Raw genomic sequence first — 57,671 nt, 5'->3', positions numbered from 1 at the left:
ATGATGGCAACGTTGTAGAAACATTAGTTTATCTTGAAACACAGATAACAAATGCGTATAAAGAAAAGACCGAGGAATTTATATCTTCAAGTGAGGAATTCAAAAAATGGTTGATTAATCTTATTCAAAAAGGAAATGTTACAAGAGTTAGAATTAAAAAAGATGAAAAAGTGTTGATGGATATGCCTGTCAATGTAGGTATAGTTGCTGGTATGGTGGCATTGGCTTTACCTATATATGTGCTGGGTATAGGAGTGGCTGCTGCTGTGGCTACTAAAGTAACAGTGGAGCTTACTGAAAAAGATGGCAATGTAAGAGTTGTAAATGCCATTATAAAGGAAAAAGCAAAAGATGTGTCCAATAAAGTAAATGATGTGTCTTCCACTGTAAAGGATATTGTAAATGAAAAGATAACTGAAATCAAAAAGAAAAGTTGTAGCCAAGATGATAAAAACTCAGATGCAAGTATATATTCCTATACTGTAAACTTTGAGGATAAAGAGGAACCAAAGGAAGAACCAAAAGAAGAGCCAAAAGAGGAAGAATCTAAATAAGCAGCATTATTATCTATAGAGGGATATAATATTCCCTCTATTTTAAAATAATATATCACAATGATACAAAAAGCATAATATTTGTGTATAATATATTGTAAAATACTATACAATATATTATAATAAACAAGTGATATGTTTTTTTGTTATGAGGATATATGAGAGGGTGAGAGTCATAAAACTAAGCGATAGGCAACGATTCATAATAGAAATAGTAAAAGAAAAAGAGCCCATAACCAGTGAGCAAATTGCTTCGCTTTTGAAAGTTACAAGGGCAGCATTAAGACCCGATTTAGCTATATTAACTATGACGGGTATTTTGGAAGCAAGGCCAAAGGTAGGATATGTGTATTCAAAAAAACCCTCCTATAGTGTTTTACAAGAACATATACGGAGTGCAAAAGTTAAGGATATCATGAGCAAACCGGCTTTGGAAAAAGAGAGCTGTAGTGTGTATGATGGTATAGTTCATCTATTTTTAAATGATGTGGGAACGCTATTTATTGAGGATGAAAATGAAGGATTAGTCGGTGCTGTTTCAAGAAAAGACTTTCTGAAAACAGCCATGGGTGGGTCTGATATACATAAAGTTCCCATAGGCATTATAATGACTAGAATGCCAAATATAATATGTATCTCTGAAGAGGATAGTGTGTATGATGCTGCAAAAAAGATAATAATCCACGAAGTGGATTCATTACCTGTAGTCAGTGTTATAAATAAAAATAATAAAAGCATTAGCAAAGTCGTTGGAAAGGTTTCCAAAACCAACATAACTAAATTTTTACTTAATTTATGTGATAACGGGTAGCTCTTTTTTGGGAGTGAGTAAGAGAAATTAAAAAAACAGTTCTTATATTATTCTAAAATAGGGAGATGTAGAAATGACTAGTAAAAAATATGTGTATTTATTTAGCGAAGGCAATGCACAAATGAGAAACTTATTAGGAGGAAAAGGAGCTAATCTTGCGGAGATGACAAGACTTGGCATACCAGTTCCACAAGGGTTCACAGTTACAACTGAAGCTTGTGCAAGCTATTATGAAAATGGTGAGCAGCTTTCAGTTGAAATTCTTAACGAAGTGGACGAGGCTCTAAAAGTTGTGCAAGGATTAACGGGGAAGGAATTTGGATCTACTGAGAATCCACTACTAGTTTCAGTCCGTTCGGGTGCTAGAGCATCTATGCCTGGTATGATGGATACTGTGCTAAATCTTGGATTAAACGACGAAACAGTTGAGACTTTAGGCAAATTAACTGGAAACATGAGATTTGCGTATGATTCATATAGAAGATTTATACAGATGTTTTCAGATGTTGTTATGGAGCTAGACAAGTCTGTTTTCGAACAATATATCGACGAGATAAAGGAAAAAAGAGAGGTTAAATTTGATACAGATCTTACATGTGATGACTTAAAAGAATTGGTTGAAAAATTTAAAGCTCATTATAAAAAAGAAATAGGCTCAGAATTTCCACAGGATCCAGTTTATCAGCTAAGACAGGCTATAAATGCTGTTTTCAGATCCTGGAATAATCAAAGAGCAATTGTATATAGACGATTAAATGATATACCATCAGAATGGGGTACTGCTGTAAACGTACAGTCTATGGTATTTGGAAATATGGGCGAAGATTCTGGTACAGGAGTAGCATTTACAAGAAATCCATCTACAGGAGAAAATGCTATATATGGTGAGTTCCTTATGAATGCACAGGGTGAAGATGTTGTTGCTGGAATAAGAACACCACTTCCAATAACAAAGCTTCAGGAAGAACTTCCAGAGTGCTTCAAAGAATTCATGGACATTGCAAAAAAACTTGAAAAGCACTATAAAGATATGCAGGATATGGAGTTTACCATAGAAAAAAAGAAATTGTATTTCTTACAAACTAGAAATGGAAAAAGAACAGCCCAAGCAGCATTAAAGGTAGCTGTTGATATGGTAAATGAAGGATTGATAACTAAAGAGGAAGCTTTGATGAAAGTAGAGCCAAAGCAACTTGATAATTTACTTCATCCAAATTTCGAAGACGCTGATCTTAAAAAAGCAAAGCCAGTGGCAAAGGGCCTTCCAGCTTCTCCAGGTGCAGCTTGTGGTAAGGTTTATTTTACTGCTGAAGAATCAAAGATTCACCACAAAATGGGGGAGAAAGTTATCCTTGTAAGACTTGAAACTTCTCCAGAAGATATAGAAGGTATGATAGCGTCAGAGGGTATTTTAACAGTTAGGGGTGGTATGACTTCCCACGCTGCAGTTGTAGCTCGTGGTATTGGTACTTGCTGTGTAGCTGGCTGTGGGGACATCACCGTTGATGAGGCTAATAAAGTTTTCTATGTAGGTGGCCAAAAGGTAATGGAGGGCGACTATATTTCCCTTGATGGTAGTACGGGAAATGTGTACTTAGGATGTATAAAAACTGTGGCACCAGAGATAAGCGGAGATTTTGGAGAGTTTATGTCTTGGGCAGACTCTGTTAGAAAATTAAGAGTTAGGACTAATGCCGACACTCCTAGAGATACAAAACAAGCTGTTATTTTTGGAGCTGAGGGAATTGGGCTTTGCAGAACTGAGCACATGTTCTTTAATGAGGATAGAATACCAGCTGTAAGAGAAATGATTTTGGCGAAGACAGAGGGCCAAAGAAGAAAGGCCTTAGCAAAAATACTTCCAATGCAAAGACAGGATTTCACTGAAATATATGAAGCTTTGGAGGGAATGCCTGCTACTATAAGATTCCTAGATCCACCACTGCATGAATTCTTGCCAAAGGAAAAGGAAGATATTGAGGCACTAGCAAAGGAACTTGATATTACTGTTGAGGAAGTCAATGATACCATAGCTTCTCTTCACGAATTTAACCCTATGATGGGACACAGAGGATGTAGACTTGCTGTTTCTTATCCTGAAATTGCAGAGATGCAGACAACTGCTATAATTGAAGCAGCAATCAATGTGAAAAAAGAAAAGGGTTATGACATAGTTCCAGAAATCATGATTCCTCTTGTTGGCGAAGTAAAAGAATTAAAATTCGTCAAAGATGTAGTTGTTAGAACTGCAGAGAAGGTTATAAGAGAAAACAATGCAGATATTGAATATAAAATCGGTACAATGATAGAAATACCAAGAGCAGCTCTTACTGCAGATGAGATTGCAAAGGAAGCAGAATTCTTCTCATTTGGTACAAATGATTTAACTCAGATGACTTTTGGTTTTTCAAGGGATGATGCTGGCAAATTCTTAAACTACTACTACGATAATAATATATACGAGCAAGATCCATTCCAAAAGCTAGATCAAAATGGTGTGGGCAAACTTGTTAAGATGGCCGCTGAACTTGGAAGAAGAACAAGAGAAGATATAAAACTTGGCATATGCGGAGAACACGGTGGGGACCCATCATCAGTAGAATTCTGTCATAGAATTGGGTTAAACTACGTTTCATGTTCACCATATAGAGTACCGGTAGCAAGACTTGCTGCTGCACAGGCTGTTATAAAAGAAAGAAACTAATACATTGCAAAAATGCGCTGCAAAATGGCAGTGCATTTTTGCATCTTAAAATAATTAGGAAATAAAGCATAGGAAAATCAATAGATATATGGTATAATTTAATAAGAGATTATAAATAGGAAGGTAGGTGAAAAGCCTGATTTATCGTGTATAATAGAAAATTTATTGGGCTATAGTTTAAATTTACCTATATTTAAAATCAGGTTTTAATGGCAGGATATATTTTATTGATTGCAATCATAATTTTAATTTGTCTTTTGATGATGAAGGTATCAAGCAAAATAGGCATTCCAGTGCTACTTGCATTTATATTGCTTGGCATGCTTTTTGGATCAGATGGAATATTTAAAATATATTTTGATAATTACGATGTTTCAGAGAAAATTTGTTCATTTGCTTTAATTTTTATTATGTTTTACGGTGGCTTTGGAACCAATTGGAAAACAGCAAAACCCATCGTAAAAAAATCTATTCTACTGTCCAGTTTAGGGGTTGTAATAACAGCACTAGTTACAGGATTGTTTTGTTTTTTGATATTAAAAATGAACTTTTGGGAAAGTATGCTTATAGGATCTGTAATTAGTTCAACGGACGCTGCTTCTGTGTTTTCAATACTGCGTTCAAAACAAATTAGTTTTAAAGATAATACAGCTTCCATGCTTGAGATGGAAAGTGGAAGTAATGACCCTTGTTCCTATATGCTCACAGTGATGGTACTGTCTGCTATGAAGGGTGAGGCCAGCGGTTGGAGCATGGTGTATATGATTTTAGCACAAATCATATTCGGCGTAGTATTTGGAGTTTTATCTGCGTGGGTGACTACTTTTGCCCTGTCAAAAATGAAAAACATAAAGAATGGTTTTGATACTATTTTTGTTTTTAGCATGGCACTGATTTCTTATGCTGGTTCTGCCTTAATTGGGGGCAATGGGTATCTTAGCACTTACATCGCGGGTATTATCCTAGGAAATAAACCTCTTCGAAATAAAATAACTCTTGTTCACTTTTTTGATGGAATTACTACATTGATGCAGATGTTGATTTTCTTCCTTTTAGGACTTCTGTCCTTTCCATCGCAACTTCCAAATATACTAATTCCGGCTTTAGCCATAGCCGTGTTCCTTACTTTTGTTTCAAGGCCTATAGCTGTATTTGCCATATTGACACCCTTTAAATGTTCCCTAAATCAAAAACTATTAGTATCGTGGACGGGAATAAGGGGGGCGGCTTCCATAGTATTTGCAATAATGGCTACAGTCAATCCAGCATATCTAAAACACGATGTTTTCCATATAGTGTTTTTCATTGTTTTAATGTCGGTTAGTATACAGGGTTCTCTTATTCCTTTAGTTTCAAGAAAACTAAACATGATCGATGACGAAGGGAATATAATGAAAACATTTAGTGACTATTCAGAGGAAATGCCTATACAATTTGTGAAGATAAATATAATAAAAGACCATCCGTGGATTAATAAAAAGGTCAGAGAACTTACATTGTTGCCTGGATTGCCCTTAGTTTTAATTCAAAGAGGCAAGAACAGGTTAATACCAAAAGGTAATACAACGATTTTTCAGGGCGATACAGTAGTTTTAAGTGCTCTTTCTCTTCAGGATAGTAGTGTTGGATCTTTAACAGAGATGAAAGTAGAAAAAGAAAATGCCTTGTGTGACAAAACACTATCTGAGGTGAAATTGGATGAGGATAAATTTATAGTTTTAATTATACGAAATGAAAAATACATCATTCCCAATGGTAGAACTTTAATAAGGGAAGATGATACTTTAGTCATAAGTCAATTATAATTGTATCATCTTAAGGGAATATCATAAGAAAAAGTCCATGTGCATTAAGGATTTACGCTTAATGCACATTTTTGTCTTAAAGTGTGGTATAATAATTGTATAAATAACATGAATTATCAGCAAAATTAATGCAGGAGGTAAGGCATGAATTTAGTAAATGAAGTTGTTATACACAAAGTATTTGGGAAAGGAAGGGTGTCAAGTTTAGAGGATAACTATATGGTAGTTTCTTTTCACGGTGATGAAAAGAAGTTTCTTTATCCGGATTCCTTCGATGAGTTCTTCGAAGCTCAAAATCCTAAGCTTAACGATGAAATACAGGCCCAACTTGCTGTGATAAAGGAAAAAGAGATAAAGGAATATGAAGAAAAGAAACAAAGAGATGAAGAACAGAGGGAACTCAGCACACCAAGAGGAAGGCGCCGCTCGGCTAAAGCAAGAAAAATTCAGAGAGCTAATGTTGCCTTTAAATGCAATTACTGCGATGGAGGTAAAACTTCTTCAGATGTGGGCTTTAACGGTGTGTGCAGTGATGATACCATGGTACACAATATAGAAGTTAAAAAAAGAGCTTGGTGCAGTTCTGCACAGTGTCCTTGCTTTAAATACCTAAAGGGAGAATTGAAACGAGAACAATTGGAAAAGATGAACTCAGAGGGTAATTTTGTATGCTATGAAAGTCAAATGTTCAAAAATTGGAAAGCTTTTGCAGGAGTTGTTCAGTCCGGAAAAAGGAAAAATGAGCCCATGAGACTGCAGAAAGTCCAGAAGAATAGCTTGTGCGTACTAACTACCCGTGATATTGAATCCACTGAAAAAGACAGATATATATTTGGCGTTTTTCTCGTGGATGAGTCCTATGAGGGCGACAAAAATACGGAGGGGTATGTGGGCACGAATAGCAAATACAAGTTGAAATTGTCTCTTCCAGAGGCGCGTAAGATGCTTTTTTGGAATTACCATTTCAACGATAATAGGCCTGAGGTGGCTATGTGGAGTTCAGGCCTTCATAGATATTTGGATGACAACGAGGCCGTTCAAATATTAAGTGATATTGTAAAATTGAAGAAGGGTACATCAGAGGAGAAGCTATCAATTGAATTTTTAGACTATTATTGCGAGGTAAATAATATTCAGCTAGGTGATGTTCCAGAAAAAAATGGAGCTATAATGAGAACTAAAAATTTGGATTAGACTATATATTTAATTTAATATAATAAAAAAATTATTATATACAAAAAAACTTACATTAATTTTTTAAATATGTTAAAATTGTATTATAGTTAAAAAAACCATGTACACATAAGTGTGCATAAAAATAAAGGAGTAATGTTGAATGTTCAGTAAAGGAGATTATATTGTTTATGGTAATAGCGGTGTGTGTAAAGTGGAAAATGTAGGTCCTATGAGTTCAAATTCCTCTATGAAAGAGCGAGTTTACTACACTCTTATGCCTTATTATTCTAAGAACACGAAAATATTCACGCCCATTGACAATGAAAAAATAATCATGAGAAGGGTTATGTCAAAGGAGAAAGCAGTTCAGCTCATTGATGATATGAAAAACATCGACTCTTTATGGATCCAAGACGAAAGAAAAAGGGAACAAGAATACAAAGAAGCCTTTAAAAAATGTGACTGCAGAGAATTGGTGAAAATAATCAAAAGTATATATACAAGAAAAGCGTCTAGAATGGCAGAGGGTAAAAAAGTAACCTCCGGGGATGAAAAGTATTTTCAATTAGCAGAGGAAAGCCTATATGATGAACTAGCTATATCTTTAGGTATAGATAGGGAGGATGTTAAAGATTATGTTTTAACAAGAGCTGACTCTATATTTGAAGAAGATGAACAATAATTTTGCTAGATTTTTTCTTCAAGTGGTATTATAATAAAAAGATAAGGGAATGAAGTTCTCCCTAGTATAATACTGTTGTATTATATTTAAACCGCATTTATGCTGATGACTTCTGCTATTATTTACGCAGAGATTGTCAGCTTTTTCTGCGTTTAGGAGGAATAATATGTTATTTAGTATTGCTTTAATCTTGATTTGTGGGCTTGTACTTGGGGGAATTTCAAAAAAAGTTTCTCTACCGCCGTTGTTTGGCATGATTTTCACTGGTGTGATTTTGGGACCCTTTGCATTAAATCTTATCCATCCTTCTCTTATGGGCATCTCTGCTGATTTAAGAAAAATTGCTCTTATAATAATATTAATAAGAGCGGGATTATCCTTAGATATGGGTGATCTTAGAAAGGTAGGTAGGCCTGCCATATTGATGTGTTTTGTACCTGCATGCTTTGAAATATTAGGTATGGTCTTAATGGCCCCGTTGTTATTTAATATATCCAAGGTGGATGCCGCCATTTTGGGTAGTGTTGTGGCCGCAGTATCACCAGCGGTTATTGTGCCAAAAATGATAAAACTGATAGACGAGGGCTATGGTGTAAAAGAGGGCATCCCTCAGATGATTTTAGCAGGTGCTTCAGTGGATGATGTATTTGTAATTGTAATGTTTTCAGCCTTTACTGGATTGGCTAAGGGGGAAAGCCTCTCAATTATGAGCTTTTTAAATATTCCTCTTGCTATTTTAATGGGAATTATCATAGGTATTTTTGTAGGCAATGGTGTTGTTTTCTTGTATAAAAAAATAAAAGTTGCAGATACTGTTAAAATAATTATACTGTTGAGCTTTTCCTTCCTTCTTGTAACTGCAGAAGATTTTAACTCTTCTTGTATACCCTTTTCAGGGCTGATTTCAGTTATGACAATGGCAAACATGTTAAAGAGAAATGATGTTGAAAACGCCAGCATTTTATCGCTGGATTTTTCAAAGTTGTGGATTGTGGCTGAAATTGTATTATTTGTTTTAGTTGGGGCCACTGTAAACATAAAATATGCTATTTCTGCTGGGTTCAGCGCTGTTATTCTTATTTTAGGTGCTATTTTGTTTAGAATGTCTGGAGTTTTCCTTTCCGTGTTAAAGACAAGTCTGAATACAAAAGAGAGAATCTTTTGTTGTATTGCATACACACCAAAGGCCACTGTTCAAGCTGCTATAGGTGCTATCCCTTTGGCCATGGGACTTAGTTGCGGTAACATTGTATTAACCGTAGCGGTGCTTTCAATCTTAATTACAGCTCCTCTTGGCGCATTTTTAATTGAGTTGTTATACAAAAAGCTACTGAAAAAAGTGTTGTATAAGATTTAAAACGCTTCACCTGTTTAAAGGGTTTTTTAAATTATATAACAGGTGAAGTTAAAACTCCACCTGAGGCTAAGAATTCTGTTTATAAAAATCTAAAATACGATGTTAAATTTTGCTTGAAGGTAAGCTTTGAATCTACAACAAAATGTATAATGGTTTTCCGTGTGAGCTGTAGCTTTGCAAAGTAAAGTGTAAAAAGTATCTTTGTTGCATTTTTCTATGTTGTTGAAATAGTCTCTAGATATTCTCCAGTATTTCTGAGGGAAGGAAAGGTATGCAAAAATATATATATAGTCATCTTTAGTGAGAGATAAATTCTTATTGTACTCATGAATTAATTCTATGAGCAATTGAAAATCCCAGTTAGTAGATTCTCGCTTTAATATCCTTCTCAGTGCATATGAAATATCGCGGGCTACATAATTCATGGATACTTTGTCAAAGTCGATTACGGATATTTCATTTTTCTCTTCCGTAAATATGATGTTTTTATTTACATAGTCACCATGGCAAAGGCTCTTAGTTAATTTGTCAAAATCAATTATTCTTGCGGCATTACAACTGAGCTGAGCTAACACATTGTTTTTGCTAAAGGTATACATATATTTCAAGGAAAATCTATCCTTGATTTCAGAGGCCATATCATAAAATTGAAACAGATTTTTCCAATGCTTCTTTAAAGAACAATAGATATCTGAATAGTCCTCCACGGTTTTTGCGTATTCCATGGGGAAAAAGTCCAAAGAACTTTTGTGCATTTTACTTAAATTATTAAAGAGCAAATGGAGGTTATTTATGTTATCATAATCACATTTATCACCATGAATCCATGGCGTTAAGATAAAAAGCATTTCATTATAGATGGCATATCTTTTTTTATCTTTAGAAGGCAAGAGATAAGGAACTTTTATATGATGTCTACTCCACCATTCAATGGCAGAATAAATAAATAAAAGCTTATCAACGCCATAGTACACTTTTTTCAAACAGTACTCCTTTTCTCCTAAGGTAATCTTATATACGGCTCTTTGTTTGTTTGTATTTTTAAACTTAACGTATTCCACATGGCCATCATTCAGTTGATATAGGGGGAGGACGTAGGTTTTTATATTTTCTAATGAAAGCATAGGGGTTAGCTTAGGTTTTGAAGTCTTTTTTATATTGTACACTTCTAATTTATCCATAATTATATTTCTCCAATCTTATTAATAATATAGAGTATTATTCGAAAGTAAGAATTATTACTTTTGCTAAATTTAAACATTAAAAAGAGGGTTTTATATGGCTTATATAGAAATATAATTATGTACTTGTGAATATACATGCAAAAAATGGATATTAATAAGTATGTAGTATTTATTAAATTTAAGCGTATTTATACTTTTTTAAAAATATCCTAAAAATACATGATTAAATAAGAAGGGAAAAGTAGATTATTGTCGAATTACATAAGAGTTGACTTAAAAACAAAAAAGTATTAAGGTTGGTGAGGTTTTTTTGTCTATATTCATATCTGATGAACTGATACAGAAAATTAAGGAAGAGAATGATGTTGTTGATGTTGTATCTGAATACGTGCGATTAAAAAAATCTGGTAGAAACTTTACAGGGTTATGTCCTTTTCACAATGAAAAGACACCCTCCTTTTCGGTATCGAGGGAAAAACAGATTTTTAAGTGCTTTGGCTGCGGTGAAGCTGGAAATGTCATATCGTTTTTAATGAAAATTAGAAATTTATCCTTTAGTGAAGCCTGTGAAACCTTGGCTGAAAGAGCTAATATTGAAATTAAAACTGGTGATGACAAGTACAAGAAAGAATTAGAAGCTAAAAAAAGATTATATCAACTGAACAAATTAGCAGCTAGGTTTTATTTTGACAATCTGATAAAAAATAGAGATGTAATGAATTACCTTAACAAAAGAGGACTTAGCAATAAGACCATTGCAAATTTTGGTCTTGGATATTCTCTAAACAACTGGAACGCCCTAGAAAATTTTCTGAAAAAATCTGGTTATTCTCAGGAAGAAATGTTTAAAGTCGGCGTGCTTTCAAGGTCTAACAAAAATAATAAAATTACGTATTATGATAGATTTAGAAACAGAGTTATGTTTCCAGTGTTTGATTACAATGGAAAGGTCATTGGTTTTGGGGGAAGGGTATTGGACGATTCAAAACCTAAGTATCTTAACTCACCTGAAAGTGAAATCTTTGATAAAGGTCGCAATATGTATGGTTTAAACTTTGCCATAAAGAAAAACAACACTAAAGAGTTCATCTTAGTTGAAGGGTATATGGATTGCATATCACTGCATCAGGCGGGTATAACTAACGCCATTGCTTCTCTTGGAACAGCTTTAACGGTAAATCAGGCCAAATTAATGAAAAAATACACGGATAAAGTTTATATATCTTACGACTCTGATAATGCAGGAAAAAAAGCTGCGGATAGAGGATTGGATATATTAACAGAGCAGGGCTTTGATGTTAGAGTAATAAATATTAAAGATGGAAAGGATCCAGACGATTTTATAAAAACCAATGGAGTAGAGGCTTTTTATGAACTCATGAAGGAGGCTGTTTCTCTTACTAAATTCAAGATAAATAAGGTAAAGGAAGAGCGATACAGAAAGGACGACCCGAAATCCGTAGACAAATATGTGGCTGGTATAAGTGGCATTCTTCTAAAACTGAATTCTGTGGAAAGAAACATATACATTAAAGAGATAGCAGAAGATACAGGGGTAGAAGAACAAGCAATTTATGATCTTTTAAACAAAAAGGCGAATTTTATCAATAAAACTGAAGAAAACATGAATATTAAACATGAAATTAGTGTAAAATTATACAAGGAACAGCCTTCTGTAAAGGCGGCTAGATCATTGTTAAAATTACTTATGTGCAAAAAATCAGTGGAATACATTCGAAGTGCCATGGATGAGTATCCTTTATTCAGCCATACTCACAAAATAATGTATGATAAAATATTAGAAAATATTGATTTGCCTTTAGAAGACTTAAATAATAAATTGGAAGCTCTGTGCCAGAATATAGAAGAAAACAGGGAGTTGGTCAATATTCGAGAAATGAGTATATTAGAAATGGATAACCATGAGCAGACAGAGCGATTTGCCTCTGATTGTATCAAAGTCATGAAAGAATGCGAACTTGAGAGTAAAAAGAAAGAAATTATGGATACAATCAAGCAATTGGAGAAAGATGGAAAGATAAGTGAGTCCTTTGAGTATGTGGAAAAACTGCAACTTATCGAAAAAGAACTCAAAGAACTTTAGAATAACGGAGGGAGGTAGTTTGATGAAAGACAAAACTGAACAGATGAAAATTGTTAAAACACTTCTTGACAAAGCCAAGGTCAAAGGAAGTATTGAATATAAAGAGCTTTTATCAGATTTAGAAGAAATTGAGTTAAGTCCTGAGCAAATTGATAAAATATATGAAATACTTGAAAGTATGAATATAGACATAATTGGAAACGACGAAGAGGAAATCGTGGAGGAAGAGATAGATATATCCATTCCTGAAGGGATTGCCATTGATGATCCTGTTAGAATGTATTTAAAGGAAATCGGGAAGGTCCCATTGTTAAGCTCAGATGATGAGATAATGTTAGCACAAAAGATAGAAGATGGAGACGAATATTCAAAAAAGAAACTTGCAGAAGCTAACTTGAGACTAGTTGTAAGTATCGCAAAACGCTATGTTGGAAGGGGAATGCAATTCCTAGATTTGATACAAGAGGGCAACTTAGGTTTGATAAAAGCCGTGGAAAAATTCGACTACAGAAAAGGCTATAAGTTTAGTACCTATGCTACTTGGTGGATAAGGCAAGCTATAACAAGAGCCATAGCAGATCAAGCAAGAACCATAAGGATACCTGTGCACATGGTGGAAACTATAAACAAACTTATTAGGGTATCTAGACAGTTGCTTCAAGAACTTGGAAGAGACCCATCACCAGAGGAGATTGCATCAGTTATGGAAATCTCCGTTGAAAAGGTAAGAGAAATCCAAAAAATTGCACAAGAACCTGTGTCCTTAGAGACTCCTATAGGAGAAGAGGAAGATAGTCATCTTGGGGATTTTATACCAGATTACGATGCTCCTGCACCATCAGAAGCTGCTGCCTTCACTATGCTAAAAGAACAACTTATAAATGTTTTAGATACCCTTACTCCAAGAGAAGAGAAAGTTCTAAGACTTAGGTTTGGATTAGATGATGGAAGGGCGAGAACATTAGAAGAAGTGGGAAAAGAGTTCAATGTAACTAGAGAACGTATAAGACAGATTGAGGCCAAGGCACTTAGAAAATTAAGACATCCAAGCAGAAGCAAAAAATTAAAGGACTACCTAGATTAATGGAGGATATTTCTTTATTAATATGTATTTGGAGGGATTGATTTGAGCAGATACAAATCAGTAAAAAATTATTTTCCGTTATTAGTATTAATTGTATTGATTATAGCTTGTATAATTGGGGTTTATGCCACAAAATATATAGAATCCTATGTGGTAACGCTTTTGATAAAAACAGGGCTTATAGTCTATACCATATATGAAATTTACTATATCATTTCTGCGGTTACCATTGTATACTATGTGGATGACAGATATATATATATAAAGTCATTCTTGAATCTTAGAAATGTAAAAGTAGATTTTAACAATATAAGGGGATACGATATAAAACAAGAGATGGGAGTAAAGCTTTCTGGTTTCAATCTTGGGAAAATGGCAATAGGAAGATTTTTTACGGAAAATGTGGGTATAACAAGAATGTTTGTTACAAATGATAAAAATATAATGTATTTTTTATGTGACGATTTAAGCTATGCAATTACACCTAGGGATATGGAAGGTATGGTTATGGAGTTAAAAAAACATGATATAAGCATAAAAAACCAATGCCATCACAAAATTAAGGACAGCAACCTTAATAGAGATCCTAAATTTTTGATTCCTTTTGCAATATCCTGCATAATAGTTGTATTGATTGTGGCGGTGCCATCTTATCTATATTTTTATGAAAAATTGCCTTACACAATGCCATTAAATTTTTCAATTAATTTTGCGCCTCTTGAGATGGGGACAGCAAAACAATTTGTTTTCCAACAGATGATTTATGGTATTTTAAATCTAATTTTAATTTTATGTATGTATTTTGCAGCGCAATGCAACGATAAGTATTATACTAAAGCTAGATATAAATACGTTATTATATCTCTTGTGACATCTATCATCTTTTTTATTGTGCAGTGTAGAATCATATATTTGTACATCTGATGTAAAAGTAAGGAGTGTAATATGGATTTAAGCAAAAGATTAAGTTGTATAGTGTCAATGGTTGAGCCAGTAAAAACAATTGCAGACATAGGTACAGACCATGGATATATACCTATACACCTTATTGAAAATTCCCTTTGTGAATTTGCCATAGCTACGGATATAAATAAAGGACCTCTTGAGAAAGCAAAGAAAAACATAATGAGGGCACAACTTATGGATAAAATACAATTGCGACTTGGCTCTGGTCTTGATATTATTGAAATAAGAGAAGTACAAAGTGCTGTAATATCCGGAATGGGCGGGGATCTTACAAGGGATATAATATTAAAAAATATAGATGTTTTTAAAAACATGGATTATATAATTGTCCAACCTGCTCAAAATGTAGATGTTTTTAGAAAATTTATATATGAAACAGGTTTTCATATAATGGACGAGAAGTTGTGTTTTGAAGATGGTAAGTTCTATGAAACAATAAAATTGTGCTATGATGAAACACCAGTTGACAAGCCCACAATTTTTTACGAAATAAGCCAGTTATTATACATAAGAAAAGAGCCAATATTAAAGGAATATATGGAGTATATGATTGAAAAGTACAATAGGATTATTAACTCCTTTAATACAAACTCCTGCAATGTAATAAAGAGGAGAAGTGAACTTGAACAAAAGGTAGTGGAAATAAAACAACTTTTAAATAATATGTAATTTTTTTTAACTTTACAAAGGCATTGATTGTATGTTATTATAGTTGTGCAAGTAAGCCAGATAGTCGCTGCCAGGTTATGCCTGGGAGAGGAAAGTCCGAGCTTCATAGGGCAGGGTGCTGGGTAACTCCCAGTGGAGGCAACTCTAAGGAAAGTGCAACAGAGATATACCGCCAGTTTACTGGTAAGGGTGGAAAGGCGAGGTAAGAGCTCACCAGCGTATGGGTGATCATACGGCTATGTAAACCCCATCTGAAGCAAGATCGAATAGGGAGACATATGAGGCGGCCCGTCTCGTCTTCGGGTGTATCGCTTGAGCCTATTGGTAACAATAGGCCTAGATAGATGACTATCAAATACAGAACTCGGCTTATAGACTTACTTATACCATTGAAAACACTAGGTTTTAGACTTAGTGTTTTTTGTTTTGCCTACAAATTGTCGACTAGTAATAAATATTTATATACAGAACTTTTCCTTTGTTACTACTTGAAATATTCACATCTATTATCTACAATTAATATATAAACAATTGAAGCGTGGTGATTATAGTGTTTGAAGAAAAACCATGGGCTGTTATAACAGGTGCATCTTCTGGTATTGGGAGAGCTATGGTATACAAGCTAGCAGAGGAAGGATATAATATAATTCTTTTGGCTAGGAGAGTGCACTTGCTCGAAATCCTAAAAGATGAATTAGAAAAAAAGTTTAGCTGTGAATGTGAATTTTATGGAGTGGATTTAAGGATTCCAAAGGAAATTCAGTGGTTTTGTCAAAAAATTAAGTGCAAAGATATAGATATATTTATAAATAATGCTGGCCTAGGTGCATGTGGTGATTTTCTTCACATGGATTTTGAAAAAAATAAATACATTATAGATGTAAATATAACTGCCCTTGCTCAATTAACACATTTTGTGGGAAACATGATGAAGTATAGGGGAAAGGGCACCATTTTAAATGTAGCTTCTACGGGTGCTTACGAGCCGGGGCCGTTTATTTCTACTTACTATGCAAGTAAATCCTTTGTGTTATCTTTGTCGGAAGCTTTATATGTAGAATTAAAGCCTTATAATGTGTTAGTAAGCGCTTTGTGCCCAGGCACTACAAAATCTGAATTTGCATACAACAGCGGAAAAGGTCAGTTAAAAAATGCTATGGATCCATACAAGGTGGCTGATATTGCGTACAAAGGAATTAAAAAAGGTAAAAGGCTGATAATTCCAGGTGCAGTAAATAAAATAGCTGTGTTTGCGTGCAAGATTCTTCCTGGAAATTTAACTGCCTATATAGTTGGAAAAATACAGAGTGATGCCATAAATAAGTACAGGTTGGAGGATGAAAAAAATGAAAGTGAAAGTGAAAAAAATTCATAAGGATGCAATTTTACCATGTTATGCTCATAAAGGAGATGCAGGTTTAGATCTGTATTCTGTAGAAGAGGTTATAATAGGGTCTGGAGAGGTGGCTTTGGTGCCAACGGGGATAAAAATTGAACTGCCTGAAAACACTGAAGCTCAAGTTAGACCTAGAAGTGGTCTAGCGTTGAAATACGGTATTACTGTTTTAAATACTCCTGGTACCATAGATGAGGGGTACAGAGGTGAACTTCGAATAATACTGATTAATCATGGGAAAAATAGTTTTAAGGTTGAAAAGGGAATGAAAATAGCACAAATGGTGGTTAAGCCGGTTTTTACTGTGGATATATGTGAAGTGCAGCAATTGGATGATTCTGAAAGAGGAGAAAAAGGATTTGGATCCTCGGGATTAGTATAAAGGAGATGGTAAAATGGATAGAATAATTGATTTTAATGAGATAAAGAATAAAGCTACAGATAAAGATATCAATAAATTTGAAGAGTATATATACAGCCTTTATTATTCTGTATCTACGGGGCAGATGACCATGGCAGATTTCTCAAAGAAAGTCATGGAGTATATGGAGGAAAATAATATTTCTCAAGAAAAATTCTTGAACTTGCAGAAAGAGTTTATGAAAAGATATGGGTTTAATACAGATGATCTGGAAAAAGAAATGAAAAAAATGGGTATAGACATATCCGGAACACAATTAACCCAAAACTATGAAAGTGAAAGAAAATTTTTATCCTTTAAAGAAAAATATAGAAACAAGGTGGAGGAGAGAAAGGGTGTTTTGTTTTATACTATAAAAAATGAAAAGAACAATATTGAAATACACCTTGACAAGAAAGAAGTGCTGATACAAAGTTATGGTTCGGTAGATGTAAAAGACTTGGAGTTAAATGAGTTCTTGTGCAGCTATAAAAAGCTTTTAGAAGAGAAACCTCTTAAAATCAGAATATGTGAGAATATAATTGAATACACATATTAAAATTTGTGGAGGCGGTTTAGATGTTGTATGTGGTTACTAATTTAGGCCTGGCAAAGAATGAGAGATCTTATTACCATATAATAAAACAATGTTTTTTAAATAATATTGAGGCTCTTGTGATAAGAGAAAAACATCTTGTTGGCAAGGAATTAGATGATTTGTGTAACAATATATACAATCTTCGTGGGAATTCTAAAACTAAAGTTATGATGAATTGCAACAGTGAGTTAAATTTGGAGTACGCCTTAAAGTACAACTTTAATGGTGTGCAAGTGCCTTATAATTTATTTATGGATAAACAAAGCAAATTCAACTCAGAGAGCTTACACGGAAAATATAAAAATATCACAATAGGTGTGTCTGTTCACAGCGCAGATGAAGGTATATCTGCATTTTATAACAAGGCGGAGTATATAACTGTGGGACACATCTTTAAGACACAATGCAAGGAAGGGCTTATGCCAAGGGGCGTGGAAATAATAGAAAAAATTAGAGAACAAAATAAGGAGGGACGCATTGTGGCCATCGGAGGCATAAATGAACACAATGCCATTGATGTTATAAATTCTGGTGCGGATTCATTTGCAATGATGTCCCAAATTATGTGCAATGAAGATATTGAACGCTATCTTATTGAGTTGAAAAGAAAATTATCATTCAATTTGTAGGGAAAAACATTAAATAAGGTGATGGGAGTGATTATATGCCACTAGCTGATAGGATTAGGCCAACTACATTGGATGAAGTGATAGGTCAAAAGCATCTCATTGGAAAGGACAAAATCTTATATAGAATGTGCCAAACTGGGAAGCTAACTAGCATGATATTTTATGGTCCACCAGGGGTGGGCAAAACAACGGTAGCAAATATATTGGCAGGGGCTTGTAATAAAAAGTTTTACAAACTCAATGCCACCACTGCTTCTGTTAAGGACATTCAGGATATAATATCCCAGCTGAACACCATAGAAAATATACAAGGCATAGTTTTGTACATAGATGAGATTCAGAATTTTAATAAAAAACAACAACAATCTATATTAGAGTTCATGGAAAATGGGAGCATTACTCTTATAGCGAGTACTACAGAAAACCCATACCATTATGTATACAAGGCTATTTTAAGTAGGGCCCTTGTGTATGAGTTCAAGGAATTGAAGAGTACAGATATAGAGCTTGGAATTAGAAGAGCCATAGATAGTATAGAAAAACACGTAGGAAGGCAGTTTATAACATGCAATGATGAGGTCATTAAAATTATTTCAAATAGTGCTTCTGGGGATTATAGAAGAAGTCTTAATATTTTAGAAAGCTGTGTTTTGTATGTGCCAAAGGACGTTAATGGCAATGTACTCATAGACGAAAAATCAGTGTTGGAATTTGGCGGAGACAAGGCGGTGAATTTCGATAGAGATGGTGATAGCCATTACGACTTATTAAGTGCTTTTCACAAATCCATAAGAGGATCAGATCCTGATGCTAGCATTTACTATCTGGCAAGGTTAATTAAGGGCGGCGATTTAATCTCTATTTGTAGGCGATTGTTGGCTATTGCTTCGGAGGATATAGGACTTGCGTATCCCAATGCGGTAACCATGGTTAAATCTTGTGTTGATTCAGCTACTCAATTGGGATTTCCAGAGGCAAGGCTACCTCTAGCACAGGCTACACTTTTGCTTGCCACATCTCCAAAGTCTAATTCCTGCTGTGTGGCTATTGACAATGCCTTAAGGGATATAGAAAATGGCGTCATGGGTGCCGTACCTGAGCATCTAAGGGATTCACATTATGAGGGTGCCACGGCTTTGAACAGAGGGGTAGAATACAAATATCCACATGACTATGAAAATCATTTTGTGAAACAGCAGTACCTTCCAGATGAAAAAAAAGATAAAATATACTACAAACCTGCTGATAACAAAATGGAAAATAATATTCGTCTTTTTTTAGAAAAAATTAATAAAATATAGTTGACAATAATGGTCGGATTTGATATTATGAATTCAGAGTAAAATGCTCAGAATTAAGGATGTGATTTAATGAAATTATCTACGAAGGGCAGATATGGCGTAAAAGCCATGGTACATCTTGCTATAAACTACGGAGGTGAACCTGTATCCATTAAGGCTATAGCACAAGAAAATAATATATCTGAATATTATCTAGAACAGCTTTTCTCTTCTTTGAGAAAGGGCGGCCTTATTAAAAGTATTAGAGGCGCTCAGGGCGGCTATGTACTAAGCAGAGAACCAAAATACATCACTGTTAAGGATATTATGCTTTTATTGGAAGGACCAGTAGAAATATCAGACTGCCTTAGCGAGGATTGCTGTGACAACGTGGATAAATGCCCTACGCGATTGCTGTGGGTTAGGTTACAAGATAGCATAGAAAATGTAATACAATCCACTAATCTTCAAGATATGGTGGATGATTATAATAGTATGAGAACAATTGACATGACTTTTATTTCCAAGGAAATATAAGGCACACAAAGGAGCGGATAAAATGGAAAAACACGTATATATGGATCATGCTGCTACTACTTATACAAAAAAAGAAGTATTAAATGAGATGATACCGTACTTCACAGAGTATTACGGTAACCCATCCTCAATATACTCTTTGTCAAGAAGTACAAAAAAGGCTATTGATGAAGCAAGAACAAAGGTAGCTAAGTGTCTAAACGCAGATGAAAAGGAAATTTTCTTCACAGGTGGAGGCTCAGAAGCTGACAATTGGGCCATAAAGGGTGTGGCATTTGCCAACAAAAATAAGGGCAATCACATTATAACTACAAAAATAGAGCACCACGCTGTTCTGCACACATGCAAGTTCCTTGAAAGACAGGGATTTGAAGTTACGTATTTAGATGTGGATAAAGAAGGTTTTGTAGACCCTGAAGACGTTAAAAAAGCTATAACAGATAAAACTATACTTGTAAGTGTTATGTTTGCAAACAATGAAATAGGTACTATTGAGCCAATAAAAGAAATTGGAGCTATATGTAGAGAAAAGAAAGTGTTGTTCCACACAGATGCTGTTCAGGCTGTAGGCCATATAGAAGTAGATGTTCAAGACATGAATATTGATTTATTGTCTTTGGCAGCTCATAAGTTTTACGGTCCTAAGGGCGTAGGTGCTCTTTATATAAAAAAAGGCGTAAGAATTAATAACTTAGTTGATGGTGGAGGACAAGAAAGAGGTAGAAGAGCTGGTACAGAAAATATCGCAGGCATAGTAGGGCTTGGAAAGGCTCTTGAGTTAGCTTGTGAGCACATGGAAGAAAATAACAAAAAGTTAGTATTCCTTAGAGATAAACTTATGAATGGACTTCTAACTGTACCTCATACTAAGCTCAACGGACCTAAAGACCACCATAGGTTACCTGGAAATTTAAATATATGCTTTAAATTTATTGAAGGAGAGTCTATTTTGCTTCTTTTAGATGCCAATGGAATATCTGCATCCAGTGGAAGTGCATGCACATCAGGTTCCTTGGATCCATCTCACGTATTGTTATCCATTGGTTTGCCTCACGAAATAGCCCATGGCTCCTTGAGATTATCCCTTGGGGATGAAAATACTGAGGAAGATGTGGACTACGCTCTGGAGGTTATTCCAAAAATAATTCAAAGACTTAGAGATATGTCACCTTTATGGGATGATTTTTTAAGAGAAGGGGAGAAATAATTATGATATACAGCGCAAAGGTTATGGAACACTTTAATAATCCAAGAAACGTAGGAGAAATACCAGATGCAAATGGCATAGGTGAAGTTGGAAATCCAAAGTGTGGGGATATTATGAAGATATACCTTAAAGTTGAGGATGATGTGGTGAAAGATGTTAAGTTTAAAACTTTTGGTTGCGGTTCTGCCATTGCTTCTTCAAGTATGGCTACAGAGCTTATAAAAGGAAAGACAACAAAGGAAGCATGGACACTTACCAATAGTGCAGTGGCTGAAGCTCTTGACGGACTTCCACCAGTAAAAATGCACTGCTCTGTCCTTGCAGAAGAGGCTATACACAAGGCAATAAATGACTACAGAGTTAAAGCAGGTCTTGAACCATGGGATTACGAAGAACACGAGGATATTCATGCCGAAGTACATGGTGAATAAACATAGTAAATATATTTTGGCTCCCGCAAGGGGGCTAATTTTCTTAAAGGTGGTAAAATATGAAGAAAAAAGTTATTATAGGAATGAGCGGCGGTGTTGATTCCTCGGTGGCTGCATACCTATTAAAAGAACAAGGCTACGAAGTTATTGGCATAATGATGAAATTAGCTTCTGATGAACTTACAGGTGAAGATAATGATGGAGGATGCTGTTCTTTGTCTGCTGCCAATGATGCTAGACGAGTTGCTGACATATTGGATATACCTTTTTACGTAATGAATTTTAAGGAAAGTTTTAAAAAGAATGTGGTAGATAGTTTTATTCATGAATATTTAATTGGTCATACACCTAATCCTTGTGTTCAATGCAATAAGTTAATTAAATTCAATGAATTTTTAAAAAAAGCACAGACTTTGGGGGCGGACTATATTGCCACTGGACATTATGCTGAAGTTGTGGAGGATGTCAATGGTAGATACAATTTAAAATGTTCTAATGATGAAAAAAAGGATCAAACTTATATGCTTTACAACCTTACTCAAGAGCAATTATCCCATATTCTTATGCCTTGCGGTAAGTACAATAAAAGTGAAATAAGAGATATTGCTGAAAAAATAGGACTTCACGTATTTAGAAAAAAGGATAGTCAAGAGATTTGTTTTATACCTGACAATAACCACGGCAAATTTATAGAAACCTACACTGGAAAATCCGCTGTTCCTGGCAACTTTGTTGATGAAAATGGCAATGTTGTTGGAAAACATAAGGGCATATGTTACTACACCATTGGCCAAAGAAAAGGATTAGGTTTATCTCTGGGTAAACCAGTATTTATAGCTGACATTGATCCACTTACCAATGATATTACTGTAGGTGATGAAAAGCTTATTTTTAAGAATCAGCTCATTGCGGGAGATGTAAATTATATATCTATAGAGAAGCTACAGCAGCCCATGGAGGTGTTTGGAAAGGTAAGGTACAGTGCTAAAATGGCACCGTGTACCATATATCCTGAAGGAGACAATAAGGTAAGGGTTATTTTTAAAGATAATCAAAGAGCCATTACAAAAGGGCAATCCGTGGTTTTTTATAAAGAGGATTTTGTAGTAGGTGGAGGTATAATCGAGAAAGTATTTTAACATTTAATTTTATAAGGTGGTTGAAATTTATGGAGTATAGTGATAAAGTTTTAGAACATTTTTATAGCCCAAGAAATGTGGGTGTGTTGCCAGATGCCAATGGTGTAGGTGAAGAGGGCAATGCTAGTTGTGGAGACATTATGAAAATTTATCTTAAAATAAAAGATGATATAATAGAAGATGTCAAGTTTAAAGCTTTTGGATGTGGGTCTGCCATTGCATCTGCAAGCATTGCCACGGAGATGATTAAGGGAAAACATCTAGAAGAAGCTTTTGAACTTACAAATAAATCTGTAATTGAAGCTCTAGATGGGCTTCCTGACGTTAAGATACATTGCTCTGTTTTAGCAGAACAGACAATACATAAGGCTATCAATAATTACAGGATTTCTCAGAACTTAGAACCTTGGAAAGACAAATTTTCTCAATAGAATTTGGTGCGTTTTAAATAAATCAGTCAAATTTAATGACTGGTTTATTTTTTTTAGAATAAATAATGGCAAAAAGAGGCAATATATATAATGAAGATAATTAAGGTTTAATAAAAGGAAGGGAAATATGTATAGTAATAGAGATTTTATAGGAAAAAAGATTACAGATAGGCAAGGGAGAAAAATGGGCACTGTTGAAGATCTATTGCTAGATGTAAAGCATGGATTAGTATGTGGTTTTAAAATAAGAGAAAGCTCCATGAGAAGAAGATATACATCTTTACACTTAAGGGATATCTTATATATTGGCAACACCATGATAGCAGATAGATTCAGCAGTGAAAACTTTTTTTGCTTTGAAGGCTTAAGAACCATGGAAATTATTAATTTATCTGGAGATATATTGGGCAGTGTTGAAAGCATACTGTTTTGCAGAGAGGATTTTAAAATTAAAGGCTTCCTTGTTTCGGAAGGATTACTTAGAAACTATATCAAGGGAAAAAGGATAATCCTTTTGTCTCACCTCATAATCGGTGAAAATAATATTTTGTATACAGGAGATAATAATTACTGTTGTTATAGTAAAATCCACGGAGTTGAGAAAAATGAATGATAAAATCAGTAAGATAATTGGTATAACTATTAGGATACTAGCCTTTATTATAAGTGCTTTTATCTTTATACTGCTATTAAAAATTCCTTTGGTCAATAGTTTCGTTAAAGTAATAATTATTTCTATGTTTATATCCTATGCCCTTAAACCCCTTTATTTTAAAATGATAAAGGGCGGCATGAAAAAGTCCTTCTCAGCTGCAATTTTAATTTTATCACTGCTATCCCTTTGTTGTGCTATAATAATACTGTTAGTGCCTAACCTTATAAGAGAGCTTGGCAGTATTGATAAAATACTATCGTCCTTATCTCAATTTATAAATACAAAGTTTTCAAATATAAAATTGCTAAAAGAAAATTATATATTTGACAATATTCTAAAAAAACTATACGACTTTGGAAATTCCTTTTCTGATGGCATTATTTTTTATGTTATGAACATAGGACAAAATCTTGTGGTATATTGTATCATACCAATAGTGACCTATTATTTTTTAGTGGACGGAAATAAAATTTTAGAGAAGTTCCTTTTTTTGTTTAGTGTGGGAAAAAGAAAAGTAATAAGAAATGTTTTAGAACATATTGATATATTGTTGAGCAAATATATATTAAGCCAAGTAGTGCTAAGTGTTGTTATATGTATTTTAACTCTTATTATCCTTATTATTGGAAAAATAAGCAACCCAATTCTCTTATCAGTATTAAACGGGATTTTAAATATAATACCTTATTTTGGCCCCCTACTCGGTGCTATTCCTATATGCATGGTGGCATTTTTGATATCAAACGAGAGAGGTATAATAATAACAATACTACTTATAATTATTCAGCAAATAGAGGGTGATATAATTTCACCCAAAATAATTGGAGAATATGTGGACCTTCATCCTTTGGCAGTTATTGTACTACTTATTTTGGGGGGCGAAATCTGTGGTTTTATGGGTATGATAATAGCCGTACCCGTGGGAGTTATAATAAAAGTTGTTTACAATGATATTAATTATTATTTGTATTAAATAAAAACCCTTAGGCAAAGTGCAGTACATTGCTTGCCACTTTACACAATGAATTGATATAATGATATAATAACATGTTTATTGACAATGATATGGAATTTTTCTATAATCATCATAGAAATAAGACGAAATATACAAATGGAGGAGAAAAAAATGAAATTTATGGGGTTAAATGATATAAGAGAATCTTATCTTACTTTTTTTGAAGGCAAGGGACATTTAAAACTGGACAGTTTCTCATTGGTTCCCAAAAATGATAAGAGCTTACTTCTTATAAATGCTGGAATGACACCTATGAAAGCATACTTCACAGGTTTAGAAGTTCCACCAAGAAAGAGAGTAACCACATGTCAAAAGTGTGTGCGCACAGGAGACATAGAAAATGTAGGGAAGACTTCAAGACATGGAACGTTTTTCGAGATGCTAGGAAACTTTTCCTTTGGAGATTATTTTAAAGAAGATGCTATAATGTGGGCTTGGGAGTATCTTACGAAGGTTCTTGAAATACCAGGTGAAAGGTTATTTGTAACTATATATCTTGATGATGATGAGGCGTATAGAATCTGGACTACAAAAACTAATGTAGATCCTAAAAATATATTTAGACTTGGGAAAAAGGACAATTTTTGGGAACACGGCGTTGGCCCTTGTGGACCTTGTTCGGAGATACATTTTAACAAGCACAATGTAAAAGTAAGCAGTGCAGAAGAATTTGAAGAAGCATCGGATAAGGACCATGTTATTGAAATCTGGAACCTTGTTTTTACGCAGTTTAACAAGGAAGAGGATGGTACATATTCAAACCTTAAAAACCCTAATATAGATACAGGTATGGGGCTTGAGAGAATAAGCACTGTTATGCAGAATGTTGACTCTATCTTTGATATCGACACAATAAAGAGTATTAGAGATGAGATTTGCAAAGCAGGAAACTTAAATTACGGAGAAAATGAAGCCCAAGACATATCAATTAAAGTAATAACAGATCACATAAGAAGTGTTGTATTTATGATATCTGACGGAATTCTTCCATCCAATGAAGGTAGGGGCTATGTTCTTAGAAGACTTCTTAGAAGAGCATCAAGACATGGCAAACTTTTAGGTTTTAAAGGTACTTTTTTAAGTGAATTATGCCATGTAGTCATTGAAAATTCCAAGTGTCAGTACAAGGAATTAGAGCTTAAAAAAGAATACATTGAAAAAGTACTTAAAATCGAAGAAGAGAGATTCTCTGAAACAATTGATGCAGGTATGGATATTCTTAAGGAATATATAAGTGAACTAAAGAATAATAATGAAACAGTATTAGATGGAGCTAAGGCATTTAAACTTTACGATACTTACGGATTCCCTCTTGAGCTCACAGAAGAAATATTACAAGAAAAATCACTGGGTATTGATTACAAAGGCTTTAAGGAAAACATGGAAAACCAGAGAATTACAGCAAAGAAAGGCAGAGAAGAGTCAAATTATATGGGTAAAGAGTTATCCATTATAGATGAAATACCAAAGGATATAGAAACATCGTTCTTAGGATATGAATGCACATCATCTGAAGGTGAGGCTTTGCTTTTAATATCAAACAATGAATTTGTCAATGAAATACAAAGCGGCGAAGAAGGCATACTATTAGTTGATAAGACACCATTTTACGCTGAAATGGGAGGACAGATTGGTGATAGGGGCTTTATAACATCTCCTAAATTAAAAGCAGAAGTTACGGATTGCAAGAAGAATGTGGCAGGTAAGACTCTTCATTTTATCAAAGTAACAGAGGGTTCTCTGTGTGTAAAAGATGTTATAACTTTAAGTGTAGATGAGAAGCAGAGAGAAAATATATGCAAAAATCACACAGCAACTCATATCCTGCAGGTTGCTCTTAGAAGAGTTCTTGGTGACCACGTACATCAGGCAGGTTCTCTTGTCAATGGAGAAAGGTTGAGATTTGATTTCGCGCATTTTTCACCTATGACAGAGGAAGAAATAAGGGAAACTGAGAGAATCGCCAATGCAGCTATAATTAAGAGCATGTCAGTGTGCACAAAGGTTATGACTTTAGAGGAGGCAAAACAAACAGGTGCCATGGCCTTGTTTGATGATAAATATGCTAAAGAGGTTAGGGTTGTATCTGTAGGAGAGTTTAGCAGTGAACTATGTGGTGGAACTCATGTAAATAATAGTGGCGAAATCGGCCTAATAAAGATAATATCTGAAACAGGTGTAGCAGCAGGTGTAAGAAGAATAGAAGCTATAACTGGAGAAGAAGTGGTTAAATACATGGAAGAAAAAGAAAACACTATAAAAGAGGCATGTAAGATATTAAAGTGCAGTGAAAAGGACTTGATAACTAAATTAAATCAGCAACTTCTTCTAATAAAAGAAAAAGAAAAAGAACTTCAGGCAATGAAAAATGAGATGAGTAAATCTATAGAAACAGACCTTATAGAAACAGCCGTTTCCATTGGAGATATCAAGGTAATAAGTTCAGTAGTTGCTTCTATGGATGCCGATACCATGAGAGACTTGGCAGATAGACTTAGAAACAAAGTCGGCAACGGTCTTGTGGTTCTTGGATGTGCTGGAGAAGATAAGGTTATGTTGACAGCTATGGCAAGCAAAAGTGCAGTGTCAGAGGGAGTACATTGTGGAAAAATCATAAAAGAAGTTGCCCTTGTTACAGGCGGCAATGGTGGTGGAAGACCAGATATGGCTCAAGCTGGGGGAAAAGATATTTCAAAACTTATCGATGCTATTATGATGGTGCCATCTTTAGTAGAAAAAATGATAAGAAAATAATTATAGAAAAACATTTAAAAAATCTTAAAATTGTGTTACAATAAGATTTAATAAGTTGTTACTATTATGAAAGAGGTGATAAATATGGTTGATAATGATATGACCTTGCAATTTAATAGTATTAAAGACAAAGACCAAGTTACAAAAGAAATTGTTATGCTTGTATACAATTCGCTAAAAGAAAAAGGATATAATCCAATAAATCAGCTTGTAGGTTACTTTATTTCAGGGGATCCGACTTATATAACTAATTATAATGGGGCTAGAGCCATGATTAATAAGCTCGAAAGAGATGAGATATTAGAAGAGGTTTTAAAACATTATTTAGATATTAAATAAGATGAAAATGCCCTTGTTGGGCATTTTTATTTTTATAAAACTTAGGAGATTTTTATGAGAATATTAGGTTTGGATGTTGGAGATAAAACCATAGGAGTAGCTATAAGTGACCCTTTGGGGTACACAGCACAGGGCATAACTACCATAAGAAGAAAAAAAGAGGAAATTGACTTAGTAGAACTGGAGAAGATTTGTGAGGAGTACAGTGTGGAAGAAATAATTTGTGGTTTGCCTAGAAATATGAACGGCACACTAGGACCACAGGGCGAAAAAGTTATGGCCTTTGCAAAAGTAATAGAAGAGAAGCTGCAGCTTAAAATAACATATTGGGATGAAAGGCTTACTACAGTTGCCGCTCATAGGGCTATGCTGGAAGCTGATTTGTCTAGAAAAAAAAGAAAAAGTATAGTTGATAAAATTGCTGCTACGTACATATTGCAGGGATATTTAGATTCCATACAATTAAGAAAAGGAGAATAAAATATGGAAAACGAATTAAAGTTTATAGATTTAAAGGATGAAGATGGCAAAAAAATCAGATTCGAGGTCATTGAAACTGTAGAGGTAAATGACAACAAGTATTTAATAGTGGCAGAAGAGAGTATGGATGAAGATGATGCCATAGTTTTGTGTATGGAAGAAAGCGATGATGAATGTTTCTTTAGACCTGTGGAGGACGATGATGAGTTAGAGACAGTAAATGAAGCCTATGAGGAAATACTAGAAAGTTTAAATTAGTATTGTAAATAATTGACAATTAGCAAAGTTTGTAATAATATAATTAAAGGGGTATATTTTTCTTTGAATTGTGAAAAAATATGTTAAATCATTAATAATAAGTTATAAGAGAGATAATAAAGTGAAAACTTTTATTTATAAAAAATAACATTAAAAGGAGGGAGACCGTGCGTAAAGATAAAGAGAAATTAAAAATAATTCCACTGGGTGGTCTCAACGAAATTGGTAAGAATCTTACTGTTTTCGAGTATAAAAATGAGATTGTCGTAGTGGATTGTGGTTTGAAATTTCCCGATGATGATATGTTAGGTATTGATGTTGTAATACCTGATGTTACGTATTTACTTAAAAATAAAGATAAAGTAAAGGGGATTTTTTTAACTCATGGTCACGAAGATCACATAGGTGCACTGCCTTACGTGTTGAGGCAACTTAATGTACCTGTGTATGGAACAAAACTTACTATTGGCATGGTGGAGTCAAAATTAAAGGAATATAGCCTTGTTGATTCTGTAACTTTAAGAGTAATAAAGCCAAAAGATGTGGTTAAATTAGACAATATTTCAATAGAGTTTATAAAAACTAACCACAGTATTGCGGATTCAGTGGCTATTGCCATCCACACGCCAATCGGCGTTGTACTTCATACAGGAGATTTTAAAATCGATTATACGCCAATTGACGGGTCTGTTGCGGATTTAGCTAGGTTTGCAGAACTTGGCAACGAAAAGGTTTTAGTTATGCTGTCTGATAGTACCAACGTGGAAAGACCCGGTTATACTATGTCGGAAAGAACCGTGGGAGAGTCCTTCCGGGAGCTATTTGCAAAAGCAGATGGAAGAATAATAGTTGCAACCTTTGCTTCAAATATCCATAGAATACAGCAGATTGTGGAAGAAGCCGAAAAGGGAGGAAGGAAGGTAGCAGTTTCTGGAAGAAGTATGGAAAACATAGTATCTGTCGCCATGGAACTTGGATACCTTAATACAGAGGAAGGAACGCTTATCACTGTAGATGAGGTGGATAAATATCCAGATGATAAAATTATAATAATAACCACTGGTAGCCAAGGTGAACCAATGTCAGCTCTTACCAGGATGGCAGCTTCTGAACATAAAAAAATAAATATAAAGAAGGGTGACAGAGTCATCATCTCTGCTTCCCCTATACCGGGAAATGAAAAGCTAGTATCCAAAGTTATTAACCAGCTTTTTAAGAAAGGTGCCGATGTAATATACGATGTTTTAGCAGATGTTCACGTATCTGGGCATGCTTGTCAGGAGGAACTAAAGCTTATGTACACTCTTGTAAAGCCAAAGTTCTTTATCCCTGTTCATGGAGAGTTCAGACATTTAAAGCAACATGCAGAGCTTATACAGAGACTAGGCATAAAGGCAGAAAATACTCTTATAGGTGATAATGGAGATATAATCGAAGTTACCGAAGATTCCATAAAGAAGAATGGTAGCGTTATGTATGGACAGGTATTTGTAGATGGACTTGGTGTTGGAGATGTGGGTAACATTGTACTAAGGGATAGAAAGCATTTATCTCAAGATGGTATTCTTACAGTGGTTGTTACCATTGAACGAGACACTGGAAAAGTAATAGCTGGTCCAGACATAATCTCAAGAGGATTCGTATATGTGAGAGAATCGGAAGATTTGATTGAAGAAGTGAAAGAAAAGGTGAGATGCGTTCTAAAAGGTTGTGAAGAAAGCAACATAAAAGAATGGTCTACAATAAAAAGCAATGTAAAGGATGTTTTAAGAAGCTTCCTTTACGAAAAAACGAAGAGAAATCCTATGATATTACCAATTATAGTAGAAGTTTAATGTAATACATAAAGGTTACATTTGACATTTGCCATTAATGATATTAAAATAGAAAAGTGATTGAGTTAGAAATTGGATACTTCAGTTGTATCCAATTTTTATTTGAAAGTAAAGATTTTTTAGAAAGTACTTGGAGGAGTTTAAATGGATACATTCATAAGAGAAGATATAAGGAATATTGCAATAATAGCCCACGTTGACCATGGTAAGACCACATTGGTTGACGCCTTATTAAAACAGAGCCGCGTTTTCAGAGAAAACCAAAAGGTTGAAGAAAGAATAATGGACTCTAATGCATTGGAAAAAGAGAGAGGTATAACTATTCTTTCTAAAAATACTTCAGTTAACTATAATGGTGTTAAAATTAACATAATAGACACACCTGGTCATGCTGATTTTGGAGGAGAAGTAGAAAGAATTCTGAAAATGGTAGATAGTGTTCTTTTAGTTGTAGACTCTTATGAAGGACCAATGCCACAGACAAAATTTGTTTTAAAGAAAGCTCTCGAACTATCTTTAAAACCAATTGTTATTATAAATAAAATTGATAAGTCAGATGCACGTCCACAGGAAGTTATTGATGAAGTCTTTGATCTATTCGTGGAGTTGGGTGCCAACGATGAGCAGCTTGATTTTCCAATAGTGTATTGTTCAGCTAGAGATTGTATTTCAAAGTATGAGGTGGAAGATGATAACGACAACATGATCCCTCTATATGAAACTATACTAAAATATGTAGAACCACCTAAGGGACAAATTGATGAGCCACTACAGTTGCTTATTTCCAGCATAGATTACAATAACTTTGTAGGTAAAATAGGAATCGGTAAAATTGTAAGGGGTATCATAAAGAAAAATCAACAGGTCACTGTTATTTCTAGAGATGGGAACAAGAGAAACGTTAAAATATCCAATCTCTACGTGTATGATGGATTAAATAGAGTAGAAACTGATGAGGCAAAATTAGGTGATATAGTTGCTATATCAGGTATTCCAGATATAAATATTGGAGAAACCATTGCAGATATTAGTTGTCCAGAGGCATTGCCTTTTGTAGATATTGATGAGCCAACACTTAGCATGAACTTTATGGTAAACAATTCTCCTTTTGCAGGACGTGAAGGTGATTTTGTAACTTCAAGACATATAAGAGACAGACTTATGAAGGAATTGGAGACTAACGTTAGCTTGAAAGTAGAAGAAACTGACTCAGCTGATTGTTTTAAGGTAAGTGGAAGAGGAGAACTTCATCTATCTATATTAATTGAAACTATGAGAAGAGAAGGGTTCGAATTCCAAGTATCTAAACCAACTGTTATATATAAAGAAAAAGATGGAAAGAAATTAGAGCCTATAGAGGAGCTTACCATAGATGTACCAGAGGAATTTATGGGTGTAGTTATGGAAAAGCTTGGACCTAGAAAGGCCGAGATGAAAAATATGACTTCTGCTGTGAATGGCTATGTTAGATTGGTATTCAACATACCTTCAAGAGGACTTATTGGATTTAGAAATGAATTTATGACAGATACAAAGGGAAATGGTATAATGAACCACGTACTTTTAGATTATGAGCCTTTTAAAGGAGATATTCCTGAAAGAAACAGAGGTTCTTTAGTAGCCTTTGATGATGGAGTTTCTATTACATATGGCTTGTACAATGCCCAAGAAAGAGGAGTAATATTTATTAACCCAGGTCTTGAGGTTTATGAAGGAATGATCGTGGGAGAAAATGCAAGACCAGGTGATCTTGATGTAAATGTATGCAAAAGAAAACATCTTAGTAACACAAGATCTTCAGGTTCAGACGATGCTTTAAAGCTTGTACCACCAAGATTAATGAGCTTGGAACAATGTCTTGAATTCATAGCTTCAGATGAATTGGTAGAAATAACTCCTAAGAGCATAAGGATGAGAAAAAGAGTTCTTGATTCAGCAGAGAGAAAGAGAATTTTTGTTAGAAATAGATAGTTTTTTCTATAAGGTGGAGGAAGATAAAATGAGTGACGTAATGTATGATTACATGGAAACGTACATAAGATCTCTAATTCATGAGAAAAATGAAAAACTTTTAAAGCTTGAAGAATATGCAAGAAATAATGGTGTTCCTATTGTTCAAAAGGAGACGGGTAATTTTTTAAAGTTTATGATAAACATGAAAAAACCTAAGAGAATCCTTGAATTAGGTACTGCAATTGGATATTCCTCCATTCTTATGGCTGAGGAATCTAAAAATAACGTCCATATTGATACTATTGAAAGAGATGAAAGAATGCTTTCCATGGCAAGGGAAAATGTCAAGGATTTCAATATGGAACATCTTATTCAAATATTATCTGGAGATTGCGAAGAAATTCTTCAGGGAATGTGTAGCAATGGTAATGAATCCTATGATATGATTTTTATAGATGCAGGAAAAGGTCACTATAATGACTTTTTGCCATACTGCCTAAAGCTTCTCTCACTAGATGGGATAATTGTGGCAGATAACGTGCTTTTTAGGGGCATGGTTGCCTCAGATGAGTTAATAATTAAACGGAAGTCTACTATAGTAAAAAGAATGAGATCTTATCTAGAAGAAGTATCTTCTAGGGAGGATTTAGTTACATCTGTGCTGCCTATGGGCGATGGCATAGCTGTGACTGTGAGGAGGTAATAGTTGTGAAGAAGCCTGAGTTACTCTCTCCAGCGGGAAATTTGGAGAAACTTATAACTGCCATTGATTTTGGAGCTGATGCTGTTTACATTGGCGGAAGTAAATTGAATTTGAGAGCTTTTGCTGATAACTTTGACAATGAAGAGTTAAGAAAAGGTATTGAATACGCACATGAGAGAAATAAAAAAGTATATGTTACGTTAAATGTTTTCGCTCACAATGAGGACCTTCAAGGTCTGGAGGACTATTTGACAGAACTATACGAAATGAAAGTGGATGCTATTATTGTATCAGACCCTGGAATAATTATGACAGCTAGGGAAGTAGTGCCTGAACTAGAGATTCACCTTAGCACTCAAGCCAACAATGTAAATTATAGATCAGCAATATTTTGGCACAAACAAGGTGTAAAAAGAATTGTCCTTGCTAGAGAATTATCCATGGAAGAAATAAAAGATATAAGAAGTAAAATACCGGATTCTATAGAATTGGAAGCTTTTGTTCACGGAGCTATGTGCATGGCTTACTCAGGAAGATGCCTTCTTTCCAACTACATTGTTGGAAGGGACTCTAATAGAGGGCAATGTGCTCAGCCATGTAGATACAAGTATTATCTTCAAGAGGAAAAGCGCACAGATGAAAAGTTTGAAATACGTGAGGACGAAAGAGGTTCTTATATTCTAAATTCTAAAGATTTGTGTATGATAGAGCATATTCCAGAATTATTTGACGCAGGTATAGATTCCTTTAAAATTGAAGGAAGAATGAAGAGTGTTTTCTATGTGGCTTCTGTTACAAAAGCTTATAGAGAAGCCATAGATGAGTATTATAAAAACCCATGTCAGTATAAATACAATGAAAAGTGGATGGATTATCTTATGAAACCTAGCCACAGAAAGTATTACACTGGTTTCTATTTTAATGATGAAGATAAACAGGTGTATAATAGTTCAGCCTATGAAAAATCATATGATGTCATTGGAGTGGTAAAATCTTTTGACAAGGAAAGTATGATAGCCACCTTAGAACAGAAGAACAAGGCTTGTGTAGGTGATACCTTAGAAGTTTTAAGGGCCCAGGGAAATAATGAGGAGATCAGATTGTTAGAGATGAGGAATGAAAGAGGACAAGAAATTCAGTCTTGTGCCGCAGCAAAAATGATTTTCACTGTGAAAGTTGATAAAGAACTTTCCGAAAAAGATATTTTAATTAAAGCAAAATAATATATTTATAAAATTTGTCACAAATTACAGAAGGCCATCATATTATAGTAATAAGCAATATTATGGGAGAAAAAGAGTTATGATATTTGTCCAATGCTTATTGGAAATGCTAGGTAATATGGCCTTCTTTACTGCATACATCTCCGGAAACAACTCCTTTAAACAGCCCTTAAGTGAGGAGGAAGAAAAGGAATATTTGGAAAAGCTAGCAAATGGAGATATGGTGGCAAGAGGGGTTTTAATTGAAAGGAATTTGAGACTTGTAGCACATATAGGGAAAAAATACACATATACGGGTAAGGATATGGACGAACTCATATCTATTGGAACTGTGGGCCTTATAAAAGCATTGGATTCTTTTGATAATTCAAAGGGAATCCGTCTTGCAACCTATGCAGCGCGATGTATAGAAAATGAAATTCTAATGTTGATAAGAAATAATAAAAAGCTTAAGAATGAAGTCTATCTTCAAGACCCTATTGGGGTAGATAAAGAGGGAAATGAAATTTCTTTACTCGACGTGCTTAGCAGTGAAGAGGATTCTATTATTGAAATCGTAGAAAATAGAATTCAAGTGAAAAAACTATACGAAAAAATTGAAAAAGACTTAACTGAAAGAGAAAAACTTATCATCAAAATGAGGTATGGACTTGAAGACGGTAAGAGCAAAACCCAGCGGGAAATTGCTCTCAATTTAGGTATTTCAAGATCCTATGTATCTCGAATAGAGAAAAAAGCTTTGCGAAAATTAAATAAGTCCTTAAATTGTAAAGAATAAAGGATAGATTAATCTATCCTTTATTTTTTTTTGTCTTTATGTTAACATAAAAGTAACAAGTTGTTGAAATGAAACAGGACTAACAATATAATCATGTATTAACAACATTATAAAAATGGTATAATATAAATGTATATTAAATTTCATCTGATGGCTATCCGCTTTAACACTTACTCATCTTTTTGGATGAGATAACAGCGGACACGATCCTAGATAACGACTTCTATCTTTTAGATGGATTTAAAACTCCATCTAAAGCTAAGAGTTCTGATTATCTGCAAAACAATCGAAATGATATTCATCCAAAAGAGAGGAGAAATATTATGAAACTAGATAAATTGCTTAATGATGCAATAGAAAAAAACGCATCGGATATTCACTTCACTGTGGGAACTTGTCCACACTTTAGAATAAACGGAAAACTTGTGAAAGGAGCTGCAGATAAACTCACAGTAAATGACACTGCAGAATTTGCTAAACTTATTTTACAAGATGAATTTGAAGAATACGAAAAAAAGGGAGAAATGGATGCCACTTATTCTATAGCTGGCCTTGCTAGATTTAGGGTAAATATCTACAAACAGAGAAATAGTGATTCTTTAGCTCTTAGAACTGTAAGTTACAAGGTTCCATCTATAAAAGATTTGGACTTGCCTTCAAATGTAAAGGAATTGGCATTAAAGGACAAGGGAATTGTAATTGTATCGGGACCAAATAGCTGCGGAAAGAGTACTACTTGTGCGTCTATGATAAATGAAATAAATATTAGTAGAGCTAAGAACATTGTAACAGTGGAAAATCCTATAGAATTCCTACACAAACACAGCAGATCTGTTATAAATCAAAGAGAAGTGGGAAGAGATATAAAAAATTATGAATCATCTATAAGAAGTATTTTAAGGGAAGATCCTGATGTTATATTTTTTAGCGACATGGAAAATAGAAGCACTATTTTGGCAGCCTTGGCTGCGGCTGAAAACGGCCATCTTGTCATTTCTTGTATGAACACTTCCGGTGTTTGTAATACCATCGAAAGAATTGTAGAATACTTTTCACTTAGCGATAGAGAAATAATACAAGCGCGTCTTGCTTCTGTACTTCAAGGTGTAATCTACCAACAACTTCTTTCAAAAGCCGATGGAGAAGGTAGAGTTGCTGCCTTTGAAATAATGGTAAATAACGAAATGGTTCAAAACCTTATCAAAGAAGGTAAAATTAATCAAATTGAATCTATTATGCAAACTGGCACGAGGCTAGGGATGCAGACTATGAATATGTCATTATTAGAGCTATGCAAAAAGAATATAATAAGCAAAGATACGGCGCTTAACAACTCTAATGACAGTGAAATGTTGGATAGAATGATGCTATTGTAAAACTATGGTTGTAGTTAAAAATATTTTATTACCATAAGTTTTATAAAAAATCAAGAAGGATTATTTGAAATAGTGTGGAATATAATATATTTGAAGGTTCTCAGTAAGGAGGTAGAAGGATGTACAGCTATATTGTGGGAATTGACATAGGAGCTTCTAAAATATGTGCATCGGTAGGGCGTGTAAGTGAAGATGGCAGAATTTCTATTATGGGAACAACTATGACCCAATGCAAAGGTGTGAAAAAGGGTTGCGTTGTAAATATTGATGAAACCGCAGAAGCTATAGAAAAGTGTATTTTTAGCTTAGAAAAAATTGTTGAGTTTAAAATAAATGAAGCATATATATCAATTAGTGCTGGCCTTTGTTCTTTAGTAAACAACAAGGGTGTAATAGCAATTGATCCGGAATCTAATGGTATCACCTACAAGGATATTAATAGGGTTATAGAAGTTTCTAAGCTTATTACATTAGATGAAGATAAGCACGTAATAGAGTGTATTCCAAGTGAATTTGTAGTAGATGGAGCAGCAGGCATAAAAAATCCATTGGGCATGAGTGGTACAAAGCTAGAAGCTGATGTACAAGTTGTTCTTGTCCAAAAATCTCTTATGCAAAATCTAATAAAAAGCGTAAATAAATCGGGAATTAAAGTTTTAGGTGTTATGATTCAGTCCATGGGATTGAAATCTTCTGTACTGATGGATAATGAGGCAGAAGCAGGGGTGGCTATTGTGGATATAGGACACGATACCATAAATATTTCTATATTCAAGCAGGACTTACTGCAGAAGACCATATTTATACCTTTAGGAGGAAATAATATAACAAAGGATTTATCTATTTGCCTTAAAATTTCCTATGAAGACGCGGAAAAACTTAAACGCAGGTATGCCGTTGTATCCAGCAAGATTGGTGAAGATGAAAAAATAGTCGTTAAATTGTGCCAAGGCAATGAAATGGAGCTAGATTTAAGGAAATTTTATGATATAATAAATGCTAGAGTTGAAGAAACTTTAAAATATGTTAAAGCATTTATAAAGGAAAATGTCAATTATGACGATATAAATAGTGTAGTATTGGTGGGTGGAGGATTCACATTCCTCAAAGATATTCAAAATATATCTGAAAGAATTCTAGATAAAAAAGTAAGAATAGGAATACCTCAACTAATAGGTACTGTAAGTCCTCTATACGCTACGTCAGTAGGTATAGTTTTAGATGCTGCTAACAATATAAAATTTGACTCATATGACAATAAAGATAAAATTAGTAAAGACGAAGACTACAGTGATGAAGATTTAGATAAAATATTGGAGCGAACTTTAAAATATAAGGACGAGCATCATTATGAAGATAATTCTACATACAATGATGAAAAGGATGATTTCTGCTTAGGTGAAGATTTTGAAGCGGATAATCACCATAATAAAAGTTTTAAAGATAAGGTAAAGGACTTTTTTGCAGATTTTTTCTAACTTAATTTAAGGAGGTATTTTACGGTGATAGATATAGATAAAAGAGGATTAACGGATATAAAGGTAATTGGTTGTGGTGGTGGTGGAAATAATGCCATTAATAGAATGATAAAAGAAGGCTTAAAAAATGTTGAGTTTATAGGGATCAACACTGATAAACAAGCGTTAATTTTGTCACAAGCTACAGAGAAAATTCAAATTGGAGATAAGCTTACAAGAGGCTTGGGTGCAGGTGCCAATCCTGAAGTTGGAAGAAAGGCTGCAGAGGAAAGTAAAGAGGAAATAACTGAAGCTATTAAAGGTGCCGATATGGTATTTATTACTGCAGGTATGGGTGGGGGAACTGGAACTGGTGCTGCACCATTAGTGGCAGAAATTGCAAAATCCTTGGGAATACTTACTGTAGGTGTGGTTACAAAACCGTTTCCTTTCGAAGGGCGCAAGAGAATGCTTCAAGCGGAACAAGGTATAAATGAATTAAAGGAAAGAGTGGATACCCTTGTAACCATCCCAAATGAAAGACTTTTGAGCATGGTGGACAAGAAAACCCCTTTAATGGAAGCCTTCAGATTAGCTGATGACGTATTAAGACAGGGTGTACAGGGCATAGCAGATTTAATTACTGTACCTGGAATAATAAATCTAGATTTTGCAGATATAAAAACTATCATGACCAACAAAGGCTTAGCTCATATGGGAATAGGATATGGTTCTGGTGAAAATAGAGCCGTAGATGCCGCAAAACAGGCTATTTCTAGTCCTCTTATAGAAACATCCATTGCAGGCGCTACAGGTGTATTGTTAAACATAACAGGCGGATATGATGTAGGTCTTTTAGAACTTACAGAGGCTTGTGATATAATAAAAGAGACTGCTGATCCAGACGCTAATATTATATTTGGTACAGTGCTAGATGAAAACTTAGGTGATGAAATAAAAATTACAGTTATTGCTACAGGGTTCGAGACAGTTCAACAACAAGAAGCAAAAATAAGCAATATGGCCACTGCTGCCAAAGCGCAGTCATCATCTTCACAACCAAAGGAATCAAAAGGTCTTTTCAGCAGAGAAGCAGTTATAGATAAAAGGGATGTTCTAAATGAAGATGATTTAGAGATACCTCCATTCTTGAGACGATAATTTAAAAAATAATTAATAAAAGCAATTAAAACCTCGGAAACTTTTTTCGAGGTTTTTTGTTTTTTAAATAAAATATGTTGAAAGTAGTCACACAAAAAACATATGTCTAAGACATAAAATTACAAAAAATGAATATTTATTATTGTATAATAGTATCAGTTTGAATTACGAAACTTCTTAATGGGAGGATTTGTATGATAATATATTGGGATATGCTTATATTGGAAAATACTTTGGTAAATTATTTTGTCTTGATATTAACTTTTAAAACATTAAATTATAAGGAGAATTTACTTAAAAATGCAATTGCAGCTCTTGTAGGAGCATTAGCCTGTTTGGTAGTAGTCTTTTTTAATCCTGGAAAGGGAATGGTTTTTTTGTTGAAGCTAATTACTGCTATTATAATGGTTGCTATTGCATCTCCATTTAGAATTTACAATCATATAAAAGATAATATAAAGATAATTTCAACCATGTGTATGTACTCAATGATATTGGGAGGTATGTGTATTTTTTTGATTTACAACGAAAGCGGAAATATAATTAGAAATTCTTATACTATGTCCATGCCTTACAAAAAACTTATTTTATCCATGGTTATGGTGTACCTTATTGGAGAAAGAATGGTATCTTACATTAAAAAAAGGATATGCATTAAAGATTTAATATACAAAGTAAAGATATCCGTTAAGGGGGTTGAAAGAGAAGTAAGGGGATTTATGGATACGGGAAATGAACTTGTGGAACCTATCAGCAATTTACCCGTTATAATCGTTGAGAAAAAAGTTTTTGAAGAGGTGATGGTAGATAAAGATAAGGCTTATAGGATTCCATACAAAGTTGTTAGTGGCAATGATGGTTATCTAGAAGGTATTATGGCAGAACATATTTTAATTGAAAAAAATGGCTTCTTTGAGAAGAAAAATGCCATTGTAGTATTCTGTGATACAAAGTTAAGCAATGTGGGGGAGTACAGTGCTATCTTGTCAAAGGAATTATTAATTTAGCTTATATTTGGTAGACATATAATTAAATATCAATGGATGGAGGAGAAAGAATGATATCTATAAGGTTATTGCTAAACAAAATTATAACAAAGCTTAAATTGGTAAAAAACAATATATTTTATGTGGGGGGAAGTGACGCACTGCCACCACCTCTAAGTAGAGAGGAAGAGCTTGAGTTAGTAGAACAAATTTGCAATGGGGCTGAAGAAAAGCGTTCCATTTTAATTGAGAGGAATTTAAGGTTAGTAGTATACATTGCACGAAAATTTGAAAATACGGGAGTTAATATAGAGGATCTGATTTCTGTGGGAACTATTGGACTTATAAAGGCAGTAAATACATTTGATCCTCGTAAGATGATAAAGCTTGCTACATATGCTTCTAGGTGTATAGAAAATGAGATACTCATGTATTTAAGAAGAAACAACAAGGTTAAAGCTGAAATATCATTTTATGAGCCTCTGAATATAGATTGGGATGGAAATGAACTTCTTTTGTCAGATATACTTGGCACTGACAATGATATGGTTTACAACATTATAGAAGATGAAGTGGATAAGCAATTGCTTGTCATGGCTATGGATAAATTAAGCAATAGAGAAAAGGAAATTGTGGAGCTTAGATTTGGGCTTGGTGGAAATGAAGAGAAGACACAGAAGGAAGTTGCGGACATGCTTGGAATATCGCAATCCTATATATCTAGGTTAGAAAAACGAATTATCAAAAGATTAAAAAAAGAAATAAGTAAAATGATATAAGGAAAAAATGTATAAAAAAGTCATCATAAGGGGAAAATTTTAATGCAACTATACTGAAGGGATGGAGTGACCTTATGATGAATAATAAAGTGGAAATCTGTGGTGTAAATACAGCAAAGCTTCCAATGTTAAAGGAAAAAGAGATTAAACAGCTTCTAATAAAGCTAAAAAGTGGTGATGAAGAGGCTAGAGAACTGTTTATTCAGGGGAACCTTAGATTGGTATTAAGCGTTATTCAAAGATTTAACAATAGGGGGGAAAATGTTGACGATCTTTTTCAGGTGGGGTGTATTGGCCTTATAAAGTCAATTGATAATTTTGATCTTACTCAAAATGTAAAGTTTTCAACCTATGCTGTTCCTATGATTATAGGCGAGATTAGACGATACCTAAGGGATAATAATTCAATTAGAGTAAGTCGATCTCTTAGAGACATAGCGTATAAAGCTCTACAAGTAAGGGAAGCTTTTGTAACCGAGAACAATAGGGAACCCACTGTTACAGAAATTGCCAAACTGCTAAACATAAATAAAGAAGAAGTGGTATTTGCTTTAGATGCAATTCAAGATACTGTGTCTCTTTTTGAACCAGTATATCACGACACTGGGGATGCCATATACGTTATGGATCAAATCAGTGATAGTAAGAATTCTGATGAAAACTGGGTAGAGAATATATGTATAAACGAGGCTATGCAAAAACTTAACAATAGAGAAAAGCTCATACTAAATTTAAGATTCTTCAATGGTAAAACTCAAATGGAAGTAGCAGATGAGATTGGAATTTCTCAAGCTCAAGTTTCTAGGTTAGAGAAGACTGCTTTAAAGCATATGAGAAAGTACGTATAAACATAATTTTAACCTTCATGTGGCGTTTTAACTCCGTGTGAAGGTTGTTTTTCATCATAATACAAATCTAAAAAGCATATTGTTAGTTATATATCATCATTAATTAATAAAAATAGGAGGCAATTTATGGAGAAAACTTTTGAAAAAGAATTATACCTTATTAACAATTTAAACAATATGCAAGTAGTAGATATAAATACTGGAAAAATAATTGGATTTATATGCGATATGGTTGTAGACTGCGATGATTATAGGATAAAGTCCATCGTAATTCCAACAGAGAGAAAGACTTGGTTTAAAAAAGGTGAGTACATTAAAATCCCATGGGAAAGAATACATAAAATTGGTATAGATGTTATTCTCGTGTCGCTAAATTGTGAAGAGTATGAAGAAAGTTTAAAATGTACAGATATTGTCTTGAATAATGAATAAAATTTAGCATTAAGTATGGAAAATCATTAAATTAAGTGTTAATATAAAGCTAAGAAAATTTTAAATAAGAACAAGAGGTAACTAAACATGAGATGCCCGTATTGTAAATATAATGAAAGCAAGGTCGTGGATTCTAGAGCAACGGAAGATAATTCAGCTATTAGGCGAAGAAGAGAATGCCTAAGATGTGGGAAACGGTACACTACTTTTGAAAATGTAGAAACTATACCCATCTCTGTTATAAAAAGAGACTTGAGCAGAGAACCTTTTAACAGAAACAAAATAATTAGTGGGATAATAAAGGCCTGTGAAAAACGTCCAGTTTCTCGAAAACAAATAGAAGAAATTGCAGAAGAAGTAGAAAAAAATTTATCTAATGATATGATAACTGAAGTTAATTCAGAGCATATTGGCGAACTCATAATGGAAAAATTAAAAGTAATAGATGAGATATGCTATGTAAGGTTTGCGTCGGTATATAGACAATTTACTGATGTAGATACATTTATCGAGGAAGTCAACAGGTTGAGAAATAATAAGTAATAATCTAAATGAGCTATGTCAAATATTAATAAGGCATAGCTCAAAATTTGTATGAGGAGTATAAAGAATGGACAAAAATGTTTTTTCTTTAAAAAATATAGGTGGATATGAATTCATTGAATTTAACTGTGGAAATATGTATGGTTATTTTTCCACGGCAAAGGGGGGACTATGTTTTAATAAGAACACCCCTGATGGCATAGAAAATCTCAACAATTTAAAAAAATGGTTTGGAAAAGATAAGTTGTCTTATTTAAGCCAAATCCATTCAGATATCACCATGGTGGCAGATGACAATATATATGAAGGTGATGGGCTTATTACCCATGAAAGCAATAGGATTATAGGAGTGTTTACTGCGGATTGTGTTCCGATTATATTAATGGATGAGGAGCACCGCTGTATAGCAGCTGTACACAGTGGCTGGAAGGGTACAGCTAAAAATATTGTGGTGAAATCCCTTAAGAAAATGGAAAGTCAATATGGAACGAAACCACAGTACACAAAAGTCTTCATTGGGCCACACATTAATAAGTGTTGTTTTCAGGTTGGCAGTGAAGTTATAGAAGAATTTCAAAAAAATCCATTGTTTAATTCTTCTATGGTGATAAATGAAAGTTACATAGACCTGTATGCTTATATAAAGACAACTTTAATAGACCAAGGGATAAAAGAGGACAATATATATAATGTAGATGTTTGCACATACTGCAATACTGATTTCAGCCTGCATTCTTATAGGCGCCATAAAAAGGGTTACGGTAGAATGTTTTCATTTGCCTTTATTAAATAAAATTGGGGGAAATTTTTATGAGTATAAAAGATAAAATATTGATTATTGATGACGAAGAGAACATTAGAGAGTTGTTGTCTTACAATCTTAAGCAAAATGGGTATGATACTTTTACTTGTGACAATGGAAAGAAAGCACTTGATATGGTGAAGGATGTTCAGCCTCAACTTATTCTTTTGGATATAATGCTGCCTGACATGGATGGTTACGATGTATGTAAAAAAATAAGGGGTGATGATACTATGTATTTCATTCCTATAATCATGTTAACTGCTAAGGGTCAAGAATTCGACAAACTTTTAGGGCTTGAAATTGGTGCTGATGATTATATAACAAAACCTTTTTCAGTAAAAGAGATGTTGGCAAGGGTGAAGGCTTTGCTTAGAAGAAATAATCTCAGCAAATGTGGTGTAAAGAGCAGATACGGTGCCCTATCAATAGATTTTTCAGCTCATGAAGTAAAAGTCAATGATAAAATTGTAGACCTTACATCTACGGAATTTAAAGTTTTAGAAATATTGGTGAGGAATAGGGGCCATATTGTCACAAGAGATGTTCTAATATCTGAAATCTGGGAATACGGATTTTCTCTAGAAACTAGAATAATTGATGTGCATATAGGAAATCTTAGAAAAAAAATAGAAAAAAAAGATAATACAAAGTATATACACACTGTAAGGGGTATAGGATACAAATTTTCAGCCTGCTATAATGGAGATGACTGCGAAGACTTAATACAAGATAAATAATTTTTGAGGTGGATATCATGAAAAGGAAAATAATGATGTATTTTGTTACCTCCATAATCATAGTAACCTCTATATTTGCGTTTTTAACAGTGATGATTTTTCAGTATAAGGCTGAAAAAAATATGATAAGTTTCTTAAATAATAAAAATAAATACATATTAAATTTAATAAAGGATTCATTGCAAAAGCAGGAAATTGAACTATTAAAGACTATATCTAGGGACAATGAAATAAGGATTACAATTTTAGATGCACAGGGGAAGTTGTACTACGACAGCTGGGAGAACTACCGTGACTTTAAGTTGGAAAATGGTGAGTACGAAATTGTAGAGGCTACAGAAAATGGACATGGTACGGTGATAAGGGAAAATTTTATGAACCATGGAAAAGTGCTTTGTGTGGCTGTAAAAGATGGTGAGAGTGGGTACATAGTTAGGAGTTGTATTAATTCCTCTTATTTTAATGTGATGGATGAAGATGTTTTAAACTATTTTCTTATAATAATTTTTTTGATTGTGATGGTGGCACTTTGGATAAGCAATAAGATGACTTTTATCATAGTTGAACCGATAAAATATCTAGATCACATAACAACTAGGTTTTCCATGGGTGAGATGAATAGAAGATCCACTTTGAAATCAAAGGATGAAATAGGCTCTCTTAGTGAAAAGTTTAATACCATGGCGGACTCCATAGAGAAAAATATGAACAAAATAACAGAGTCAAATAATAAGTTACAATCTATATTGAACTCCATGAGAAATGGTTTGCTCGCTATTGATAGGGCTGGTAGGATAATAATTATCAACTCTTGCGCTAAAGAAATATTTGGAATTGAAACAGAGGTACTTGGCAAGTGCATATACAATGAAGTGGGTCAGCAAAATATAATAGATATATTCTCCCATAGCCAAGAAGAAAGTGAGATTACAATTGATTATCCTACAAAACGAAACATTAAAATTAAACGGACGGATATAATAAATAAGGGTGACTACCTTGGCGTGGTAGCTGTTTTGGAAGATATAACAGAATTTAAAAAGCTAGAAGATATGAGAATACAGTTTGTCAGCAATGTTTCCCATGAATTGAAAACCCCTCTTACATCCATTATGGGATTTGCTGAAACCCTAAGGCAGGTCCAGGATGAGCCTACAAGAGAGAGATTTTTAAATATAATAAATAGTGAGGCTGAAAGACTTACCTCTCTTATTGAAGATACCATGGCTCTGTCAAAATTAGATAGCGGTGTGGATGTGGTAGAGAATAATTTCATCATAGATGAGGCTTTAGATGAGGTTATAAATTTACTTTGTATAAAAGCTAATAAGTCCAACATACGCCTTTTAAAACATGGCATTATAGGATTTCAGTACAAAGGTGATAGAAATAAATTTAAGCAGATGATGATTAACATAATAGATAATGCTATAAAATACAGCAATGAAGGCAGTGATGTGGAGATTTTTTGCGAAGAAGAGGAAACTCTATTCAAAATTACAGTGAAGGATCATGGTATAGGCATAGAAGAAGAGGATCTTAAGTATATATTTCAGCGATTTTACAGAGTTGACAAAGCTAGAAGTCGCGACAGTGGAGGAACTGGACTTGGCCTTGCCATTGTGAAACATATAATAGCTCTTTTTGATGGGAAGATAGATGTGAAGAGTTCTATTGGAAATGGCAGCGAGTTTGCTGTTACTATGTATAAAAATAGAAAGCCCGAAAAGGCTTTAAATGTGCTATAGATTTTAAGGGTTGTCCTCTAGAATTGTATATGTATCATTGACTATAGACTATAATTACGTTATTATAAAATAATGTGAAAATATTTTAGGAGGAAACATGAAAAATCTTATTACAACTGTAAAACAAGGTAGCATAGCTGAAGAAGTTGGAATTGAGCTAGGTGACTACTTGCTATCTATAAACGACAATGAAATCGAAGATATTATTGATTATAAATATTTGGTTACTGATGAGTACTTGGTGATTACTGTGGAAAAAGCCAATGGTGAAGTATGGGACATTGAAATAGAAAAGGAATATGACGAGGATCTTGGGTTGGATTTCCAAAAGAGTATTATGGACGAGGCTCGAAGTTGTACTAATAAGTGCATATTTTGCTTTATTGATCAAATGCCAAAAGGCATGAGAAAGACCTTATATTTTAAAGATGATGACTCAAGACTGTCGTTTTTGCAAGGCAATTTTTTAACTTTAACTAATATGAAGGATAAGGATATAGAGAGGATAATAAAATACAAAATAAGTCCTATAAATATTTCTGTACATACAACTAATCCAGAACTTAGGGTGAAAATGTTGAAAAACAAATTCGCAGGCAAGATTATGGAGTACATGCAAAAGCTATCTAAGGCTGGTATTAAAATGAATTGCCAAATTGTTATGTGTCCTGGCATAAATGATGGTGAGGAACTACTAAAAACCGTAAATGACTTATACACCATGTACCCCAACGTTGAAGCTATTGCAGCTGTACCAGTAGGTGTTACAAAGTTTAGAGATAATCTTTTCCCAATGACTATTTACAATAGAGATACGGCTAAAAAACAGTTAGACATAATAAAAGGTATTCAAGAAAAGTTTATAAAAGAAACCGGTGAGCCTTTTATACGCCTTTCTGATGAATTTTATATTATGGCCGGGGAAAACATACCGGAAAAAGAGTTCTATGGAAGCTTTCATCAATTAGAAGATGGTATTGGCATGATGAGAATGTTCCAAGACAATATTCATAATACTATAAAGAATGTAAGCAAGTCTGGAAAGGGTAGCTTTACTTTTATAACTGGCGCTTTGGCCTATGACCATGTAAAATATGCACTGGATTCTATTGTGAAAGAAAATAACAACATTGATATTGATGTTGTAAAAATAAAAAACAATTTTTTTGGAGAGACTATTACAGTAACTGGTCTTATAACAGGTAAAGATATTGTGGAACAGTTAAGTAATAGAAAGGTAAATGATTATGTAGTTTTACCGGATAATATGATAAGAAGAGGGTATGAATTAAGTGATGATAAGGAACAGGTCATGCTAGACGACTATACTGTGGATATGTTAGAAAAACAATTGAATAGGAAAGTTATTTTATGCGATTACACAGGTGAAGACTTAATTCAGATAATAAATGAACATTGTAAGGAGGAATAATTATGGCAAAACCTATAGTAGCCATTGTGGGAAGACCAAATGTGGGTAAATCCACGTTATTTAATAAACTAGCTGGAAAGAGAATAGCTATAGTGGAGGATACTCCAGGGGTAACTAGAGATAGAATATACGCTGAGGCGGAGTGGCTCAATAAAAAATTTACAATTATCGACACCGGTGGTATAGAACCTAAAAGTGAGGACATCATTTTCTCTCAAATGAGAAGACAGGCTGAGATAGCCATTGAAACCGCAGATGTTATCATGTTTATTGTGGATGGAAAGCAGGGAATGACGGATTCAGACAATGAAGTGGCTCAAATGCTTAGAAAAAGTGGTAAACCTGTAGTTTTAGTTGTAAATAAAATCGATAGGATAGAGGAAGAAGACAACTTATATGAATTCTACAATCTTGGCATTGGCAATCCTGTGTCTATATCTGCTAATCAAGCTCTAGGACTTGGAGATATGTTAGATGAGGTTGTATCATACTTTGACTCGGATTTAGAAGATGAAAATGAGGAAAGTGACATCATTAGAATTGCTGTTGTTGGAAAACCAAATGTTGGAAAATCTTCTCTTATAAACAGAATAGTTGGGGAAGAGAGAAATATTGTAAGTGATATTCCTGGAACTACTAGAGATGCAGTAGATAGTTACGTTGAAAGTGAATTTGGCAAATTCATTCTTATAGATACTGCGGGTATTAGAAAGAAAAGTAAAGTAACTGAAGAAATTGAGAGATATAGTGTTATAAGAAGTTTGGCTTCCATTGAAAAGGCTGATGTGTGCATATTAGTTATAAATGCAGAAGAAGGTCTTACGGAACAGGATGCCAAAATAGTAGGCTTTGCTCACGAACAAGGGAAGGCCATAGTGGTAGTTGTAAACAAGTGGGATCTAATAGAGAAAGATGATAAAACTGTGGATATATATACAAAACAGTTGCAGCAAGAATTAAACTTTATGAATTATGCAGAATATCTTTTTATATCTGCTAAGACAGGGCAGAGAGTAGCTCGTGTCCTTGAAAAAGCGAGAGAATGCTACAACAATTACTGCTTTAGGGCTCAAACAGGTGTGCTAAATGACGTAGTTAGTAGAGCTATTATGATGAAAGAACCTCCAGTGGTTATGGGCAGAAGATTAAAGGTGTTTTATGTTACGCAAGTTTCAATAAAACCTCCTACCTTTGTGCTTTTTGTAAATGATGGGGAGTTGGCACACTTTTCTTACAGAAGATACTTAGAAAATCAATTAAGAGAAGGATTTAATTTTAAAGGAACTGGTATAAAACTTATATTTAGAGAAAAAAAAGAAAAGTAATTTTATGTTTTACAAAGTGGTATAAAAAAATATTAACTCCAATATATATATATTGATAAATGCAAACAGGGAGGTATATATATTGGAGAACTTTGATATATATAAAGATATTGCTGAGAGAACTCAGGGAGATATTTACGTTGGAGTAGTTGGTCCTGTAAGGACAGGAAAGTCTACTTTTATTAAAAAATTTATGGATCTTATGGTTATTCCGAACATAGAAAATCCCCATAAGAAAGAAAGAGCTAAGGATGAACTTCCTCAAAGCGCGTCAGGAAAAACCATTCATACTACAGAACCTAAATTCGTTCCCAATGAAGCTGTGGATATTAGTTTTGAGGAGAACGTAAGGCTGAAGGTTAGAATGGTGGATTGTGTAGGTTATATTGTAAAAGGAGCTTTAGGTTACAAAGACGGAGAGGAACATAAAATGGTGAACACACCATGGTATAATTATGAGATTCCTTTCGAACAGGCTGCGGAGATTGGCACAAAAAAAGTAATCAATGATCACTCTACCATCGGCATTGTTGTTACAACAGATGGAAGTGTTACTGGCATTGAAAGAGACGAATATTTAGAGGCAGAAGAAAGAGTTATACGGGAATTAAAAGAGATCAATAAGCCTTTTATCGTAGTACTAAACTCTAGAGAGCCCAATGGAGAAATGGCACAGGAAATAAAAAAGTATATTGAAGACAAGTATGACGTACCAGTTCAAATTCTAGATGTAATGAACATGACACAGGAACATATTAAAGAAATATTTGCAACAGTATTAAAAGAATTCCCTATAAAAGAGATTGACATCAACATGCCTTCGTGGATTGAAAATTTAAAACCAGAACACTGGTTAAAGGTTAACTTCATGCAGGTTATAAAAGATATTTGCAAATACGTATCAAAATTGAGGGATATAAAAGGAGCCTTTGGCATTGTCAAGGAAAATGAGTACCTTGAACATAGTATTTTAAGGGAAATCAACATGGGAAATGGAATTGCCACCATGGACTTTAATCCTAGGGAGGATCTTTTCTACAAAGTTCTCAGCGAAATTGGACAATGTGAAATAAACAACGAGGGTGATTTATTTAGAATAATTAGTGAGCTCAATAAAGCTAAGATTCAGTATGACAAAATTAAAGATGCGTTGAATTCTGTAAGAGAGACTGGTTATGGTATGGTACCTCCAGAGCTATCCGAGATGAGATTGGAAGAGCCTCAAATTGTAAAACAAGGCAATAAGTATGGAGTAAAGTTAAAGGCCAGCGCACCTTCTTTGCACCTTATTAAGGCTGATATTGAAACAGAAGTGTCGCCAATTATGGGCAGTGAAAGTCAAAGTGAAGAGATGTTTAATTCTCTTTTAGAGCAGTTTGAAAACTCGCCTTCAGAGATTTGGCAAAGCAATATGTTTGGAAAATCCTTGGAAGAGGTAGTAAAGGAAGGTTTGCAGAAGAAACTTTATAAAATGCCGGAAAATATTCAAGATAAGATTAGAAAAACATTAGAGAAAATAATAAATGAGGGAAATGGAAGTTTAATTTGCATCATTTTGTAATAGGCAATAAAGATATCGCGGTTCTATTCTACATAGATTCGCGATTTTTTTGTTTTAAAAATCCGTACTGTATTTTTTCTTGCTAACGTTATATAATAGCTATGTGTGAATAATAAGCTTTGTCATAGGGGGAATTAACGTGAAAAAAGTTGCAGTAATATTTAATGGCGGAACTATTAGCATGAAGGTGGATGAAAAGCTAAAAGCTGCCGTACCTAATTTAAGTGGAGATCAGATTATGTCAATGGTTACGGGAATAGAGAGCTATGCGGAGATAGAAACATACACTTTTTCAAGTCTTCCAAGTCCACATGTGACTCCTGATATGATGTTGGAATTGTCCAGATTGATACAGGGTTTGTTGGAAAGAGATGATATTGTAGGTGTGGTTACTACCCATGGAACAGATACCTTGGAGGAAACAGCATATTTTCTAGATCTCACCCTTAATTCGGTGAAACCAGTTGTGGTTACAGGTTCCATGAGAAATAGTTCAGAACTTGGGTATGATGGACCAGCAAATTTAGCCGCTTCCATATGTACAGCAGCATCTAAAAAGTCTATGGGCAGAGGTGTTCTTGTATGCCTAAATGATGAAATAAATTGTGCTTCAGAAGTAACAAAGGAACATTCTATGCATTTGAATACTTTTAAAAGTCCAGAATTTGGGCCAGTAGGTGTGGTAGACAGCAATGAGCCAATTTACTACAGAGATAATTTAAATAAGCAAAAAATACTTACAAATAAGTTTGAACGCAACGTGGAACTTATAAAATCTTGTGCAGGCATGGATGGAAAATTCATAGATTATGCCGTAGAGCAAGGGGCAAAAGGTCTTGTTGTAGAGGGTACTGGAAGAGGCAATTTGCCACCATTAATGGCAGAGGCTGTACATAGAGCTATAGAAAAGGGCGTTGTAGTAGTATTGGTTACAAGGTGTTATAAGGGAAGGGTAATGGACAGTTATGGATATAAAGGTGGAGGAAAGGATCTAAGAAATGCTGGAGTTATATTTGGTGATAGACTTCCAGGGCAAAAGGCTAGAATAAAATTAATGTTAGCTCTAGGGAAAACCAACAATAAAGAGGAAATAAGAGATATATTTGAAGCAGGCCTTTACGGCTAAATACGAATATATATGCTTAAATATGCATAAATGTTCGTAAAAACTATTGACATTAATAAAGTTGTCTGTTAGTATTATATCACAATCCAAATTTAATTAAAATCTTGCTTGTATAATACTGATAATAAGGTTCAGTAGTATCTACCGAATACCGTAAATATTCGACTATGGGCGTGAAATAATATCACGAAAACCCTAGGACTAGCTATATGCCTGGGGTTTTTCTATTACAAGGAGGTCTTATTAATGGAAAAATTCTTCAAATTAGAAGAAAACAAGACAACTGTCAAAAAGGAACTTATAGGTGGTATAACTACTTTTTTGACTATGGCGTACATAATTATTGTAAATGCTAATATTCTTAGCTCAACAGGGATGGACAAGGGTGCCATTGTAACTGTTACGTGTATCACAGCTGGTCTTACAACAATTTTCATGGGTACATTTGCTAACCTGCCTTTTGCATTAGCTTCTGGTATGGGACTTAATGCGTACTTTGCTACTATTTGCATGCCTATTGCAGAGGGTGGCTTAGGAATAACATGGCAGATAGCTCTTGGCGCTGTTTTCGTAGAAGGTATAATCTTTATACTATTATCACTATTTAAATTCAGAGAGCAAATAGCCAATTGTATACCTAAAAACATGAAAATTGCTACTACAGTGGGTATAGGACTTTTTATAGCATTCATAGGATTAAAAGGCTGCAGATTCATTGTGGCAAGCAAGGGAACTATGATTGCCATGGGAAGTGTAGTTTCAGCACCAGTTATTATCGCTTTTATAGGTATTCTAACCATTGTTTTATGTCATCATTTTAATGTGCGAGGCGGAGTGCTTGTGGGCATAGTAATAAGCACAGCTTTAGCTTGGATATACGCTTTAATTAATCCTGAATTAGCAACATCTTATGGAATATACCTACCAGGTGGAGTATTTGCTTTTGCAGACCCAATGCCTATAGTTGGCAAAATGGATTTATCAGCATTGAAAAACCCAGCGTTGATTGGTAACTTTGTTGTAGTATTATTTTCCTTCTTATTTGTAGATTTCTTTGATACTATTGGCACACTAGTAGGAGTATCCTCTAAGGCTAATATGTTGGACAAAGATGGCAATGTAAGAAATGGTGGAAAAGCTCTTCTTGTAGATGCAGTGGGAACTACATTCGGTGCATTTATGGGAACTTCTACAGTAACTACATATGTTGAGAGTGCATCTGGCGTTGCGGAAGGTGCGAGAACAGGACTTGCTGCTGTTGTAACTGGAGTTTTATTCTTAGCATCTATGGTTTTATCACCAATATTCATAGCAATACCAGAATGTGCAACTGCACCAGCTCTTATAATGGTTGGCTTTTATATGGTTCAAAATGTGACTAAACTTGAAATGGACGATTTTTCAGAAGCTGTACCTGCATTTTTAACTCTAGCACTTATGCCACTTACATCTAGCATTGGTGATGGACTTACTATAGGATTGTTCGTTTATGCTGTTTTAAATGGTATAACAAATATTATAAAAAGAGTTCAAGGAAAAGAAAGAAAAAAAGTTTCTGTATTTATATATATAATTGCTGTATTATTACTTTTAAAATTTATATTTTTATAGTATAATAAATAAGTAGTGTTTTAAACAAAAAGTTGTTCTAATGATTTAGAACAACTTTTTATTTAAAAGAGTTGATTTTTTATTTGAAATGTGGTTTAAATATTATGTTAAGTGTAAAAACTAATATAATATATACACCGGAATGGATGGTGAAATAAATGGTAAATAGTATGACTGGATTTGGCAGGGGTGTATGTGGCGATGAACTGTGCAGCTATGTGGTGGAGATTAAAAGTGTTAATCATAGATTTTTAGAAGTTTCCATTAAAATGCCTAGAAATTTGATTTCTTTAGAAGAAAAAATACGTGCTGTCATAAAGTCGAGGATTATTCGAGGGAAAGTAGATGTTTACATAACAGAAAAAAACTACAATGGTCAGTCTACAAAAGCTAATTTAAATTTAAATCTTGCTAAAAGCTATATTCAGTGCCTTGAAACTTTAAAAGAAAATTTTGATATGAGAGATGATTTTTCTATCTCCACTGTGGCTAGGTTTCCAGAGGTTATAACTTTAACTCAAGAGGAAGAAAATTTAGAGAAAAAATGGAGTATTATAAGCTCTGCGTTAAATGATGGTATAGAAAAATTACTTGTGATGAGAAAAAATGAAGGAACAAAGTTAAATGAAGATATTATGTCAAAATGTAACAACATTCTAAGCTTGGTTTCTAAGGTCAGCGAAAGATCACCCATGGTGGTTGGGGAGTACAAAGAGAAACTATCCAACAGAATAAAGGAATTGCTTGAGGGTAAAGTAGAAGTTGATGAGAGTAGGTTAGCTATGGAAATTGCTATATTCGCTGATAAAGCTAGTATTGATGAAGAAATAACTAGATTAAAGAGTCACGTAAATCAACTAAAAGACGCTTTAGATAGTGAAGAATCTGTGGGACGCAAGCTTGACTTTATTGTACAAGAGATGAACAGAGAGTCCAACACCATAGCATCTAAAGCCAATGACTTACATATACTTAAACACACTTTGGAATTAAAAAGTGAAATAGAGAAGATTAGAGAACAGGTACAAAACATCGAATAACATTAAGGAGATTAATATTATGAGCATTAAATTAATTAATATAGGTTTTGGCAACATAGTATCAGCAAATAGATTAGTTGCCATCGTGAGTCCAGAGTCAGCACCTATAAAAAGGATTATTCAAGAAGCAAGGGATAGGGGAATGCTTATAGATGCTACTTATGGAAGAAGAACAAGGGCAGTTCTTATAACTGACAGTGACCACGTGATTTTATCTGCTGTACAGCCTGAGACAGTAGCACATAGATTGACAAATAAAGAGGATGATGAATTAGAGGAGATTGAGGATTAAAATGAAGAATAAGGGCTTACTTGTTATTTTGTCCGGACCATCGGGGTCAGGGAAAGGTACTATCTGCAAAGAGTTATTGAAAAGAGATGATTTCACGTTGTCAATATCCGCTACCACTAGGAATCCGAGAAATGGAGAAATCAACGGGAAGAGTTACTATTTTCTAAGCAGAGAGGAGTTCATGGATAGGATTTACGAGAATGAGTTCCTAGAATACGCAGAGGTTTACGGAAACTATTATGGCACACCAAAAAAAATGGTTATGGATACTCTAAATAGTGGAATGAATGTGCTTTTGGAAATTGACATTCAGGGTGCTTTAAATGTGAAAGATATATACAAAGAAGCTGTGATGATCTTTATAGCACCGCCATCTATGGAGGAACTGAAAAACAGAATAGTAGGGCGCAATAGTGAAACTGAGGAAAGCTTAAATATAAGATTTCAATCTGCTTATGAAGAATTAAAATATGTACCGCAGTACGACTACCTTGTAAAAAATAACAATTTAGAAGATGCTGTTGCAGATGTAGGAGCCATTTTAAGGGCTGAAAATTTAAGAGTTAGTATGCAAGAAAATTTTTATGAAGAATTAACAGGAGGAATTTAAAAAATGAATAATAGAGTAAATACGATGATCAATCCACCAATAGTAGAGTTGCTAGAAAAGGTTGATAACAGATATTCCCTAATTATAGCTACTGCAAAGAGGGCTAGACAGATAATTGGTGGAGATGCCCCTTTAGTAGATGCAAATTCTACAAAACCATTAACTGTTGCAATAAATGAAATAAGCGACGATGCTTTTACTGTAGAAACAGTTAACTCGGGTATAAAATAAGTATGAATCCTTTTTGTGGTAAAAATGTAGTGCTTGGTGTTACAGGGGGCATTGCAGCATACAAAGCACTAGACCTTGTGAGTAGACTTAAGAAGAAAGATATAAATGTAGATGTTATCATGACAAAGTCAGCTATGGAGTTTATAACTCCACTTAGTTTTCAAAGCTTGAGTCAAAATCCCGTTGTATACGACATGTTTGCCGAACCTAAGAGTTTCGAAATACAACATATATCTCTTGCAAAAAAAGCTGACTTGTTAGCAATTGTTCCTGCTACTGCTAACATAATTGGAAAAGTATCTTCTGGTATTGCTGATGATATGCTTAGCACCACTATCATGGCTACTAAAGCAAAGGTTGTGTTTGCACCGGCTATGAATACCAATATGTATACTAATGCTATTGTTCAGAGAAATATAGCTTATTTAAAAGAATTGGGTTATGCTTTTATCGAACCTGAGGCTGGAAGATTAGCTTGTGGCGATATAGGAACTGGTAAGTTAGCTAGCGTTGATCTCATCGAAGAAGTTATATTGAAAGAATTGTATCCCACAAAAGATATGGTTGGTAAAAAAGTTCTTGTAACGGCAGGCCCTAATATAGCCCCTATTGACCCTGTGAGAATGCTTACAAATCGGTCCTCTGGTAAAATGGGCTACGCTATGGCCGTGGAGGCTAGAAACAGAGGTGCAGAGGTAACTTTGATTTCAGGTACTGAAAGCATAAAGGACCCTGCTTACATAAATGTTATCCATGTAGACACCAATGAGGAAATGTATAAGGCTGTATTAGATAATTATGATCACTGCGATATGGTGGTTAAATCTGCTGCCGTGGCTGACTATAAAATAAAATCCTACAGCAGTGAAAAGATAAAAAAGAAATCCCAGGAGCTTGTATTGGAATTCGTAAAAGACAGGGATATTCTTATGGAGTTAGGTGAAAAAAAGAAAAATCAGGTTCTCTTAGGTTTTGCTGCTGAAAGCAGCAACATTAAAGAAAATGCCATGAAGAAGATGGATAAAAAGAATCTTGACTATATCTTTGTAAACAATATTTCAACAAAGGAAGTAGGATTTAGATCTCAATACAATTCTGGAACCCTAATTTCAAAAGATGGAACCGCAAGGGATTTTGGTAAAGTGAGCAAGGAAGAATTAGCAAGGGAAATATTCAATGCAATTATGGAAAAGCGCTAATGCGCTTTTTTCTTTTAAAGGGTGATATTATGGAAAGATTTGCAAAAGTTATTATAAACTCCACTAGCAATGCAGTAGACAGATTTTTTACCTATAAAATTAGTGATGAACAGGATTTTAATCCATTAGGATATAGGGTTAAAGTGCCTTTTGGCAAGGGCAATAGATTAAGCGAAGGGTACGTAGTAGGTGTTTTAAGCGAGATTGATGTGGACAAAAATATTGATTATAAATCAATAAAGGAATTTTGCGATGAAAAGCCTCTTCTCACAGAAGATACTTTAAAATTAATAGAGATAATGCGAGAAAAATATCTTTGCACGTTCATGGAGTGCATTCGTCTTTTCCTTCCCGTGGGGATATCTAAAGGCACTGGATTCAAGAAAAAAAGCATCCTCTTATTGGGCAGACCTCTAGAAGGCAAGTTTGATAAAGAACCTTACACAACTATAATGGAGTTGGTGTCAAAAGAAAAAATGGATAAAAATCAATTGTGTAGGCAATATGATCTTTCCATTAGCTCGGTGAATACTCTAATAAAACATGATTTCATTGTAATTTCTGAGGAAATAGATTGGAGGGTGGGAAGCAAAAAATACCAATTCTATGATAAAAAACAGCTTAACTCCATGCAAGAAGCTGCCGTTAAAAGAATATTAGAAGGTGAAAATTCAGAGTATCTAATCCATGGTGTAACCGGTAGTGGCAAAACAGAAGTGTACTTAAATTTAGTTGAAAAGATGATAAATAGCGGCAAGGAAAGTATTGTTTTAGTTCCAGAAATAGCATTAACACCTCAGATGATTGAGAGGTTTAAGGGGAGGTTTGGAGATTCAATAGCTATTTTTCACAGTAGATTATCTCAGGGGCAACGATTCGACCAATGGATGAGAGTTAAAATGGGTCGGGTAAATGTAGCTGTTGGAGCTCGTTCTGCTTTATTTTTGCCCTTTCATAACTTAGGACTTATAATAATTGATGAGGAACATGAGAACAGCTATAAATCCGATAGCGATCCAAAATATGACGCCAGGGAAGTTGCCCATATTATGGGTAAAATTCAGGGAGTGAAGGTAGTTTTAGGCTCAGCAACTCCAAGCATTGAAACATATAACAAGGCAACTAATGGAGAAATCGCTCTTATAGAAATGAATACAAGGGTAGATGATAGAGCCATGCCTTCATCTATAATTGTGGATATGAGAGAAGAGTTGAGCAACAATAATAAATCCATG

Annotated in this window: 55 protein-coding genes, 1 other RNA gene and 2 riboswitches (2 of these 58 cut by a window edge); of the genes, 55 read left to right on the top strand and 1 reads right to left on the bottom strand. The window is 34.2% G+C overall.

Annotation, left to right across the window (positions count from 1 at the left end):
• From BUA73_RS00845 to BUA73_RS00815, 7 genes are all read left to right on the top strand, one after another.
• A protein-coding gene (locus BUA73_RS00845; protein ID WP_072901251.1) for a DUF4342 domain-containing protein crosses the window boundary here: on the top strand, nt 1-554 show its 3' portion. 94 nt of this gene lie to the left of the window's left edge; only the last 554 of its 648 coding nucleotides appear in the window; the start codon falls outside the window, past its left edge; it ends in the stop codon at nt 552-554.
• Nucleotides 555-720: 166 nt separating this feature from the next.
• Entirely contained in the window at nt 721-1,365 is a 645-nt protein-coding gene (ccpN, locus tag BUA73_RS00840; RefSeq protein ID WP_072901248.1) for a transcriptional regulator CcpN, read from the top strand.
• A 73-nt stretch (nt 1,366-1,438) separates the two neighbouring features.
• On the top strand, nt 1,439-4,069 hold the full coding sequence (gene ppdK / locus BUA73_RS00835; protein WP_072901246.1) for a pyruvate, phosphate dikinase: 2,631 nt from the start codon (nt 1,439-1,441) through the stop codon (nt 4,067-4,069).
• A gap of 209 nt (nt 4,070-4,278) precedes the next feature.
• Complete coding sequence (locus tag BUA73_RS00830; protein WP_072901244.1) at nt 4,279-5,874, top strand: potassium/proton antiporter; 1,596 nt, start codon at nt 4,279-4,281, stop codon at nt 5,872-5,874.
• A gap of 144 nt (nt 5,875-6,018) precedes the next feature.
• Nucleotides 6,019-7,068, top strand: coding sequence for a hypothetical protein (locus tag BUA73_RS13970; protein ID WP_178139196.1), 1,050 nt, complete (start codon nt 6,019-6,021; stop codon nt 7,066-7,068).
• A gap of 142 nt (nt 7,069-7,210) precedes the next feature.
• Nucleotides 7,211-7,732, top strand: a complete 522-nt coding sequence (locus tag BUA73_RS00820) for a CarD family transcriptional regulator (protein WP_072901242.1) — start codon at nt 7,211-7,213, stop codon at nt 7,730-7,732.
• Nucleotides 7,733-7,768: 36 nt separating this feature from the next.
• Nucleotides 7,769-7,854: riboswitch (Fluoride riboswitch) on the top strand.
• Nucleotides 7,855-7,898: 44 nt separating this feature from the next.
• Entirely contained in the window at nt 7,899-9,089 is a 1,191-nt protein-coding gene (locus BUA73_RS00815; protein WP_072901240.1) for a cation:proton antiporter, read from the top strand.
• An 89-nt stretch (nt 9,090-9,178) separates the two neighbouring features.
• Here the strand turns inward: BUA73_RS00815 and BUA73_RS00810 are convergent, their stop codons facing one another.
• Nucleotides 9,179-10,270, bottom strand: coding sequence for a CotS family spore coat protein (locus tag BUA73_RS00810; protein ID WP_072901238.1), 1,092 nt, complete (start codon nt 10,268-10,270; stop codon nt 9,179-9,181).
• 313 nt (nt 10,271-10,583) lie between these two features.
• On the opposite strand from BUA73_RS00810, the gene dnaG reads away from it, so the two are divergent.
• The 48 genes from dnaG to priA all read left to right on the top strand — a co-directional run.
• On the top strand, nt 10,584-12,377 hold the full coding sequence (gene dnaG, locus BUA73_RS00805) for a DNA primase (protein ID WP_093426656.1): 1,794 nt from the start codon (nt 10,584-10,586) through the stop codon (nt 12,375-12,377).
• A 22-nt stretch (nt 12,378-12,399) separates the two neighbouring features.
• Nucleotides 12,400-13,461 carry an RNA polymerase sigma factor RpoD gene (rpoD, locus tag BUA73_RS00800; protein ID WP_072901236.1) on the top strand — a complete coding sequence of 354 codons (1,062 nt, stop codon included), beginning with the start codon at nt 12,400-12,402 and terminating at the stop codon, nt 13,459-13,461.
• 42 nt (nt 13,462-13,503) lie between these two features.
• Entirely contained in the window at nt 13,504-14,385 is an 882-nt protein-coding gene (locus BUA73_RS00795) for a PH domain-containing protein (protein WP_072901234.1), read from the top strand.
• Nucleotides 14,386-14,406: 21 nt separating this feature from the next.
• Nucleotides 14,407-15,096, top strand: a complete 690-nt coding sequence (locus BUA73_RS00790) for a tRNA (adenine(22)-N(1))-methyltransferase (RefSeq protein WP_072901232.1) — start codon at nt 14,407-14,409, stop codon at nt 15,094-15,096.
• Between the two features lie 48 nt (nt 15,097-15,144).
• Nucleotides 15,145-15,484: RNase P RNA component class A (rnpB, locus tag BUA73_RS00785), an RNA gene on the top strand.
• Nucleotides 15,485-15,646: 162 nt separating this feature from the next.
• Nucleotides 15,647-16,471 carry an SDR family NAD(P)-dependent oxidoreductase gene (locus BUA73_RS00780; RefSeq protein ID WP_242942300.1) on the top strand — a complete coding sequence of 275 codons (825 nt, stop codon included), beginning with the start codon at nt 15,647-15,649 and terminating at the stop codon, nt 16,469-16,471.
• The gene (gene dut / locus BUA73_RS00775) at nt 16,434-16,874 is read left to right on the top strand and encodes a dUTP diphosphatase (protein WP_072901228.1); all 441 of its coding nucleotides are present in this window, start codon (nt 16,434-16,436) and stop codon (nt 16,872-16,874) included. Before BUA73_RS00780 ends, dut begins: the two co-directional genes overlap by 38 nt.
• A 13-nt stretch (nt 16,875-16,887) precedes the next feature.
• A complete protein-coding gene (locus tag BUA73_RS00770) occupies nt 16,888-17,451 on the top strand; it encodes a DUF3867 domain-containing protein (RefSeq protein WP_072901226.1) in 564 nt (187 codons plus the stop codon).
• A gap of 20 nt (nt 17,452-17,471) precedes the next feature.
• A complete protein-coding gene (locus tag BUA73_RS00765; protein WP_072901224.1) occupies nt 17,472-18,119 on the top strand; it encodes a thiamine phosphate synthase in 648 nt (215 codons plus the stop codon).
• A 35-nt stretch (nt 18,120-18,154) separates the two neighbouring features.
• Nucleotides 18,155-19,420, top strand: coding sequence for a replication-associated recombination protein A (locus BUA73_RS00760; RefSeq protein ID WP_072901222.1), 1,266 nt, complete (start codon nt 18,155-18,157; stop codon nt 19,418-19,420).
• A gap of 69 nt (nt 19,421-19,489) precedes the next feature.
• Nucleotides 19,490-19,936: an RrF2 family transcriptional regulator gene (locus BUA73_RS00755; RefSeq protein WP_072901220.1), complete on the top strand. Its 447-nt coding sequence runs from the start codon at nt 19,490-19,492 to the stop codon at nt 19,934-19,936.
• Between the two features lie 22 nt (nt 19,937-19,958).
• Nucleotides 19,959-21,143, top strand: a complete 1,185-nt coding sequence (gene nifS / locus BUA73_RS00750) for a cysteine desulfurase NifS (RefSeq protein ID WP_072901218.1) — start codon at nt 19,959-19,961, stop codon at nt 21,141-21,143.
• A 2-nt stretch (nt 21,144-21,145) separates the two neighbouring features.
• On the top strand, nt 21,146-21,574 hold the full coding sequence (gene nifU, locus BUA73_RS00745) for a Fe-S cluster assembly scaffold protein NifU (RefSeq protein ID WP_072901216.1): 429 nt from the start codon (nt 21,146-21,148) through the stop codon (nt 21,572-21,574).
• Between the two features lie 59 nt (nt 21,575-21,633).
• Nucleotides 21,634-22,713, top strand: a complete 1,080-nt coding sequence (gene mnmA / locus BUA73_RS00740; RefSeq protein WP_072901214.1) for a tRNA 2-thiouridine(34) synthase MnmA — start codon at nt 21,634-21,636, stop codon at nt 22,711-22,713.
• Nucleotides 22,714-22,742: 29 nt separating this feature from the next.
• Nucleotides 22,743-23,144 (top strand): Fe-S cluster assembly scaffold protein NifU, encoded by a 402-nt coding sequence (gene nifU, locus BUA73_RS00735; protein WP_072901212.1) that lies wholly within the window; start codon nt 22,743-22,745, stop codon nt 23,142-23,144.
• 127 nt (nt 23,145-23,271) lie between these two features.
• On the top strand, nt 23,272-23,757 hold the full coding sequence (locus tag BUA73_RS00730; protein ID WP_072901210.1) for a PRC-barrel domain-containing protein: 486 nt from the start codon (nt 23,272-23,274) through the stop codon (nt 23,755-23,757).
• Nucleotides 23,750-24,772, top strand: coding sequence for an AI-2E family transporter (locus BUA73_RS00725; RefSeq protein ID WP_072901208.1), 1,023 nt, complete (start codon nt 23,750-23,752; stop codon nt 24,770-24,772). Before BUA73_RS00730 ends, BUA73_RS00725 begins: the two co-directional genes overlap by 8 nt.
• 153 nt (nt 24,773-24,925) lie before the next feature.
• Entirely contained in the window at nt 24,926-27,568 is a 2,643-nt protein-coding gene (gene alaS, locus BUA73_RS00720; RefSeq protein WP_072901206.1) for an alanine--tRNA ligase, read from the top strand.
• Between the two features lie 84 nt (nt 27,569-27,652).
• Nucleotides 27,653-27,907 carry an IreB family regulatory phosphoprotein gene (locus BUA73_RS00715; RefSeq protein ID WP_072901204.1) on the top strand — a complete coding sequence of 85 codons (255 nt, stop codon included), beginning with the start codon at nt 27,653-27,655 and terminating at the stop codon, nt 27,905-27,907.
• Between the two features lie 54 nt (nt 27,908-27,961).
• Complete coding sequence (ruvX, locus tag BUA73_RS00710) at nt 27,962-28,387, top strand: Holliday junction resolvase RuvX (RefSeq protein WP_072901202.1); 426 nt, start codon at nt 27,962-27,964, stop codon at nt 28,385-28,387.
• Between the two features lie 3 nt (nt 28,388-28,390).
• Entirely contained in the window at nt 28,391-28,645 is a 255-nt protein-coding gene (locus BUA73_RS00705; protein WP_072901200.1) for a DUF1292 domain-containing protein, read from the top strand.
• A gap of 167 nt (nt 28,646-28,812) precedes the next feature.
• Nucleotides 28,813-30,480, top strand: a complete 1,668-nt coding sequence (locus tag BUA73_RS00700) for a ribonuclease J (protein ID WP_072901198.1) — start codon at nt 28,813-28,815, stop codon at nt 30,478-30,480.
• Nucleotides 30,481-30,624: 144 nt separating this feature from the next.
• Nucleotides 30,625-32,451 (top strand): translational GTPase TypA, encoded by a 1,827-nt coding sequence (gene typA / locus BUA73_RS00695; RefSeq protein ID WP_072901196.1) that lies wholly within the window; start codon nt 30,625-30,627, stop codon nt 32,449-32,451.
• A 28-nt stretch (nt 32,452-32,479) separates the two neighbouring features.
• Nucleotides 32,480-33,136 carry an O-methyltransferase gene (locus tag BUA73_RS00690; protein WP_072901531.1) on the top strand — a complete coding sequence of 219 codons (657 nt, stop codon included), beginning with the start codon at nt 32,480-32,482 and terminating at the stop codon, nt 33,134-33,136.
• A gap of 5 nt (nt 33,137-33,141) precedes the next feature.
• Complete coding sequence (locus tag BUA73_RS00685) at nt 33,142-34,359, top strand: peptidase U32 family protein (protein WP_072901194.1); 1,218 nt, start codon at nt 33,142-33,144, stop codon at nt 34,357-34,359.
• Nucleotides 34,360-34,438: 79 nt separating this feature from the next.
• A complete protein-coding gene (gene sigK, locus BUA73_RS00680) occupies nt 34,439-35,137 on the top strand; it encodes an RNA polymerase sporulation sigma factor SigK (protein ID WP_072901192.1) in 699 nt (232 codons plus the stop codon).
• A 323-nt stretch (nt 35,138-35,460) separates the two neighbouring features.
• The gene (locus BUA73_RS00675) at nt 35,461-36,513 is read left to right on the top strand and encodes a type IV pilus twitching motility protein PilT (RefSeq protein ID WP_072901190.1); all 1,053 of its coding nucleotides are present in this window, start codon (nt 35,461-35,463) and stop codon (nt 36,511-36,513) included.
• Between the two features lie 119 nt (nt 36,514-36,632).
• Nucleotides 36,633-37,991, top strand: a complete 1,359-nt coding sequence (gene ftsA, locus BUA73_RS00670) for a cell division protein FtsA (RefSeq protein WP_072901188.1) — start codon at nt 36,633-36,635, stop codon at nt 37,989-37,991.
• A 24-nt stretch (nt 37,992-38,015) separates the two neighbouring features.
• Nucleotides 38,016-39,131, top strand: a complete 1,116-nt coding sequence (ftsZ, locus tag BUA73_RS00665) for a cell division protein FtsZ (protein WP_072901186.1) — start codon at nt 38,016-38,018, stop codon at nt 39,129-39,131.
• 194 nt (nt 39,132-39,325) lie between these two features.
• Nucleotides 39,326-40,138, top strand: coding sequence for a sigma-E processing peptidase SpoIIGA (locus BUA73_RS00660; protein WP_072901184.1), 813 nt, complete (start codon nt 39,326-39,328; stop codon nt 40,136-40,138).
• A gap of 50 nt (nt 40,139-40,188) precedes the next feature.
• Nucleotides 40,189-40,896, top strand: a complete 708-nt coding sequence (gene sigE / locus BUA73_RS00655) for an RNA polymerase sporulation sigma factor SigE (RefSeq protein WP_072901182.1) — start codon at nt 40,189-40,191, stop codon at nt 40,894-40,896.
• 74 nt (nt 40,897-40,970) lie between these two features.
• Complete coding sequence (gene sigG / locus BUA73_RS00650; protein ID WP_072901180.1) at nt 40,971-41,744, top strand: RNA polymerase sporulation sigma factor SigG; 774 nt, start codon at nt 40,971-40,973, stop codon at nt 41,742-41,744.
• A 126-nt stretch (nt 41,745-41,870) separates the two neighbouring features.
• The gene (locus BUA73_RS00645) at nt 41,871-42,176 is read left to right on the top strand and encodes a YlmC/YmxH family sporulation protein (RefSeq protein WP_072901178.1); all 306 of its coding nucleotides are present in this window, start codon (nt 41,871-41,873) and stop codon (nt 42,174-42,176) included.
• Nucleotides 42,177-42,263: 87 nt separating this feature from the next.
• On the top strand, nt 42,264-42,719 hold the full coding sequence (gene nrdR, locus BUA73_RS00640; RefSeq protein ID WP_072901176.1) for a transcriptional regulator NrdR: 456 nt from the start codon (nt 42,264-42,266) through the stop codon (nt 42,717-42,719).
• Between the two features lie 67 nt (nt 42,720-42,786).
• The gene (gene pgeF / locus BUA73_RS00635; protein ID WP_072901174.1) at nt 42,787-43,512 is read left to right on the top strand and encodes a peptidoglycan editing factor PgeF; all 726 of its coding nucleotides are present in this window, start codon (nt 42,787-42,789) and stop codon (nt 43,510-43,512) included.
• A 17-nt stretch (nt 43,513-43,529) separates the two neighbouring features.
• Nucleotides 43,530-44,261, top strand: a complete 732-nt coding sequence (locus tag BUA73_RS00630) for a response regulator transcription factor (RefSeq protein WP_084671875.1) — start codon at nt 43,530-43,532, stop codon at nt 44,259-44,261.
• A gap of 17 nt (nt 44,262-44,278) precedes the next feature.
• Complete coding sequence (locus BUA73_RS00625) at nt 44,279-46,009, top strand: HAMP domain-containing histidine kinase (RefSeq protein WP_072901172.1); 1,731 nt, start codon at nt 44,279-44,281, stop codon at nt 46,007-46,009.
• A 97-nt stretch (nt 46,010-46,106) separates the two neighbouring features.
• A complete protein-coding gene (locus BUA73_RS00620) occupies nt 46,107-47,441 on the top strand; it encodes a DUF512 domain-containing protein (protein ID WP_072901170.1) in 1,335 nt (444 codons plus the stop codon).
• A 2-nt stretch (nt 47,442-47,443) separates the two neighbouring features.
• Nucleotides 47,444-48,766 carry a ribosome biogenesis GTPase Der gene (der, locus tag BUA73_RS00615; RefSeq protein ID WP_072901167.1) on the top strand — a complete coding sequence of 441 codons (1,323 nt, stop codon included), beginning with the start codon at nt 47,444-47,446 and terminating at the stop codon, nt 48,764-48,766.
• Nucleotides 48,767-48,848: 82 nt separating this feature from the next.
• Nucleotides 48,849-50,327 carry a stage IV sporulation protein A gene (spoIVA, locus tag BUA73_RS00610; protein ID WP_072901165.1) on the top strand — a complete coding sequence of 493 codons (1,479 nt, stop codon included), beginning with the start codon at nt 48,849-48,851 and terminating at the stop codon, nt 50,325-50,327.
• Nucleotides 50,328-50,466: 139 nt separating this feature from the next.
• Nucleotides 50,467-51,453: an asparaginase gene (locus BUA73_RS00605; protein WP_072901162.1), complete on the top strand. Its 987-nt coding sequence runs from the start codon at nt 50,467-50,469 to the stop codon at nt 51,451-51,453.
• A gap of 88 nt (nt 51,454-51,541) precedes the next feature.
• A riboswitch (purine riboswitch) is annotated at nt 51,542-51,641 on the top strand.
• Nucleotides 51,642-51,699: 58 nt separating this feature from the next.
• A complete protein-coding gene (locus BUA73_RS00600) occupies nt 51,700-53,064 on the top strand; it encodes an NCS2 family permease (RefSeq protein ID WP_072901160.1) in 1,365 nt (454 codons plus the stop codon).
• A gap of 158 nt (nt 53,065-53,222) precedes the next feature.
• Entirely contained in the window at nt 53,223-54,104 is an 882-nt protein-coding gene (locus BUA73_RS00595) for a YicC/YloC family endoribonuclease (RefSeq protein ID WP_072901157.1), read from the top strand.
• Nucleotides 54,105-54,123: 19 nt separating this feature from the next.
• Nucleotides 54,124-54,396, top strand: a complete 273-nt coding sequence (gene remA / locus BUA73_RS00590; protein WP_072901155.1) for an extracellular matrix/biofilm regulator RemA — start codon at nt 54,124-54,126, stop codon at nt 54,394-54,396.
• Between the two features lies 1 nt (nt 54,397).
• The gene (gene gmk / locus BUA73_RS00585) at nt 54,398-55,006 is read left to right on the top strand and encodes a guanylate kinase (protein ID WP_072901153.1); all 609 of its coding nucleotides are present in this window, start codon (nt 54,398-54,400) and stop codon (nt 55,004-55,006) included.
• 3 nt (nt 55,007-55,009) lie between these two features.
• On the top strand, nt 55,010-55,237 hold the full coding sequence (gene rpoZ, locus BUA73_RS00580; protein WP_072901151.1) for a DNA-directed RNA polymerase subunit omega: 228 nt from the start codon (nt 55,010-55,012) through the stop codon (nt 55,235-55,237).
• Between the two features lie 2 nt (nt 55,238-55,239).
• Nucleotides 55,240-56,436, top strand: a complete 1,197-nt coding sequence (gene coaBC / locus BUA73_RS00575; protein WP_072901149.1) for a bifunctional phosphopantothenoylcysteine decarboxylase/phosphopantothenate--cysteine ligase CoaBC — start codon at nt 55,240-55,242, stop codon at nt 56,434-56,436.
• A 29-nt stretch (nt 56,437-56,465) separates the two neighbouring features.
• Nucleotides 56,466-57,671, top strand: the 5' portion of a protein-coding gene (priA, locus tag BUA73_RS00570; protein ID WP_072901526.1) for a primosomal protein N'. 993 nt of this gene lie beyond the right edge of the window; the window shows 1,206 of its 2,199 coding nt (coding positions 1-1,206); it begins with the start codon at nt 56,466-56,468; the stop codon falls past the right edge of the window.

It is taken from the genome of Hathewaya proteolytica DSM 3090, assembly GCF_900142225.1.
Classification (GTDB): Bacteria; Bacillota; Clostridia; order Clostridiales; family Clostridiaceae; genus Hathewaya; species Hathewaya proteolytica.
The sequence above is the reverse complement of the archived record's forward strand: the minus strand, read 5'-3'. Positions and strand labels throughout refer to the sequence as shown.

What these genes read in the sequence shown, in the direction of transcription:
- BUA73_RS00595 (WP_072901157.1), top strand. Translation starts at nt 53,223, where the DNA reads ATGGTAAATAGTATGACTGGATTTGGCAGGGGTGTATGTGGCGATGAA.
- alaS (WP_072901206.1), top strand. Translation starts at nt 24,926, where the DNA reads ATGAAATTTATGGGGTTAAATGATATAAGAGAATCTTATCTTACTTTT.
- BUA73_RS00725 (WP_072901208.1), top strand. Translation starts at nt 23,750, where the DNA reads ATGAATGATAAAATCAGTAAGATAATTGGTATAACTATTAGGATACTA.
- BUA73_RS00705 (WP_072901200.1), top strand. Translation starts at nt 28,391, where the DNA reads ATGGAAAACGAATTAAAGTTTATAGATTTAAAGGATGAAGATGGCAAA.
- BUA73_RS00790 (WP_072901232.1), top strand. Translation starts at nt 14,407, where the DNA reads ATGGATTTAAGCAAAAGATTAAGTTGTATAGTGTCAATGGTTGAGCCA.
- BUA73_RS00620 (WP_072901170.1), top strand. Translation starts at nt 46,107, where the DNA reads ATGAAAAATCTTATTACAACTGTAAAACAAGGTAGCATAGCTGAAGAA.
- ppdK (WP_072901246.1), top strand. Translation starts at nt 1,439, where the DNA reads ATGACTAGTAAAAAATATGTGTATTTATTTAGCGAAGGCAATGCACAA.
- BUA73_RS00760 (WP_072901222.1), top strand. Translation starts at nt 18,155, where the DNA reads ATGCCACTAGCTGATAGGATTAGGCCAACTACATTGGATGAAGTGATA.
- BUA73_RS00815 (WP_072901240.1), top strand. Translation starts at nt 7,899, where the DNA reads ATGTTATTTAGTATTGCTTTAATCTTGATTTGTGGGCTTGTACTTGGG.
- rpoD (WP_072901236.1), top strand. Translation starts at nt 12,400, where the DNA reads ATGAAAGACAAAACTGAACAGATGAAAATTGTTAAAACACTTCTTGAC.
- pgeF (WP_072901174.1), top strand. Translation starts at nt 42,787, where the DNA reads ATGGACAAAAATGTTTTTTCTTTAAAAAATATAGGTGGATATGAATTC.
- BUA73_RS00830 (WP_072901244.1), top strand. Translation starts at nt 4,279, where the DNA reads ATGGCAGGATATATTTTATTGATTGCAATCATAATTTTAATTTGTCTT.
- BUA73_RS00715 (WP_072901204.1), top strand. Translation starts at nt 27,653, where the DNA reads ATGGTTGATAATGATATGACCTTGCAATTTAATAGTATTAAAGACAAA.
- gmk (WP_072901153.1), top strand. Translation starts at nt 54,398, where the DNA reads ATGAAGAATAAGGGCTTACTTGTTATTTTGTCCGGACCATCGGGGTCA.
- BUA73_RS00600 (WP_072901160.1), top strand. Translation starts at nt 51,700, where the DNA reads ATGGAAAAATTCTTCAAATTAGAAGAAAACAAGACAACTGTCAAAAAG.
- nifU (WP_072901212.1), top strand. Translation starts at nt 22,743, where the DNA reads ATGGAGTATAGTGATAAAGTTTTAGAACATTTTTATAGCCCAAGAAAT.
- BUA73_RS00625 (WP_072901172.1), top strand. Translation starts at nt 44,279, where the DNA reads ATGAAAAGGAAAATAATGATGTATTTTGTTACCTCCATAATCATAGTA.
- der (WP_072901167.1), top strand. Translation starts at nt 47,444, where the DNA reads ATGGCAAAACCTATAGTAGCCATTGTGGGAAGACCAAATGTGGGTAAA.
- nifU (WP_072901216.1), top strand. Translation starts at nt 21,146, where the DNA reads ATGATATACAGCGCAAAGGTTATGGAACACTTTAATAATCCAAGAAAC.
- BUA73_RS00730 (WP_072901210.1), top strand. Translation starts at nt 23,272, where the DNA reads ATGTATAGTAATAGAGATTTTATAGGAAAAAAGATTACAGATAGGCAA.
- nifS (WP_072901218.1), top strand. Translation starts at nt 19,959, where the DNA reads ATGGAAAAACACGTATATATGGATCATGCTGCTACTACTTATACAAAA.
- BUA73_RS13970 (WP_178139196.1), top strand. Translation starts at nt 6,019, where the DNA reads ATGAATTTAGTAAATGAAGTTGTTATACACAAAGTATTTGGGAAAGGA.
- sigK (WP_072901192.1), top strand. Translation starts at nt 34,439, where the DNA reads ATGATATTTGTCCAATGCTTATTGGAAATGCTAGGTAATATGGCCTTC.
- BUA73_RS00810 (WP_072901238.1), bottom strand. Translation starts at nt 10,270, where the DNA reads ATGGATAAATTAGAAGTGTACAATATAAAAAAGACTTCAAAACCTAAG.
- rpoZ (WP_072901151.1), top strand. Translation starts at nt 55,010, where the DNA reads ATGAATAATAGAGTAAATACGATGATCAATCCACCAATAGTAGAGTTG.
- ruvX (WP_072901202.1), top strand. Translation starts at nt 27,962, where the DNA reads ATGAGAATATTAGGTTTGGATGTTGGAGATAAAACCATAGGAGTAGCT.
- BUA73_RS00630 (WP_084671875.1), top strand. Translation starts at nt 43,530, where the DNA reads ATGAGTATAAAAGATAAAATATTGATTATTGATGACGAAGAGAACATT.
- sigE (WP_072901182.1), top strand. Translation starts at nt 40,189, where the DNA reads ATGATATCTATAAGGTTATTGCTAAACAAAATTATAACAAAGCTTAAA.
- BUA73_RS00645 (WP_072901178.1), top strand. Translation starts at nt 41,871, where the DNA reads ATGGAGAAAACTTTTGAAAAAGAATTATACCTTATTAACAATTTAAAC.
- BUA73_RS00690 (WP_072901531.1), top strand. Translation starts at nt 32,480, where the DNA reads ATGAGTGACGTAATGTATGATTACATGGAAACGTACATAAGATCTCTA.
- sigG (WP_072901180.1), top strand. Translation starts at nt 40,971, where the DNA reads ATGATGAATAATAAAGTGGAAATCTGTGGTGTAAATACAGCAAAGCTT.
- BUA73_RS00755 (WP_072901220.1), top strand. Translation starts at nt 19,490, where the DNA reads ATGAAATTATCTACGAAGGGCAGATATGGCGTAAAAGCCATGGTACAT.
- BUA73_RS00765 (WP_072901224.1), top strand. Translation starts at nt 17,472, where the DNA reads ATGTTGTATGTGGTTACTAATTTAGGCCTGGCAAAGAATGAGAGATCT.
- remA (WP_072901155.1), top strand. Translation starts at nt 54,124, where the DNA reads ATGAGCATTAAATTAATTAATATAGGTTTTGGCAACATAGTATCAGCA.
- coaBC (WP_072901149.1), top strand. Translation starts at nt 55,240, where the DNA reads ATGAATCCTTTTTGTGGTAAAAATGTAGTGCTTGGTGTTACAGGGGGC.
- ftsA (WP_072901188.1), top strand. Translation starts at nt 36,633, where the DNA reads ATGTACAGCTATATTGTGGGAATTGACATAGGAGCTTCTAAAATATGT.
- dut (WP_072901228.1), top strand. Translation starts at nt 16,434, where the DNA reads ATGAAAAAAATGAAAGTGAAAGTGAAAAAAATTCATAAGGATGCAATT.
- nrdR (WP_072901176.1), top strand. Translation starts at nt 42,264, where the DNA reads ATGAGATGCCCGTATTGTAAATATAATGAAAGCAAGGTCGTGGATTCT.
- mnmA (WP_072901214.1), top strand. Translation starts at nt 21,634, where the DNA reads ATGAAGAAAAAAGTTATTATAGGAATGAGCGGCGGTGTTGATTCCTCG.
- BUA73_RS00820 (WP_072901242.1), top strand. Translation starts at nt 7,211, where the DNA reads ATGTTCAGTAAAGGAGATTATATTGTTTATGGTAATAGCGGTGTGTGT.
- typA (WP_072901196.1), top strand. Translation starts at nt 30,625, where the DNA reads ATGGATACATTCATAAGAGAAGATATAAGGAATATTGCAATAATAGCC.
- BUA73_RS00675 (WP_072901190.1), top strand. Translation starts at nt 35,461, where the DNA reads ATGAAACTAGATAAATTGCTTAATGATGCAATAGAAAAAAACGCATCG.
- BUA73_RS00660 (WP_072901184.1), top strand. Translation starts at nt 39,326, where the DNA reads ATGATAATATATTGGGATATGCTTATATTGGAAAATACTTTGGTAAAT.
- BUA73_RS00770 (WP_072901226.1), top strand. Translation starts at nt 16,888, where the DNA reads ATGGATAGAATAATTGATTTTAATGAGATAAAGAATAAAGCTACAGAT.